This is a genomic window from Blastomonas sp. CCH1-A6, from assembly GCF_001556365.1.
Lineage (GTDB): Bacteria > Pseudomonadota > Alphaproteobacteria > Sphingomonadales > Sphingomonadaceae > Blastomonas > Blastomonas ursincola.
In genome coordinates this window covers 1-43,045 of sequence record NZ_LSIS01000283.1, presented here as the reverse complement: position 1 = coordinate 43,045, position 43,045 = coordinate 1, and the positions used below count along the sequence as shown (strand labels likewise).

Sequence of the window (43,045 nt, the reverse complement as noted above, 5' to 3'; positions counted from 1 at the left end):
GCGCATCGCCCTCACCCCGCGGCGCTGACGCGCCTTGCCCCTCTCCCGCGGGGAGAGGGGTATAACCTTCCTTCTTCAGGATATTGGCCGCGCGCTTGTACCCGGCGAGCAGATTGCCCCCCTCGCCCGTCTCGACAAAGGCTTGAAGAGCACGCATCCTCGCGCCAATCCGGATGAAATTGCCTCGTTCTCCAGTTGCCACGACTGCCTTAATCAAATCGGGGCGTCCACCAGCCTGAGTATTTTGAACGATCCAGCGATCAATGATGAATTCGATTACGTCTTCCCGAAGCACCGAAGACCAGTCGTAGCTGGTCATTGTGCCGTTAATAAGGAATAGACTTTGAATCGCGGCACGACGCAGTGCGAACGGATCACGTGATCCAGTCGGCTTCTCATCAATCGAGAAAAATGCGTTTAGAGTATCAAGCTTATCCGCCAACGAAAGAGAGTGTAACACAGGATTCGGTGGTGAGGTGAGCTTCGCACCGTAATGGCCAGCAATGGCCTCAGCGACCTGGGGGTCGAGACCTTGTTTCGCCGCGTAATAACCGCCCATAAGCCCCTGAAGTTCGGGGAATTCGCCGACCATTTCGGTGACGAGATCGGCCTTGCACAGGCGGGCGGCCTGTTCGGCGAGGGTGGCGAGATGCTCCCGATCCTCCCCGAGCTTGTCTCGGGGAGGGGGACCGCCGGCGGAGCCGGTGGTGGAGGGGTTCTTCCCTCCTGAAACCTCACCAAGAGCCCCTCCAACATGCTGCGCATGGTCCCCCTCCCCGAGCGAGCTCGGGGAGGATTTGATGATCCCCTCTTCGCACAGCCAGCGCGCGAGCTTGGCGACGCGCTCGACCTTGTTGGCCACCGTCCCCAGCTTCTCGTGGAAGACGATATTCTTCAGCTTCTCGGCATGCTGTTCGAGCGTCTTCTTCTGGTCGAGTTCCCAGAAGAAGCGCGCATCGGAGAGCCGCGCTGCCAGCACCTTCTCGTTGCCTGCGACGATCGCCTGGCCGCCGTCATGCGCGGCGATGTTCGCGGTGCACACGAATGCCGGGGCGAGCGCGCCGCTCGCATCCTGCATGACGAAATATTTCTGGTTAACCCGAGCGGTTAGCTGGATGACTTCAGGCGGGACCTCAAGAAACGCCGGGTCGAAACGGCCGAGCAAAGGCACTGGCCATTCGGTCAGCCCGGCATTCTCGAGGACCAGCCCCTCGTCCTCGATGAGCGCAAAACCGGCGTCCGCCGCGGCCTTCGCCGCGCCGTCGCGGATGATCCGCGCGCGCTCCTCATGGTCGACGATCACATGCGCGGCGCGCAGTGCATCGGCATAATCCTCGACGCCCGAAACGGTGACCGCGCCCTTGTGGTGGAAGCGGTGGCCGACGGTGGTGTTGCCCGCGACCAGCCCGTCGATCTCGCACGGTACGACATAGCCGCCCAAGAGCGCGATGATGCCCTGGAGCGGACGCACCCAGCGGAGCGATTCCGTCGTCTGGCTCGCCGCGCCCCAGCGCATCGACTTGGGCCAGGGAAAGGCGCGGACGATCGCGGGGATCGCATCGGAGAGCACATCGGCGGTGGCGCGGCCCGGCTTGTCGATGACCGCGAACAGCGTCGCGCGGCCCTTGACGTCGCGCGTCTCGAGCGCATCGCGGGTCAGCCCCGCCTTGCGCAGAAAGCCCTCGACCGCGGCATCGGGCGCATCGGCGGGCGGGCCTTTCAGCTCCTCGGACACCGCCTCGGTCGTCTCGGGCAACCCACGCGCGATCAGCACGAGACGGCGCGGGGTCGAGAAGGTCTGGAGGCTTTCCGCCTTCAGCCCGGCAGCAGCGAGCTGGTCGGCAAACAGCTTTTCGAGGTCGGTACGGGCCTTGGCCTGCATCCGCGCGGGGATTTCCTCGGAGAGGAGTTCGAGCAGGAAATCGGTCATGCGGCGCGCTCCTGGCCCATTTCGCACACCCCGTCATGCTGAACTTGTTTCAGCATCCATCGACCGTCCTGAAGCCGACAGGGCGAAGGCGCTTGGTGCCCGATGGGCCCTGAAACAAGTTCAGGGTGACGGTGGTTGGAGGTTCGCATCATCACGCCGCCCACCCGTTCTTCTCCATCCACGCCTGGCAGCTGCCTTTCGCCAGATCGCGCACGCGGCCCATATAGGCCTGGCGTTCGGCGACCGAGATCACGCCGCGCGCCTGGAGCAGGTTGAACACATGGCTCGCCTGGATCGCCTGCTCGTACGCGGGAATCGGCAGCTTGGCGTCGAGGCAGTTCTCGCACTCGGCCACCGCCTTGCGGAACGCATCGAACAGGCTGTCGGTGTTCGCATGCTCGAAATTCCACGCGCTCATCTGGCGTTCGTTTTCGAGGAACACGTCGCCATAGGTCACACCGCGCCCATTGAAATCGAGGTCGTACACGCTGTCCTTGCCCTGGATGTACATGGCGAGACGTTCGAGCCCATAGGTCAGCTCGCCGGCCACCGGCTTGCAGTCGAACCCGCCCATCTGCTGGAAATAGGTGAACTGAGTCACTTCCATGCCGTCGCACCAGACCTCCCAGCCCAGGCCCCAGGCCCCCAGAGTCGGGCTTTCCCAGTCATCCTCGACAAAGCGGATGTCGTGCAACAGCGGATCGACGCCGATCGCGGTCAGGCTGTCGAGATACAATTGCTGGATGTCGCCCGGCGAGGGCTTCAGGATCACCTGATACTGGTAGTAGTGCTGCAACCGGTTGGGATTTTCGCCATAACGCCCGTCGGTGGGGCGGCGGCAGGGCTGGACAAACGCGGCGTTCCACGGATCGGGGCCAAGCGCGCGCAGGGTCGTGGCGGTGTGGAACGTGCCCGCACCCATCGGCATGTCATAAGGCTGCAGGATCAGGCAGCCGTGCTGGCTCCAGAAATTGTGCAGGGTCAGGATCATGTCCTGAAAGGAAAGGCTGTGCTCGCTCAAACGTCCGGCCTTCGCAGTTGCAAAAAGATGCGCCGCGCTTTGGCGGATGGGAGGGCGCGGGTCAAGGGAGAGGTGATTCAGGGTTGGTGTCAGGGGGTTTAGTTGAGCTTTGCCAACGATCACCCGTCATTCCCGCGAACGCGGGAATCCCGCTTCTGCGACCAAGCCGAAATGAAGCGGGACCCCGTTTTCGCGGGGGTGACGGCTTTCGCTAGATACCGAAAGCTACTCCGCCGCGACCGCCTGTTCGACCCGCTCCAGCGTCACCGGCGTGCCGTTGAGCACGGCATTGCCCGAAATCGGGTCCATCGCCGCCGGATCGGTCAGGTCGTTGAGCGAGACGCCGGGGCGCTTGCCCGCGACCGAAAGCCGCGTCCCCGGCTTGTCCTGGCCGAAGCCGTGCGGGATCGAGATGACGCCCGGCATCACATCCTCGCTCACCTCCGCTGCGAGTTGCACCGATCCCACGCGGCTGGTGACGCGCACCTGGTCGCCGGTGGCGATGCCATAAGCCGCCGCGTCGTCGGGATGGATCATCGCGGTGCAGCGATCGGGGCCCTTGGCGAGGCGCGGGCTGTTGTGCAGCCAGCTGTTGTTGTTACGCACGTGCCTCCGCCCGATCAGCAGCAGCTGGCTTGCGGGCTGGGCTGCCAGATCGGCGCGCCATTGCTCGAGCGCCTCGAGGCACAGCGGCGGCGCGCAGGCGATGCGCTTGTCGGGCGTCTGCAACCGCTCGGGCAGGCGCTGTACATGCGGTCCGAAATCGACGCCATTGGGATTGGCCTCAAGCTCCTCCAGCGTCACCGGATAGTCCGAGCGCGCGAGCATCGAGGAGAGCACCGCGCGTGGCGGCACGATATTGGGCACCGCCTCGCCCTTGGCCGCCAGGATCGCGCGCGCCAGCTCTGCCACGATCTCCCAATCGGCCTTCGCCCCCTCCTCCATCGGCAGCGTGGGCGCCGAATAATCGGCATAGTTGCGGATCGCGATCGGGCCGAGCAGCAGCGGATAATGGTCCTTTTCCAGCGGCCCGCACGGCGGCAAGATGTAGTGCGCGTGCGCGCTGGTCGCGGTGACGTACATGTCGATCGACACCATCAGGTCGAGCTGCGGCAGCGCCTCGCCCCACGCGCCGGGGGCGGAAAGCGCGGGATTTCCGGAGATGACGACCAGCGCCTTGACCTGCCCTTCGCCCGGCGTGGCGATCTCCTCGGGCAGCAGCGCGCAGGGAAATTCGCTGATCACCTCGGGCCGGTTGCCGATGCGTGAGCGGAAGCGGTCATAGGTGCCGGGTCCTGCGCCCGCGACCAGATCGACCACCGGCGAGGAGAACATCACCCCGCCCTCGCGGTCGAGATTGCCAGTGGCGATGTTGAGAAGCTGGATCAGCCAGAGGTTGAGCGTGCCTGCTTCGGTGACGGAAACGCCCATGCGGCCGTAGACGATCGCCGGATCGCCGCTGCCAAGCTTCGCGGCGAGATCGCGGATGACGGCTTCGTCGATCCCGCAATGCGCGGCGAGCGGCGCGACCTCGAAGCCGCGAATCGCCTGCCACGCGGTATCCCAGCCTTCATCCAGCATCGGGGCGAGCCTGCACGGCGCGACCAGCCCCGTCTCGTCGAGCGCCTTCAACAGCGCGAGCAGCAGCGCGGTATCGGTACCGGGGCGGATGAAATGATGCGCGTCCGCTATCTTCGCGGTCTCGGTGCGGCGCGGATCGATCACCACCACCTGCCCGCCGCGCGCCTGCACCGCCTTCAGCCGCTTCTTCACATCGGGCACGGTCCAGACGCTGCCGTTGCTGGCGAGCGGATTGCCGCCGATGATGAGCATGAAGTGCGTGCGGTCGACATCGGGAATCGGGAACAGCGCATTGTGCCCGTACATCCACATCTGGACGAGCTGATGCGGGATCTGGTCGAGCGTCGAGGCGGAATAGAGCGTGCGCACGCCCAACGCCTTGCGCAGCACCCCGGTCTGCGTGCCGGTGGCGTAATTGTGCGCATTGGGATTGCCCATATAGAGCGCGGGCTGGCCGCCGCTGGCGATGATCCCCGCCATCCGCGCGCCGATCTCGGCAAAGGCGGTTTCCCAGTCGATCTCCTGCCAGCCATCGGCGGTGCGCTTGATCGGACGCCGCAGCCGGTCGGGATCGTCCTGAAGGTCGGCGAGCGCGGTCGCCTTGGGGCAGATATGGCCGCGGGAGAGCACATGATCGGGATTGCCTCTGATCGACACGGTCTTGCGCCCCTGCACCTCGACCAGAACGCCGCAATTGGCCTCGCACAGATGGCAGGTGCGCGCGTGGATGCTGGTCGCCGATTCGCTCGCCATGATGGTCTCTCCCTTGTCGCTTTTGGGCCAAGGCTATCAGCCGCCCGCCCCCCTGACCAGCCACTGGGAAACCGGCGTTTCCGTAGCGTATGTCAGGTGAGGATTGCAGATGGTAAGGGTCGCTTGACATAGTCAGCGAATCACGACATATAGTCAGGGTCACATGACAAAAGGTCAGTGTCCTTCGACACCTGGCAGAGAGTGTTTGGAATGAAAAACCGGCTGAAAGTGCTGCGTGCAGAGCGCGACTGGAGCCAGGCAGAACTGGGCGCGCGGCTCGATGTCTCGCGCCAGGCGGTCAATGCGATCGAGACGGGCAAGTACGACCCGTCGCTGCCGCTGGCTTTCCGGATCGCGCGGCTGTTCGGCATGACGATCGAGGAGATTTTCGATGATGGAGGCGACCATGGTTGATCAGGATTGGCAGATGCGCGCCCGGCAGCGGCAACGGCGCATCAACACCGTCGTCGGCGCGCTGTTCGCCGTCGGGCTGGTCTCGGGCTTTCTTGTCGGCTTTTTCGAGGATGACGAGGCCGGGCTGCTCGCAGCCAACAGCATTCCGCCCTGGCTGGCCGTCACCAGCGCGATCGTGTTCGTCGTCGCGATCGGCTTCGGCTCGTGGAAGCTGATGAAGGTATCCGACGAGCACGAACGTGTCATTCACACCAAGACCACGGTCGTTGCGGGCAATGTGATGCTGATCGGCTTTCCCACCTGGTTCATCCTGTGGAAGGGCGGCCTCGTCCCGGAGCCCGATGCGCTATGGCTGTTCATGGCCAGCGTCATCGGCAGCGTGATTGCCTTTGCCTGGTACAAGTTCCGTTAAACCCCCTGCCCCTAACCCCTATCGACCCGAGAGGATGACCCCATGACCAAGTTGTTCAAGACGCTGAAATCGGGCGCGGCCACGCTGGCCGTCGCCGCGATCGCCACCATCGGCTTTGCCAGCGAGCCGCTGCTCGCCCAGCAGCCGACCTCGGTTGCCGAAGCACTCGGCCCCGCCCCTGCCCCGGCCATGAAGGACGTCAACCCCGCAATGTGGGTGGTGCGTGACCAGGACACGACCATCTATCTGTTCGGCACCGTCCATGTGCTGCGCCCCGGGCTCAACTGGCTGAAGGGCGACATCAAGACCGCGTTCGACGCTTCGGACGAGCTGATCCTGGAGGTGCAGGAACCGTCGGATCCCACCGCCATGCAGGCCACCGTCAACAAGCTGGCGACCAATCCGCAGGGCATCACGCTGCGCAGCCTGCTGACCCCGCCGGTGCTGACCAAGTACGAAAAGACGCTCGGCACGCTCAACATCCCGCCGGTGGCGCTCGACCAGTATGAGCCCTGGTTCGCCAGCGTCACGCTGACCACGCTGCCGCTGATGATGCAGGGCTATGACCTCAACAGCGGCGCGGAAAAGGTGCTGACCAGCGCCGCCAAGGCGCAGAGCAAGCCGCTCGGTCAGCTCGAAACGGTCGAGCAGCAGCTCGGCATCTTCGACAGCCTGAGCACCGAGGAGCAGGTCGCGTTTCTCGACGTGACGCTCGACGCGGTGCCAGAGGTAACGACGCAGATCGATGCTCTGGTCGATGCCTGGGGCAAGGGCGATCAGGCTGCGCTCGACAAGCTGATGAACGAGGGCATGGAAAGCTATCCCGGCCTTTACGATGCGCTGCTGACGAACCGCAACGCGAACTGGGTCAGGTGGATCAAGGCGCGGATGGACAAGCCCGGCACCGTGTTCATGGCGGTCGGCGCGGCGCATCTGGTCGGCAAGGACAGCGTGCAGGCGCAGCTGGCCAAGGAAGGTATCAAGAGCGTTCAGGTCACCAGCAACTGATCTCCCCAGATCGTGACCTGGCAGGCCCCGTCAGCGCGCTCGCGCTGGCGGGGTTTGCCGCTCAGAGACTGGCGCCCCGGAAACAGGCGCGAACTTCCTCGACAAAGATATCGGGCACTTCCAGCGCGGCGAAATGCCCGCCCTTGTCCACCTCGTTCCAGTAGATCAGGTTGCTGAAGCGCTTCTCCGCCCAGCGGCGCGAGGTCTGGAACAATTCCTTGGGGAAGATCGTCCCGCCGGTGGGCAGGCTGATCGGATCGAAGCCCATCGCATTGAAGCTGTGCCAGTAGAGCCGCGCCGACGAGGCCGCCGAGTTGGTCAGCCAGTAGAGCGTGATCGTATCGAGCAGCGCATCGCGGCTGAAGCCCGAGAACTGGTCGTCGCAATCTGACCAGTTGCGGAATTTCTCGAGGATCCACGCCATCTGCCCCACGGCGGAATCGGCGAGCGCATAGCCGATGGTCTGCGGCCGCGTCTTCTGGATCGAGGAATAGCCGCTCTCTTTCTCCTGATAATATTGCATCCGCGCCGCCGCGCGCTTTTCCAAGTCGCTCAGGTCGCCCATCGTCGCAGGATCGGGCAGCGCCAGCACCATGTTGGAATGCACCGCCGCGCACGCACCCAGATTCTGCCGCGCGATCTCCAGCGTCACGCCGGATCCCCAGTCGCCGCCCTGCGCGAAATAACGGTCATAACCCAAAGCCAGCATCAGGTCGTTCCACGCCGTCGCGATCTTCGTGATCGACCAGCCGGTCTCGCTCGGCTTGCCCGAAAAGCCGAAGCCGGGAAGCGAGGGGATGACCAGATGGAACGCATCCGCCGGGTCCGCCGGATTGGTCAGCGGCTCGATGACGCCCATGAACTCGAGCACCGATCCGGGCCAGCCATGCGTCATGATGAGCGGGCGCGCGCCCTCGTGCTTTGAGCGGATATGAAGGAAGTGGATGTCCACCCCATCGAGCTCGATCAGGAAATTGGGATAAGCGTTGAGCGCCGCCTCGCACGCGCGCCAGTCATATTGCTTGGCCCAATAGGTCGCGAAATCCTGCACTACGGCGAGCGGAATGCCCTGGTCCCAGTCGTCGACCTGCTCCTTGTCGGGCCAGCGGGCAGCGCGGATGCGGGCTTGGAGGTCGTCGATCGCGGCTTGCGGCACGTCGATGGTGAAGGGGCGTATCTCGGTCATGCCGCGAGGCTAGACCCGGCACCGGGCGTCTTGCAACTGACAATCGTGTCAGCGATCAGACCGGCCGCGCGCCCGATCCCTTGCCGCCACGATTGGCATATTCCTGCGTGCCGAGGTGATAAACCTTGTCGCCGCCCAGCACGGCCTGGTTGGAATAGGTGAAGCCCGGCGTCAGCCCGCGATACAGGTCGTCGAAATTGCGCTCGACCGTCTTGCGGTACAGCTCCTCGAAGCTGTCGATCACGAAATAGGTCGGCTGCATGTCCGAGATGACATAATCAGTTCGCATCACCCGGTCGACTTCGAGGTGAATCCGGTTGGGCGACTGCGCCTCGACCGAAAACACCGCTTCGAGCGGGCCCGACAGGATACCCGCGCCATAGGCCTTGATGCCGTCGGCCTCGCGGATCAGTCCGAATTCGACCGTGTACCAGTAGAGCGCCGACAGCGCCTTCAGCCGGTTATACGCCAGTGCCTTCCATCCGGCCCGGCCATATTCCTGCATGTAGTCGGCATAGACCGGGTCGGTCAGCATCGGCACGTGGCCGAACACGTCGTGGAACACGTCCGGCTCGGAAATATAGTCGAATTCCTCACGCGAGCGGATGAAATTGCCCGCCGGAAAGCGCCGGTTCGCCAAGTGATAGAAGAAGACGTGGTCAGGGATCAGCATCGGCACCGGCACCACCGTCCAGCCGGTGATCGCCTGCAATTCCTCGCTCAAGCTGCCGAAATCGGGCACGCCGCCGCGTCCCAGATCGAGCCGGTCGAGCCCAGCCATGAAGCTGCTCGCCGCGCGGCCGGGCAGCACCTGCATCTGCTGCGCGAACAGATCGTCCCAGATGGCATGTTCTTCCCCCGTATAGACGCGCTGCTGCGGCTCCAGCCAGTCCTCGCCGAGATGCGCCGGGCGCACCAAGGGCGCGACAAAGGTGTCGGCGGGCACATCGGGAATGACCGAATAGTCCACCGCGCCGGGCGTGATGAGCAGGCTTTCCATGGCTTTCCCCCTGTTGAAGCTGAAGCGGGATGTATAGCACTGCGAAAGCGGAAAATCCTGCCTCATTCTTGCCCATGACGGACGATCGGAAGAAGGTTCTTCCATTTCGAGGCCAGAACTTGCAAATCCTTGCCATGACTGATCTGGACGCAGAAGACATCCGCATCCTGCGCGCGTTGCAGGACAATGGCCGCATGACCAATGCAGAGCTCGCCGAAACCGTCGGCATGTCCGCCTCGCCCTGCTGGCGGCGAGTGCGGCGGCTGGAGGCGGACGGCGTGATCCGCGGTTATGCGGCACGGCTGAGCAGGCGCGCGCTGGGCCTGGGCGTGCTCGCCTATGTCAGCGTCGAGATCGCCGACCATGGCGAGGCGGTGACGCGGGACTTCGAGGCCGCGGTGGCCGAACTCGACGAGGTCATCGCCTGCCACCAGGTCACCGGCGGCGCGGACTATATCCTCACCGTGGTGAGCCGCGACCTCGACAGCTATGCGGACTTCGCGAACAAGCGGTTGCGACCGATCGCAGGGATCAAGGCGATCAGCACCAGCTTCGTGCTGAGGGAAGCGAAGGCGCAGGGCGGGCTGCCAGTTTAGGGGATAAGTCCGGTTTTGGGGGCTGGTTATCAGGGCCTTGGCGGCGAGTTATGGGTGGAGTGCTGCCGCTGGCCAGTTTATCTCCGATCGCATGACCAACCGCGCCAACCTCACTGCTTTCGAAGTTGAAACGATGGGTGAAAGCACCGGTCACTGTGATTGTTGTGGAAAGGCAAGCCGCCGCGTCTGGGGGATGGTTCATCACCAAAACGGCCCCAGCGTAGCTGCATACTGGATCCACTGAACAGCCGGGCACCTCAGCGAACCGGGAGCCAGCCTCGACCTTGTCATCGGCAAATGGGGCGAGGGCACCGACGCAGACGACCGGTTTGGCGTTGCATTGGTGCATCGCCAACTGGATGACGGTACGCCGTCCCTCATGGTTGTTGATCCGGATGAACGGTTCAGTGGCGTAGACTTGGCTGCCACAGCCTTGAAGCGAGACGATGTGATAAACACGCCATTAGCCGATCAGGTGTTTTCAGTCGTGGACGCAATTTACCTGCAGGACGGTCGCTTTTTTTGAACTGGCTCATGTCTGAAGTGGGGTCGTTTGCAGCACGGCAGCTTCTTTTAGAGAGCCTCCAGAGCTGCCACTCACGTCGCTTAGCCTGAGCGTAGTCGAAGGCCCCACGCTAGCCACATCGTCACCCTGAACTCGTTTCAGGGTCCATTTCTCCCCACGCGGCTTCGGCTGTTGGGGCACGATGGATGCTGAAACAAGTTCAGCATGACGGGTTGTGGTCGGTCTTGCCCAATCTCCTGTTATCGCGCCGTTTTCCGGCGAAAGCCGGAATCCAGGGTTGTGCAAGCGACTCGATGCGCTTGACGGAGCCTTGAGGCGGCATGCGACGTCTTCGCGGCTTCGCGGCTTCGCGTGAAACTGCTGCTGAAAAGGGTTCACGCGAAGGCGCGAAGCCGCGAAGAGGTTTTTCAAAGGGGCCAGTTCGCGCTACTGGACTCCTTGGCTCCGGCTTTCGCCGGAGAGCGGGCCTGGGGTTACCGTCTGCGCGGGGGCTTCGACAGGCTCAGCCTGAGCGGGGTGGGATGCGATAGGCCGTCGCGCTGCCGAGCGGCGCTTATCCCGCAATCACCCCGTACAGATCATGCTCGTCGGCATCCTCGACGAGCACATCAACGAACGATCCCGGCTCCAGCCCCTCCGGCACGTCGCGCAGATACACATGGCCGTCGATCTCAGGCGCATCGGCCTGCGAGCGGCCGGTGGCGCCGACCGAGCCGTCTTCCTCATCGGGCTCGCCCACCTCGTCGATGATGACGGGCAGCGTGCGGCCGACCTTGGCGGCGAGTTTCGCGGCGCTGATCGCGGCGGTCTTTTGCATCAGCCGCTGGTAGCGCTCTTCCTTGACCTCTTCCGGCACCGGATCGGACAGGCTGTTTGCCGCCGCACCCTCGACCGGTTCGAAGCGGAAGCCGCCGACGCGGTCGAGTTGCGCCTCGTCGAGCCAGTCGAGCAGATACTGGAAGTCCGCCTCGGTCTCGCCGGGAAAGCCGACGACGAACGAGGAGCGGATGGTGATGTCGGGCGCGATCTGACGCCAGGCCTTGATCCGGTCGAGCACCTTGGCCTCGTTCGCCGGACGCTTCATGCGCTTGAGGACGCTGGGCGCGGCATGCTGGAACGGGATGTCGAGATAGGGGGTGAGCAGCCCTTCGGCCATCAGCGGAATGACCTGGTCGACATGCGGATAGGGATAGACATAATGCAGCCGCACCCAGGGGGCCCTGCCCTCTGCGGTGCGCAATTGCCCGAGCTCGCGCGCCAGATCGGTCATGTGTGCGCGGACCTGACGGCCTTTCCACTCGCGTGGTTCGTGCCGGGTATCGACCCCATAAGCCGAAGTGTCCTGGCTGATGACGAGCAGTTCGCGCGTTCCCGCCGCGACCAGCTTTTCCGCCTCGCGCAGCACCGCATCGATCCGGCGGCTGACGAGATCACCGCGCAGCGAGGGGATGATGCAGAACGAGCAGCGATGGTTACAGCCTTCGGAAATCTTCAGATAGCTGTAATGGCGCGGGGTCAGCTTGATGCCCCCCTCCGGCACCAGGTCGATGAACGCGCCGCGCGCCGGCGGGGCGGCATCGTGCACCGCCTGCACCACGTCCTCATACTGGTGCGCGCCGGTGACCGCGAGCACATCGGGGAAGCGCGCACGGATCGCGTCCGCCTCATTGCCCATGCAGCCGGTGACGATCACGCGGCCATTCTCGGCCATCGCCTCGCCTATCGCCTCGAGGCTCTCTTCCTTGGCGCTGTCGAGGAACCCGCAGGTGTTGACCAGCACGACGTCCGCCCCGGCATAATCGCCCGACATCTGATAGCCCTCGGCGCGCAGCTTGGTGAGGATGCGTTCGGAATCGACCAGGGCTTTCGGGCAGCCGAGCGAAACCATGCCGACTTTCGGCGGGGCGGGAATAGTGATGGGGCTGGACATGATGGCCGGGCGCATAGGCGTTTTGCGCGGCTTTGTCATCGGGGAAGTCTTGCGGCCGGATTAGAGGCTTCGGGACAATCGGCAATAAGAGTGCGCAACGTCCCTCGACTTCCCGGCAAGCCGGGAAGTTTATCCTGAGCCGCTGGCTTGCCAGCCAACCGAAGGGCTCGGGACAAACGGAGGGGAGGCTTAATCCCGCTGCCAACCTTTCCGCGTTCCCGAGCGAAGTCGAGGGACGTATGCGCTACGATGCCTCGGAAGGTTCCTCCGCAAACAGCACCCGCCCCACGCCATAGGCCGCGAGCGCGCCTGCGAGCTGCGACACGATGAACAGCGGCACATCGTGCGGGGCGATTCCCGCAAAGCTGTTCGACAAGGACCGCGCCACCGCGATGGCCGGGTTGGCAAAGCTGGTCGAACTGGTGAACCAGTATCCCGCCACGATGTAGAGCGCGACCGCCGCGGGCACATTGTCCGGGCGGTGTCGCACCGCGCCCAGGATGGTCAGCAACAGGCCGAAGGTGGCGACGAACTCGCCCGTCCAGTTGCCGATCCCAGCGCGCGCCTTGGTCGAATATTGCAGGATCGGCAGGTCGAACATCAGGTGCGTCAACCAGACGCCGATAATCCCTCCCGCCAGTTGCACGACAAAGAACGCCAGCGCCTCGCGCGTCGCGATCTCGCCGCGCAGCCGCATGACGAGCGTCACCGCCGGGTTGAAATGTGCGCCCGAAATCGGCCCGAATATCGTGATCAGCACATAGAGGATCGCACCGGTCGCCAGCGTGTTGCCCAGCAGCGCGATGGCGACGTTCCCGCCCGCCAGCGCCTCGGCCATGATGCCCGAGCCGACGACACAGGCGAACAGCAGCCCCGATCCCAGCCCTTCAGCAATCAGCCGCCGCGTGCCCTGCCCCATCTGTCGCCCCCTCGAATCGGCCGATCGCCGCCAGCCGACGCTGGAGCACCTGCGGATCATCCGCAAGGTCGAGCTCGAGCAGCGCCGCGATCCGCGCCTGCATCTGGTCGTACGCGATTTCGAAAGCGGCACGCTGGCCCTCGCCTTCGACCGCTGCCGGATCGGCAATGCCCCAGTGCGCCTTGATCGCGCGGCCGGGGAAGATCGGGCAGAGCTCGCCCGCGGCATTGTCGCAGACGGAGATGACGATATCGATCGGCGGCGCGCCGGGCGCGGCAAATTCGTCCCAGCTCTTCGAGCGGAAGTCGCCCGTGATGCCGCGCTCGGCCAGAAGTTGCAGCGCCATCGGGTGCGGCGCGCCCTTGGGGAAGCTGCCCGCCGAATGGGCCTGGAGGCGCCCGCCACCCATATGGTTGGCGAGCGCTTCGGCCAGGATCGAGCGCGCCGAGTTGCCGGTGCACAGGAACAGGATGCTGGTCACGGCGCGCGATCCGTTCACATTGTCGGGCAGCAGGTGGTTTCGGGCGCGCTCAACGCCCCCTTGGCGAGCGGGCCGGGGTCGCCATAGACCGTCGCCTCGCCATCGGTGTAAAAGGCTTCCCACACGATGCCATTGGGATCCTTGACCCAGCTCTTTTCCGATCGGGCATAGCAGCAGGTGGTCTTGCCCTCTTCCAGCACCGGCTGGTCGGCCTTGGCAAGACCGGCATAGACTTGCGCCAGTTCATCGGTGTTTTCGGCCTGGATACCGAGATGTTCGATGCCCTCGCTGGCACCGCAACCGGCGACCGAGATGGCGAAATTGACGCGCGGATCGTCGAGCTGCCACTTGGCGTAATCGGGCTTCACCACTGTCGGCTCTGCGCCGAACATCGCGGAATAGAAGGCGATCGAGCCATCAAGATCGCGGGTCTTGGCGTGGACATGCATGCGCTTCATCGGTCTTCTCCTTGGATGGGCGGGTTCAGCAGCCGGCGCCCCGGCAGCAATTTTCGGTGAGGAAGCCGACCAGCGCGGCCATCGCGGCGAAGTCGGCGGAATAGATCAGCGACCGGCTCTCGCGGCGCTGCACGATAAGCCCCGCCTGCATCATCTGGTTGAGGTGGAAGGACAGCGACGAGCGCGGGATGTTCAGCCGGTCGGCCAGATCGCCCGCGCTCACGCCATCAGGGCCAGCCTCGACGAGAAGACGAAAGGCAGCGAGCCGATGCTCCTGCGCAAGCGCGGCGAGCGCGGCGATGACCTCCGCGCTGCCGAGAACGCGGCCTTCGGCAGGCGACGCGGCAACTGGCGAACATGGGGCAAGCGTTGATTCCATATTTCCAATATTATGGAAATGAAGGTGAGAGTCAACCCGTCGCACGGTAAACTTTTCGTCAACCATTTTGCCGCAATTTTGCCGCGATGGCTCCCCGCTTTGCCCCCTTGCCCGTTCTGGCGATGGCCGCCGCGTTGCTGTTCGCCGCGCCCCCGGCCTCGGCGCAGGAACCGCTGCTGCAATGCGTGCCCTATGCCCGGCAGGTGAGCGGCATCCAGATCTTTGGCGATGCGCACAGCTGGTGGCAGCAGGCGGAGGGCAAATACCAGCGCGGCCAGCGCCCGGCGGTCGGTGCGGTGATGGCGTTCAAGCCCTATCGCTCGATGCAGCTTGGCCATGTCGCAACGGTCGCCAAGGTGATCGACAAGCGCCGCGTCCTGCTCGACCACGCCAACTGGTCGCCGATCGACGGCCGCAAGGGACAGATCGAACGCAATGTGCTGGCCGAGGATGTCTCGGTTGCCAATGACTGGAGCGAGGTGCGCGTCTGGTATGCGCCGATCGGCGCGCTGGGCACGACGCGCTACCCGGTACACGGCTTCATCTACCCGCAAGGCCGCGCGCCGAGCCAGCTGGAGGTCCCGCCGGTGCAGATCGCTTCAGCCGATCGCAGCGATGGACGCCTGAGCCGCGAGGAACGCCAGGCACAGCGTCAGGCCGAGAAGGAGGCGAAGCGCCGCCTCAAGCAGATCGAGAAGCAGCGCCGCGAATATGCGAAATATCTGAAACGCCAAGAAAAGGTGCGCAAGGCGACGGCCCAGGCCTCGCCGGCCCCGGTGCCCCGCCTGCAGGTCGATCCAATCGGTGACCTGATCGCCTCAACCGGCAGCTGAGCCGGGCGTTCAGGCCTTCGCGACCGGCGCGTCCTCGCCGAGATCCTTGTACCAGGCCTCGACCGGGCCGCTCAGCTTCAGCGTCAGCGGCTGGCCCTTGCGGTCCATGGTCTTGCCCGCCTGCACCCGGATCCAGCCCTCGGAAATGCAATATTCCTCGACATTGTTCTTCTCGACACCCTTGAACCGGATGCCGATGCCGCGGCCGAGCAGATCGGCGTCGAAATGAGGGCTGCGCGGATTGATCGCGAGCCGGTCCGGCGGCACGTCCGCGGCGCCGGTCGAAGCGGCGGGGGTCTGTTCGGGGGTTTCCGGGGTCTCGGTCATCATGGGGTCCGTTCTGGCAAAATCGTGCCGCGCCTTTAGACAGCCCTAGCGGACATCGCAATAGACCTGCCGGATGATCCCCCGGTCGAGCAACAGCTGAAACAGCCGCGCGGCGCGATCCGGGCTGGACAGATCGGTAACCTCGCCGGACTCATCCACGGCCGCGCTGGCCACGACCAGCCGCAACACCGCCAGCGGGTCGGTTGTCAGCACCCGGCCGCGGCGCGGGGTGGACGCGGCGTTCACGCCGACCACCCTTCCCTGCTCGTCAAAGGTCGGCCCGCCGCTGATGCCGCCGAGCGGCCCATCGAAACTGGGGACGCGTTCGGCTTCGGCCCAGGCCAGGATCGGTTCGCTCTGCCCGCCCGGTCCACCACGCGAAGCATATGCAGCGCCCAGAAAGCGCGAGACCACCACCGCCGGATTGCCCGCTGGGAAACCCATATGATAGCCGAAGGCGCCCTCCTCCGGCAGCTCCTCGGTCAGCGCGAGCGCGAATTCGGGAAGCGGCCCCTGGCGGATGACCGACGCATCGGCCTCGCTGCTCTCGAGGACGTCGCTGATCGCATCGATACCGTCCTCCGCGACCAGCCCGATCCGGTCGCAGCCATGCGTGACATGCTGCGCGGTCAGCCAAGTGCCGTCGCGATCGACAGCGAAAGCCGTGCCCTGGCTGTCCTGTTGCGGGCCGGGATCGGCGATGACGAAGCTCTCGCCGATATCGGGCATCGGGCGGCGCGGGCTGCGGGGATCGAACTGTTCCACGCTGAGCGGCGCATCGCCCCATTCCTCTTCGCTGCCGCCAAACCAGACAATCAGCAGCACCGCCCCCAGGACCCAGGGCAGGCAGCCGCGGCGGTTGGAGGTCCGCGCCTTGCTCATCCGCGCCGAGCGCTTTCGGAACCTTCCATCGCCTTGTGCATAATTGCGACGCTACCGGCGCTGGCGACAGAATCAAGCGGATAGGCAAAGTTTCACGATACAAGTGTTGCTTGTCGCTGCGGCAATGCAGCTGATCGCCTGTTTCTGAATATCGCGCTTACTTTCAATTAATGCTGCGTTCATGCCATCGATTCAGCATGATGCGTGTGTGACAAAATCGCAACGCAAGCTCATCAATGTTCGTGATGTTGGAACCGAGCTGTGGGTCTGTAGGTTTGGCAACCGTCTGAATACCAAAAAGCAAGGACGCGAAACCATGAAGACCCCCATCAAATTTTCCGCCGCTTCGGCCATTGCTGTCGCCATGCTGGCGACGCCCGCATTCGCCCAGACGGTGAAGGAAGATACCGATTTCGACGGCGTCTATGTCGGCGGCCATTTCGGCTATTCGGCTCAGTCGAGCCCGCGCGGTGAAGGCGTTGTCTTCGACACCAATGTCGATGGCGACTTCAACGACAGCGTGCTGAATACCGCAGGCCTCAATGCCTTCAGCCCGGGCTTCTGCCGTGGTTCGGCCAGGGGCAACAATGCTGATGCCGGCTGCCGTCAGGACCAGAACGGCATCGAATACGGTGTCCGCATCGGCGCCGACAAGCGCTATGGCAATTTCGTCATCGGTGCACTGGTCGAGGGCAGCAAGTCGGAAGCCAAGGATTTCGTCACCGCGTTCAGCACGACCCCGGCCAACTATACGTTCACGCGTGAACTCGATTACGCCATCTCGGCCCGAGCCCGCGCTGGCTATACCCCGGGCGGCGGCATCCTGTTCTACGGCACCGGCGGCGTCAGCTATGGTCGCATCGAGAACGGCTTCCGCACTTCGAACGCTGCCAATTCGTTCACGCCGCGCAACACCAAGGATTGGTCGTGGGGCTGGCAGGCCGGTGGCGGTGTCGAAGCCAAGATCGCTCCCAACATGAGCATCGGCCTCGAATATCTCTACAACACCTATACCAATGACGATTTCGCCGTGAACGTCGGTCCGGGCACCGCCCCTGCGACCAACCCGTTCCTGCTGCGTGCCGGCCAGACCGACATGCGCCGCAGCGATCCGAATTTCGAGTTCCACTCGATCCGCGTGACCACCGCGTTCCGCTTCTGATCGATGGCTGATAGTTGAAAATGGCGGGGCTGCGCAAGCGGCTCCGCCATTTTCTATCCGGCGACGGCAGCCGCATTGAGCGCGGCCAAGGCGACCTTGGTCATGGCCAGGAAGATCGCAGCAGCCAGCTGATCCTCCTCGATCCGCTTCGACAGATTGCCGATCAGCAGATCGACCGCGCGAAACGCGATCAATTGCAGGATGAGCGTCACGCTGCCCCAGATCAGCACGTCCCAGACATTGACCGAAGCGGCGAGACAGAAGGCGAGCGGCAGCGCCAGCCCGAGTGCCGCACCGCCCAGTGAAACCGCCGCCGAGACATTGCCCGCGCGGATCAGCGCGAATTCCTTGTGCGGGGTAATCCACATATAGAGCGCCAGAGCCAGCGCCCACGCTACCGTCGCCGTGCCCAGATGCAGCATGAAGATCGGCAGCCCGGCAAACAGGCTCTGGATTACGGGCGCGGGATCGGTCATGGCCGCAACTGTTGACCCGAAAGGGCGGAACGATCAAGCCTGATCCGAACCCCGCCCCCTTCCCAGCCAGGCCAGTTCCATGCGCATCTGCATTCTCATCCCCGACGCCGCCGACCTCACCCGCTATGACGACTGGCAGGACCAGGCGGTCGTGATCGAGCCGCTGCTCGCCGCGCATGGACTGACGGTCGAATGGCGCGCCTGGACCGACAGCGCACCGTTCGAGGCGGATCTGGTGCTGCCGCTGATGGCCTGGGGCTATCATCGCGCGCTGCCGCGCTGGCACGCGCAGCTCGATCGCTGGCAGGGCGCACGCTTCCTCAACCCGCTCGAAATACTGCGCTGGAATACCGATAAACGCTATCTGCTCGAACTCGCACAGCGCGGCGTCGCCATCGTGCCGACGCGGTTTCACGGACGGCTGGACGCGGCGGCGGTGGACGAAGCGCGCACCGCCTTCGGCACCACCGATCTGGTGGTGAAGCCCCCGGTTTCGGCAGGATCCGACCATACCTGGCTGCTGCGCGATGGCGCGCCCTGCCCGCCCGATGCGCTGGGCCACGCGATGCTTGTCCAGCCGATGATGCCGATGATCGCCAGCGAGGGCGAATATTCGCTGTTCTGGCTGGCGGGCGAATTCGCGCATGCCATCCTCAAACGCCCGAAGAGCGGGGATTTTCGCGTGCAGGGCCAGTTCGGCGGCCAGTCGCAGGCGGTAGTACCGCCAGCGGCCGCGCGCGATCTCGCTCTTGCGACGCTTGGGGCGATCGATGCCGACCTGCTCTATGCGCGGATCGACATGGTCGGTGATGGCCGGGGCGGCTATGCGCTGATGGAAATCGAGCTGATCGAACCCTGGCTGTCGCTCGACCGGACGGCCGATGGCGGCAAGGCATTCGCGGCTGCGATTGCAGCGGCGGCACGCCAGCCAGCCAGCGCCGGTTAAGGTCGAGCGCGTCACAGGAGCCGCCATGACGATTTTCCCTGCTGTCTTGCTGCTCGCGGCTACCCAGGTCGGCCCTGCCGACGCCAATGCCTTGCCGCCCCTGCCCGCACCGGCACCCGCCGAGGCCGACGTGCCGAAGCCCGGCCCCCGCGCGTCCGGCTTCACGGCGCCGCTGGCCGACGAGGCGCGCTTCGATGCCTGCATGGACACGGCAACCGACGATCCCAAGACGGGTATCGTCGCGGCCAATGAATGGCTCATCGCGGGCGGCGGCTATTTCGCGCGGCATTGCCTCGGCTTTGCCTATTCCAAGGAAGGCCGCTGGGCCGCTGCAGCCGATGCGTTTGTCGACGCCGCGCGCGATGCCGAGCTTGCCCGCGACAAGCGCGCCGCGAATCTGTGGACCCAGGCGGGCAATGCGATGCTGGCGACGGGCGATGCCGACAAAGCGCTCACCTATTTCGACGCGGCGCTGGCGCAGGGCGTAGCGCAGGGGCTGCTGCTCGGCGAACTGCATCTCGACCGCGCCCGCGCGCTGGTGGTCGCAGGACAGACCGATGCAGCGGAAATTGCGCTGGCCGAGGCGCACAAGCTCGCGCCCGAGGACCCGCTCGCCTGGCTGCTCTCGGCGACGCTGGCGCGCCGGCTGGGCAAGCTGGAGCGGGCGCAGGCCGATATCGACATCGCCGCACGGCTCGCCCCGCGCGACCCCGAAGTGGCGCTCGAGGCGGGCAATATCGCGGCGAGCGCGGGCAAATACGACGTCGCCCGGCGCAACTGGACCCAGGCGATCGAGATCCGCCCCGAGGGGCCGATAGCGCGCACCGCGCGCGGCCATCTGAGCGAGCTCGACCGGGCAGAGGCAGAGACGGCAGAGACCACCGCGAAGCCCTAGGCCTCTCCCCTCCCCAGGGGGAGGGGAGAGCATTGATCAATCCAGGTAGAAATCCACGGTCGTCACCACGCGTACCTTCTTGTACGGCGTGTCGCTGACGCCCCAGCCGCCACCGCTCTCGCCATCGCGCGATTCGACCGAGAAATAGCCCTGGGTCGCGCTCTTGATCCCGCCAACATCGGTGCCGCTGTCCTTGGCGAACTGCTCGGCCGAGGCACGCGCATCCTTGGTCGCTTCGGCCACCATCTTGGGTTTGATGTCGTTGAGCTTGGTAAAGCTATACGCCATGCCCGATCCTTCGTCGAGCACGACGCCCCGCCGGATCAAGTCGAACTGGCGCTTCACCGCCGCCTGCGCCTTCTTGATGTCGTTGGTGCGCAGCGACATGCGCTGGCGGATGGTATAGGTGGTCGATCCGTAATTGTTGTTGAACTGCGAGACGTTCGCGCCCGTGGGCTGCAGCGCGTCGCCATCGAAGCCGAGCTCGGTGAAGAAACCGCGCAGCGCCTTGGTATCGGCATCGATATCGGCCTGCGCGCTTGCGAGGTCCTCGGCCTGGGCCGAATAGGCGATGGTCCAGGTGGCAAGATCCGCCGTCACGTCCTTTTCGGCAAGGCCGCGCACGGTGACCGAACGGTCCGCCTGCTTGGCGCGCAACAGGCCATCGCCGAGCAGATAGCCGCCCGCGACCATGCCGATCGCCAGTATCCCGGCACCGGCGAGAAACACATTGTCGCGCACCCAGCCGCGCTTGCCCGATCCGTCCGATCCCCCACCATCAACCATGTCCGAAAGTCCTTCCAATGCGATGCGTGCCGCCTATATCTGCGGGGCACATCCACCCCCGACGACACGATGGATTGATTAGCCGAGCTGCGATGAACCGTGTCTTAACTGCGATGAATTGAGGCCAATATAATGACCAAATATCTCCACACGATGATCCGCGTCACCGATCCCGATGCGACGATCAAGTTTTTCGAGCTGATCGGCCTCAAGGAAGTCCGCCGCTTCTCCAGCGAGCAGGGCCGCTTCACGCTGATCTTCCTCGCCGCGCCCGGTCAGGAGGGCGTGGCCGAGGTCGAGCTGACGCACAACTGGGACCCGGAGGAATATACCGGCGGACGCAATTTCGGGCACCTCGCCTATCGGGTGGAGAATGTCTACGAGACCTGCCAGCGGCTGATGGATGCGGGCGTGACGATCAACCGCCCTCCGCGCGACGGGCATATGGCTTTCGTGCGCAGCCCCGACGGCATCTCGGTCGAGCTGCTGCAGGAAGGCCATCTGGAACCTGCCGAGCCCTGGGTCTCGATGCCCAATACCGGCAGCTGGTAAGCCGCTGGCGACGCGCGGCGGGCTGGGGTATATTAAGGCTCTTCGGGGGCCCAGAACAAGGATGACGACCATGCGCAACATGCCCATCATGCTCAGCCTCGCCGCGCTCGCCTGTGCCACCCCGCTGATCGCCTCGGACAGCCGCGATGCGGAAATCCGCACGCGCACCGCCGATGCCATCGCCAATCTCGACGAACGCGGTCAGAAGCTCGCGAAAATCTATCTCAAGGACCGGGTGGCGGGCGATCCGGTCGACTGCATCCCGCGCACCCGCCTGCGCCGCTCGACCGCGGCCAGCGACGACGTGCTGCTCTATGACGATGGCTCGGTGGTGTACGTCAATACGCCGTATCTCGGCTGCCCCCGCGCCCGCGACAACACGATGATCTCGCAGACCCCGGTCGGCCGCCTGTGCTCGGGCGACATCGTGCTGGTCCAGGACCTGCGCATCAACGTGCCCCTGGGCAGCTGCGCGCTGAGCGAGTTCGTGCCCTATCGCAAGGTGAAGAAGGGGGGCTAGGGGCAGCCCTTTCCGCCCCGCGCCTACACCCGCCTACCCAAACCCCGCCAGAAACGCTGCGACATTTGCGCCCAGCGCGTCGACCGCGTAGCCGCCTTCCATGACGATCACTGTCGGCAGATCGAGCGCGGCGATCGAGCGGGCGATGGGGGTATAATCGGCCGTCTGTAGCGCGAATTGCGAGATCGGGTCGCCGGCAAAGGTATCCGCGCCGAACGAGACGCACAGCATGTCCGCACCGAAAGCGCGGATCGCGGCCAGCCCCGTCTCCAGCGCCGCCATATAGCTGGCCAGGTCCGTGCCGCGCGGCAGCGGCAGGTTGAGCGTCGCGCCCTCGCCTGCCCCCTCGCCACGCTCGTCAGAATGGCCCCAGAAGAACGGATAGTCGGTCGCAGGATCGGCATGGATCGAGACGAACAGAACGTCGCCGCGATCGTAGAAAATATCCTGCGTGCCATTGCCATGGTGGTAATCGACATCGAGGATCGCAATGCGCTTCCGGCCCGCCGCGATGGCCGCTTCGGCCGCCACCGCGACATTGTTGATGAAGCAATAGCCGCCCAGATAATCCGCGCCGCAATGGTGTCCCGGCGGGCGGCACAGCGCGAAGGCTGAGCGATCGCCGCCGAGCACCGCCTCGGTCGCCGCCAGCGCCGATTGCGCCGCCCAATAGGCGCTGGACCAGGTTCCGGCAGCAATCGGGCTGGAAGCATCGAAGCTGAACTGGCCAAGGTCGGCGTCGATCCGGTTGAGCTTCAGCGGCCGCCGCCCCACCACCGGCCACGCATAGCCATGCGCATCGCCAGTGCGCCCTGCCTCGACCCAGCGCTTGTGCGCGGTCTGCAGGAACTCCAGATAATTGTCGCGATGCACCCGGCGGATCGGCTCGAGCCCGTAATCGCGCGGCGTTTCGATATCGCTCAGCGCTTCGAGCACATTCTCCATGCGTCCGCGATGCTCGGCATAGGGCACATAAGCCCCGTTGTGCAGCTCCATCGCGGGCGCATGATCGTGCTGGCGCGGATCGAAGAACGTCCTCATTGTGCGAAGAGCTTCTTCAGGAACACCGTCTCGACCTCGCGGCGCAGATCGTTGTTCGCCTTCTTGAGGAAGCCATGGCCTTCATCGGCATAGAGCACGTACCAGGTCTCGACCCCGTTCGCGCGCAGCGCGGCGACCACCTGATCGGATTCGGATTGCGGCACGCGCGGGTCGTTCGCGCCCTGCATCACCAGCATCGGCTTGGTGATCTTGCCCACATTCTTGAGCGGCGCGATCCGTTCGAACACCGCGCGCATCTTGGGGTCGCGCTCGTCGCCATATTCGGCGCGGCGGTTGTCGCGGCGATAGGCTTCGGTATTGGCCATGAAGCTGATGAAATCGCTGATGCCATAGCGCTCGACCCCGCCGACCAGCTTGTCCGAATAGAAGGTCATGCTGGCGAGCGACATGTAGCCGCCATAGGACTGGCCGTAGACCGCGATACGCTTCGCATCCATGCCCGGCTGCTTGCCCGCCCAGTCAATCAGCGCGCCGATATCCTTGACGCTGTCCTCGCGCAGCGGTCCGTTGTCGAGGTTGAGATATTTGGTGCCATAGCCGTCCGAGCCGCGCACATTGGGAAGGATGACCACCGCGCCCAGCACATCGGCAAAATATTGTGCGCCGGGGTTCCAGCTCGGACGCGTCTGCGCCTCGGGCCCGCCATGAATGTCGATGATCACCGGCAGCTTGGCATCGGGCGCGGCGTTCTTGGGCCGATAGACAAAGGCGGGCACGGTCAGCCCGTCAAAGCTGGTAAAGCGCACCAGCTGCGGCTCGACCAGCTTCGCGGGATCGAGCTCGCCCGGCTCGGACTGGGTCCAGCGGGTGATCGCCTGATTGCCGAGCTCCACGGTCCAGACATCGCCTGCGGTGGTCGCATTGGTTAGCCCCACCGCGAGCTTGCCGCCGTCGGGCGAGAAGGACAGGGCCGTCACAACCCCGCGCGGAAGCGCTGGCGATTGGCCCGCGCCACCCGCCAGCGGCATCAGAATCACGCGCGAATAGCCGTCCTCGTTGAGCGTATAGGCGATGGTGCGGCCATCGGGCGACAGGTCATAGGCCTCGACATCCCAGCCCGGCTCGCGCGACAGCGCGGTCATCTTGCCAGTGGCGGCATCGATCCGCACCAGCCGCCGCGTGTCGGTGCCGGCGTTGGTGATCGCGACGATCGCCTTGCCGCCATCGATGAAGCGCGGGTCCTCGAACCGCGCCTTGGCCTTGACCGACCAGTCGAGCGGGGTGACCTTGCCGCTGGCCATGTCGAGCAGCATCAGATGGTTCTCGCGGTTGGAAATGCCCTTTCCGAGCAGCACCGTCGTCTTGTCCGCGCTGATGTCCTGCGGGCCGACCGCACCGGTGCCCTGCCAGACCAGGCGACGGCTCTTCGGATCGGCAGGATCTGCAGCCATGATCGCATAGTCGGCCGAACCCTTGGTGGCGCGCGACCAGACCAGCAGGCTCCCATCCTTGGCGAAGACCGGCGACTGGTTGCGCGTCACCGGCTCGGTCAGCGGCTGGCCCACGCCGTCGAGATCGCGCACGAACAGCTGGAACCATTCATCGCCGCCGGTATCGCGGGTGAGCACGAAGCGCTTCTTGCCAGGCACGGTCTTCGCCCCTCCGACGGGCTCGCTATAATAGGTCAGCTGCCGCCGCGCCGCGCCGGGAGCGGGCACATGGTGCACCTGAAAGGTCGATCCGAAGCGCGTGGTGATCAGCATCGATCCATCGGGCAGCCAGTCCTGGAACCGCGCTTCGCGATAATTCTGGTAGCGCTGCACCGCATCGCGGATGTCCTGCGGAATCTCGGGCACGTTCTCCAGCCGCGCCGTGCCGACCTGGCGTGTCTGGACGGGCGCCTGCTGCGCGGCGGCAGGAACGGCGATGAGCGCGGCAACAGCCAGCAGCGACGAACGGAACAGCATGCGATACTCCCCAGCAATGGACCCAAATCTCGTTTCAGATGCAAACACTTAAGCTCAGAAAATGCCCATGGCCAGCCCCGCCCCGAACATCGCGCCCAATTCGCTGCAGGGGGCGAGCGCGGCCGCGTCCGGATGCTTGGGCGCGGCAATGGCCTCGGGCGTTTGCGCGTGTGTGCAGACGATCAGGCTCTCGGCGATGCGCTTCAATCGCCAGCCGGTAGCGATCCGCTCGATCTGCCGCACCGCCCCTGCCCCGTCCGATCCCGCCGCCACCGTCGCCGCATAGGGCCGCCCCTCGATCCGCCCCAGCAGCGGGTAATAGCAGCGATCGAAGAACTCCTTCATCGCCCCGGTCATGCTGGCGAGATTCTCGGGGCAGACGAAAATATAGCCCGAAGCGGCAATCAGGTCGGCGGCCTCTGCTTCCTCCGCCGCCACCAGCTGCACCGTACATTCGTTACGCGCAGCGGCAGCTGCCGCTTCCGCCATCACCTTGGAAGCGCCGGTGCGGCTGTGCCAGATGATCAACAGGATCGGCTGCTCTGTCATTCTGCCTTGATAGTGCCCAGCCTCCCGCAATCCAGTCCTTTCGACCCAGCACACCCTCGCCAAGCGGAATCGCGCTCGCTAGAGAGGGACCATGGCCACGCTCCACCCCGATCCCGTTCTCGGCATCACCCGATCGCTCACCGGTCAGCCCTGGCACTGGCGTGGTGCCGAGGGCGACCGGCGCGAGGCGGACCTGCAGCCCGACGACCTGGTGTCGCTGCTGCTGCTGAGCCGCGGCGTGCCGCGCGACGATCTGGAGCGGCATCGCGCACCCACGATCCGCGGCTTCATGCCCGATCCATCGATCTTCCGCGACATGGACAATGCCGCCGACCGCCTCGCCCAGGCGGTGATCGCGCGCGAGAAGGTCACCATCTATGGTGATTATGACGTCGACGGCGCGACCAGCGCGGCGCTGCTGATCCGGCTGCTGCGCGATCTGGGCCTGGACGCCGGCGCCTATATCCCCGACCGGCTGATGGAAGGCTATGGCCCCTCGGGCGCGGCGCTCACCAAACTCGCTCAGGACGGGTCGACATTGATCGTCACCGTCGATTGCGGCGCGATGGCCTATGAGGCGCTGCAGATGGCGCACGAGGCAGGCGTCGACGTCGTCGTGGTCGATCACCACAAATGCGCCGCCGAGCTGCCGCGCGCCTTTGCCCTCGTCAATCCCAACCGACTCGACGAAGAGGACGAGGCGGCAGCGCACGGGCATCTCGCCGCTGTCGGCGTCGCCTTCCTACTCGCCGCCGCTGTGGTCCGCACGCTGCGCGCGCAAGGCTTTTTCGCCAGCCGCACCGAGCCCGCGCTGATGGAACTGCTCGATCTGGTAGCCTTGGGCACCGTCGCCGATGTCGCGCAATTGAAGGGCCTCAACCGCGCATTCGTCGCGCAGGGGCTGAAGATCATGGGGCGCAGGCGCAATATCGGCATGGCGGCGCTGATCGAGGCCAGCCGGCTGACCCGCGCCCCGGTCTGCTCGGACCTGGGCTTTGCACTGGGTCCGCGAATCAACGCGGGCGGGCGCGTCGGATCGGCGGACTTGGGCGTGCGGCTGCTGACCACGCAGGACGAGAGCGAAGCGCGCGCCATCGCCGCCGAACTGTCGCGCCTCAACGACGAGCGCCGCGCGATCGAGGCGATGGTGCAGGAAGAGGCCGAAGCTTTGCTCTCTGCGCAGCACAACCGCGCGGTCGCGGTGCTCGCGGGCCGCGCCTGGCATCCCGGCGTCATCGGCATCGTCGCCGGGCGGATCAAGGAAAAGACGAATCGCCCCTCGCTGGTCATCGCGCTCGACGAGTCGGGCATCGGCAAGGGATCTGGTCGCTCGATCCCCGGCGTCGATCTGGGCGCGGCGATCATCGCGGCCAAGGATGCAGGGCTGCTCGTTGCGGGCGGCGGCCATGCCATGGCGGCAGGGCTGACGATCAACGCCGACCTGCTCGACCGATTCGGCGAGTTTCTGGAAGATCGGCTCGCCGCCCCGGTCGCCGCTGCCTCGGGCGCGGCGCGGCTGCTGGTCGATGCGCTGGTCGCGCCGCGCGGGCTCACCCCCGATCTGGTCGAGCGCATGGAGGCGGCGGGCCCCTATGGCATGGGCTGGCCCGCGCCGCGCCTCGCCACCGGGCCGGTGCGAATCGTGCGCTGCGACGTCGTCGGCACCACGCATGTCCGCGCGATCGCAGCGGGCGATGACGGCGCATCGTTCAAGGCGATGGCATTTCGCAGCGTCGATACCCCGCTCGGCCAGGCTTTGCTCGGCGCCCCGCGCGACCGGCGTTTCTGGCTCGCGGGCCGCGTGAAGATCGACAGCTGGAACGGCAATCATGCCACCGAAATGCATATCGACGACCTCGCTCCGGTCGATTTTTGAAAAAGCGAAAAAAACCGGAAACGGGCGCTTGACTGCCCCCGATCAACTGCTTAGAGGGGCGCTTCCCGCACAGATGGCCCCTTCGTCTAGCGGTTAGGACGCGGCCCTTTCACGGCTGAAACACGGGTTCGATTCCCGTAGGGGTCACCACGGATGCTTTCGCATAGCATGCCGGATGGTGCCAGCGATAATGAATCGCTCCGGTTGTCCCCGATGTACTGATTCCCCACTGGGCTGGCCGCAAGCCGTTGTATTGGCAATAGTCCCATTGTTTCGCGCTCGGCGATGCATGCTGCCCGATCATTCCGGCCTGGATTCGCTGCGATTGCCCCTCCCCCGGAAACGCCGGCGCGATCGCTGCGAAAAGCCGCTCGACCAGCGTTCGCCTGCCCTGTGTGATCGGTCGCCTCAAGCCTGTGAGTTTGCTTGATTTTCCACATGCGCCACCCGATGGTGGTGCCAACGGAAACAATCTGGAATCGGCTGCCGCCGGGTCGCGGATCCTATCAGACAGGAAGAGGGGGCGTAGATGAAGCTCAGACACAAATGGATCGGGCTGGCGATGTGCTGGTTGCCCGCCAGCGCCGTGCTGGCGCAGGACGCGAACGAGCTCGACAAGGCCAAGGAGGCCGCCGATGCGCCGTTGCCCGAGGACGAGCAGGCCTATTTCACCTCGCTGACCTGGCGCAATATCGGCCCCGATCGCGGCGGCCGCTCGATCTCCGCCACCGGCAGCGCGGCGCGCCCGCATGAATATTATTTCACCGCCGTGGGCGGCGGCCTGTGGAAGACGACGGATAGCGGCCAGAGCTGGAAGCCGGTCACCGACGGCCAGCTCGATACCGCCGCAGTCGGCGGGGTCGCGGTGTGCGAGGCCAATCCCGATATCCTGTACCTGACCACCGGCGAGACGCAGCTGCGCGGCAACATCCTGCCCGGCAATGGCGTGTGGAAATCGGTCGATGCGGGCAAGACCTGGGCGAAGACCGGGCTTGCCGATGTCCAGAATTTCGCGCGGGTGCGGATCGATCCGGCCAATTGCGACACCGCGTTCGTCGCGGGCTTCGGCCATTATGGCGAGGCCAATGCCGAGCGCGGCGTGTTCAAGACCACCGACGGTGGCAAGAGCTGGCGCAAGGTGCTGTTCCGCGACGCCAAGACCGGCGCGGTCGACATCTCGATCGATCCGAAGAACCCGCGCAACATCTATGCTGCGCTCTGGGAGGCGTGGCGCAAGCCCTGGGGCATGAGCTCGGGCGGTCCCGGCAGCGGGCTGTTCCACAGCACCGATGGCGGCGAGACGTGGAAGGAACTGACCCGCGCGCCGGGGCTGCCGCAAACGGGGCTGATCGGGAAGATCGGGGTCAGCGTCTCGCCGGTCGATGCAAATCGCGTCTACGCCATTGTCGAGCATGCCGAGGAAGGCGGGCTGTTCGTCTCCGACGATGCCGGGGCGAGCTGGCGGCGCAGCAACGACAGCCGCGACCTGCGCCAGCGCGCCTTCTATTATTCGCGCCTGCTCGCCGATCCGGTCGAGAAGGACCGGGTCTATATCCTGAACGTCGACTTCTTCCGATCAGACGACGCGGGGGCGACGCTCAAGAAGATCAAGGTGCCGCATGGCGACAATCATGATCTGTGGATCGACCCCGCCAACAACCAGCGAATGATCCAGGCCAATGACGGCGGCGCGAATGTGAGCGTCAATGGCGGCGAGAGCTGGACGCGGCAGAATTACCCGACCGCGCAGATGTACCGCGTCTCGGTGAGCAGCCATTTCCCCTATTTCGTCTGCGGCGGGCAGCAGGACAATTCGACCATCTGCGTGCCCTCGCGCGACTGGAAGCATGTCAATGTGCTCGGCGGCGGCCAGTACGGCTTTGCCGCGGGCGGCGGCGAGAGCGGCTATGTCACCAACGATCCGCTGAACCCTGAGATCTTCTATGCGGGCAGCTATGGCGGCACGCTCGACCGCTATGACCGCGCCACCGGCCAGGCGCGCGCGATCAACGTGCTGCCCGACAATCCGATGGGCTATTCGGCGGGCGAGATTGCCGAGCGGTTCCAGTGGACCTTCCCGATCGTGTTCGACCCGCACGATCCCAAGAGCCTCTATGTCACCTCGCAGCATGTCTGGCGCAGCCGCAACGAGGGGCAGAGCTGGGAGAAGATCAGCCCCGACCTGACGCTGGCCGATCCCAAGACGCTCGGCCCCTCGGGCGGACCGATCACGCGCGACCAGACCGGCGTCGAGACCTATGCCACCGTATTTGCGCTCGCCCCATCGCGGCGCGAGCGCGGGCTGATCTGGGCTGGGTCGGACGATGGCCTGGTGCATGTGACGCGCGATGGCGGCGGCAAATGGTCCAACGTCACGCCCAAGACGCTGCCGCGCTATGTGAAGATCACGACGGTCGAGGATTCGCCACATTCCGACGGCACCGCCTATATGACCGGCCATCGCTTCCTGCTGAACGACTTCAAGCCCTATGTGCTGAAGACCACCGACTATGGCCGGACCTGGACCTCGATCGCTGCGGGCCTGCCTGCCGACGAGATGGCGCGCAGCATCCGCGAGGACATCGTTCGCCCCGGCCTGCTCTATCTCGGCACCGAACGCGGCGTCTGGGTATCGTTCAACGGCGGCAAGGACTGGCGCAAGCTACAGCGCAACCTGCCGGCGGTTCAGGTCTCGGACCTCGCCGTCACCGCCAACGATCTGGTGATCGCGACGCATGGCCGATCGTTCTGGGTGCTCGACAATATCGGCGTGCTGCGCCAGCTCGAAAGCGGCGCGCCGCGTACCGAGCGGTTGTTCGCCCCCGCTCCTGCGGTGCGCGAGGTCGATGAGGGCGTCGCGATCGACTATTTCCTGCCCACCCGCCCCAAGACGCTGGCGCTCGACATTCTCGGCCCCGATGGCGCGCTGATCCAGAGCTTCGCGGGCAATCCGGTCGAGCCCAAGAAGGACGAAAAGAAGGACGACGAGGACAACGACCCGTTCAAGCCCAAGCCCAAGCCGACCACGACGATGAAGCCCGGCCTCAACCGCTTCGTGTGGAAAATGCGCTACCCGGGCTTTACCGATTTCCCCGGCATGATCCTGTGGACCAGTCGCAACGGCGGCATCACGGCGGCACCGGGCCGCTATCAGGCGCGCCTGACCGTCGACGGCAAGAGCTTCACCCAGCCGTTCGAGATCCGCACCGACCCGCGCCTGACCAATGTCACCCAGGCGGACCTGGTCGCGCGGTTCGATTTCGCCAACCGCGTCAGCAGCCGCGTCAGCCAGGCGAACGAGGCGGTGCTGCTGATCCGCGGCATCAAGGAGCAGACCGCAGCAGCGGCGGGCAATGCCTCGGCCAATGCCGCGCTACGCACATCCCTAGGCGCGTTTGATGCGAAACTCAGCGCGATCGAGGGCGAGCTCTACCAGGTGCGCAACCGTTCGCGTCAGGACCCGCTCAACTATCCGATCAAGCTCAACGACAAGCTCGCCGGGCTGATCGGCGTTGCGGAGAGCGCCGAGGCGCGCCCGACCGATCAGAGCGAAGCGGTGTTCGCGACGCTTTCGGCCGAGCTCGACCGGCAGCTGGCGGCACTCGAAGCGGCGATCGGCAGCGATATGCCGAAGCTCAACGCCCAATTGAGCGCGGCGGGCATCGCCGAAATCGTGCGCAGGCCGCTGGCCGTGCCGGCGGCCGATCCGGCAGCCGAATGAGAGCACGCTGTCTGGCGGCGGCGCTTGCGGCTCCCGCCATAGTGACGACCGGAACGGCGGCGGCCGAAACCAGGCTGCCGCCGATCACCGTCACTGCCCCTGCCCAGGCCGGGCGGGTGCTGCCGCCGCAGACGGTTGTCACGCAGGACGAGCTGGTCGATCGCCAGCCGCGCAGCCTTGCCGATGTGCTGCGCGGCGTCGCAGGGGTGACCGTACGCGCCAATTCCCGCGGCGAGACGGTGGCGCGCATTCGCGGCGCGGAGGAACGCCAGACGCAGGTGTTTCTCGACGGCGCGCCGCTCGCCGTGCCCTGGGACGGACGCGTCGACCTGGGCCTGCTGCCCGCCGGGCTGATCGGCGATGTCCGCATCACCAAGGGCGCCGCGCCGATCGAATATGGCACCAATACCGTCGCGGGCGTGGTCGATTTCCAGACTCGGCAGAGCGCGCAGGGCAGCTTCGCGCATGCCGAAGCGGGCAGCCTGGGATCGGGCAGCGCATCGGTGGTGCTGGCCGAACGGATTGGTGCGGTCGAGGCGACGCTGGCGGCGGGCGGGATCACCCGCGATGCCGAACCGCTCGCCGGGCCCCTGCCCTTCAGCCAGGCCTCGCGCAGCCGGCGTACCAACAGCGATCTCGACGCCGCCAGCTTCTTCGCGGCGCTTGGAACCGAACAGGGCGATCTTCGCCTGCGCGCCTCGGTGCTGCACCTTTCGGCAGAACGCGGCATCGCGCCCGAATCCGACCGACCGGCCGAGGCGGGAACGCGCTTCTGGCGCTATCCCGATATCGCGCTGACCCAGGCGACGCTGAACCTGGGCCTGACGCTCGGCGACCATGCCGAATTCAGGGCGACGGCCTGGCATCAGGATTTCAGCCAGCGCATCGCACAATATCGCAGCGTCAGCTATGCCGCGCTGCGCCGCACGCAGGACGATGACGACAGCACCACCGGCGGGCGGATCACGCTGGCGCACCGGCTGGGGCCGCTCGACCTTCGCTGGGCGGCATCGGCGCAGTCGAGCACGCACCGGCAGGTCGAGACCGATTTCCCCTCGGGCATCGCAGGCCCCCGGCTCAGATATCGTCAGAATCTCTACAGCGCGGGCGTGGAGGCGGACGCACAGCTCGCCCAGGGCATCCGCGCGACGCTGGGCGCAGCCTATGATGCGGTCGACAATCCGCTGACCGGGGACAAGCCTCGCCAGCCCTCGCTCGGCGCCGGCGCCTTTTCCTCGGCGCTGCAGTTCGATCTGGGCAACGGCGCGGCGCTGACCTTCAGCGGCGGCAGGCGCACGCGCTTTCCGACCGCGCGCGAGCTGTTCGGCGAGGCGCTGGGCCGCTTTGCGATCAATCCCGATCTGCGGCCCGAACAGGCCTGGCTCGCCGATGCCGAACTGCGGCTGACGCGTACCGGCTTTGCGCTGACGCTCAATCCGTTCCTGATCCGATCGGAAAACACCCTGGCGCAGCGCGTGCTCGCCGATGGTCGCCGCCAGCGGTTCAACCTTTCCGGCGCGACCAGCTTCGGCATCGACGCCAGGCTGGCGCATGACCTGACCGAAACGCTGCGGCTCGAGCTGTCGGGCACCGCGCTCAGCGCACGCGCCGATGCGGGCAGCGCCCCCATCCGCCGGCTGCCGCAACGGCCTTCGTACGAGGCGCTGGCGGTACTCGACTGGAACGTTTCCGGCAGGTTCGATCTGCGCGCCGAGCTGCGCGCGATCGGCAAGGCGATCGATCTCGATGCTGCAGGCCAGCGGGTCGAACTGCCCGCGGCTGCGGAAATCGCATTGCGCGCAGCCATCCCGATTGCGCGCATGGGCGCACGCGACCTCGTGCTCACCTTCGCCGTCGACAATCTGACCGATGCGCAGATCTTCCCGCAGGCAGGCCTGCCCTCGCCCGGCAGGCTGTGGCGCATCGGGCTGCGGTTCGACTAGAGGCCATGCAGCCAGGGCAGCGGGCATTGAGGGCCTCCACAGATACCGGACACCGCATGGCCGGCGTCGCCCATGGCGCTAGCGCTGCAGCCGTGACGGGTTGAACAGGATCGAAAAATAGATCCCGTCATCCTGCAGGTTGCGATTGCCCGCTACACGCGTCTTCTGGAAGTCATGCGCCCAGGTGACGCGAGCGCTCAAGGCGGGATGCGGCGTCCAGGCCAGCGACAGGCCCGCCCCCGAGATGAAATCGCGCGGAGGATTGGGCGGCTCGCGGTTCCTGAACCAGGCTGCGTCGACAAAGGCGCCGATGACGAACTGGCCCGGCCCGGTGACGTCTGCTCCACCCCCAAGGTTCAAGGGCTGCGATAGCTCGATCGAGCCGATCACCGCATTGTCGACCAGATAGAGCGTTTCGCGATAGCCACGGACCGAGTTGAGGCCACCGATCGGTAAGCGCTCTCCGGCATAAGTCACGCTGCTGCTATACTGGGCCGTCAACCGACCGCGCAATTCGGTTCCCGCTCCATTGAGCCTGCGCGCGTAATTTGCTTGGCCGAGCACGCCGATGAAATTGCGGTCGGGAGCCGGAACTCCGGCAATGTCGCTTCGGGTGCCATCGATGCCGACCGAAAGGGTGACGCTGAGCGCCAGCACCTGGCGGATCGAGCGCGACACGAAATCGAGTGCCAGGCGCGCAGCGTAATAGCGCGACACGCCATCGACCGATCCGGGCGCGAAGCTGAAGCGCTCGCCCAGCAGGAAGGTTTTCGTGTCACGGAAATCGAACTGCGCGCGCGCTACCAGCGAGGTCGAGGGCGCGAATGTCCCGTCGCCTTTGGGCATGAGCGGGGTCTTGATCAGTTGATGCGCCAGGCCGGTGTAGAGCTGGATGCCCTCCGTGCGAATGTCCAGCGGCGCGAGGATGGAATCGACCACCGCCGCATCGTTGAAGCCCAATCCCACGAAGAACTGCCAACTTGGCGAGAAAATGGGTTCCTCGAAACTTGCCGCCACATCGATCACCCCGCGTGTCCGCCCGAATTCGATGGCGAGCCGGTCACCGGGTGTCAGCAGATTTCTGATGCTGCCGCCGATCGCCGTGCGCTGCGCGCCGATGGACGGCGTGCGGCTGTTGGCAAGGCTGATATACGCGTCCAGCCGCTCTGCAGGCATGACCGTGACCGCCAGCGCCGCTTCGCCTGGTCGGCCATGGGGGCGCAGATCGGCATTGACGGTGGTAACCGCAGGATCCTCTGCCAGCAGCCGGAACTGGCGCTCGAAATCAGCGGCATTGAACGGATAGGCCGTGGCGGATGGCAGCCGGTCGAGGACGAACCGGCGGTCCAGCCCGCGTCCGGGATCGGCTATGTTCAACCCGTCGGCCGCCACACGGCCAAGCACCAGCCTGAGCCGCAAGGGGCCGCTTTCGCGGATCGGCGGCTGGCTGGGGACTAGCAGACCCGAATTGACATAGCCGTTCACGGCGAACTGCGCATTGATCAGCTGGATCAGCGCGATGATCCGGGCGTAGGGAACAGGCGGGCCGACCAGATCGTTGGCGGCAAACTGGCGCTGCACCCAGGCGGGGTCGATGAGTTCGTCCGGCTCCAGTGAGACGACAAGCCCGCTTGCCGCATCGCGGGCCGGTGCCCATGCCTCAACCGGCTTCATGGCGCGGTCACCCTCGACGATGAGTTGGGTCAGCGTGACCGCCCCCTGGTCCGGGACGCCGGGGACATCGCCGGGCACGCGCGTAACCGATGGCGCCGTCGGCGTTTTGGATGGGCCGGGTGCCGGGCGCGGCACCGGATCGGCATAAACGGGGGGCGGCAGCCGTGATGCGCCCGCATCCGGTCTCAGCGCTCCATCCGGCACCACCTGCGCCGCCGCCGGTGCCCAAAGGCCCGACATGAGCGCGATCAGGCCTGCGGTCGCAAGAGCCGGTCTCAGCCGCACGGCCGATCCGGAGCGGCGCGGTCCAGCAGCGCGACAGGCTCGGCTGGACGTTCACCGGGTGCGGCCTCGGGCTCTGCTAGGCCATAGGGTCCAATCGCGGCGATGCTCAACTGGCTCGCCCCGCCGCCGGCACGCGCCGCCCGGCACCGTCCTGCCAGCACCGCACTTGCATCGAGCAGGTCGATATCCCTCGGCTCCTCACCCGAGGCGACATAATCGAGCTGGCCTTGGAAGACGAAATTGCCGTTGACCCGGATCTGATCGAGCCGGTCGGCGGCATCGATATAGAATTGCGAGCGAATCACGACATTCGCCCCCGCCTGCTCGCCCAGCGCGAATATGTTGCCGCCCTGGCTGATGATGGCAAGCGGATTGCCGATGGTGATGACGCCGCCGGTGCCTGGCCCCGACGACGTCGTCACGATGCTGGGCCCGAACGCCCCATCGCTGAGCCGCAACAGGCCCCCCGAGGGAAGGTCCAGGCGGATGGCCCCGGCGGGACCGAAAGCCGAATTGGTGGTGATCTGCGCCCCATTGGCGAGCGTGAGATCGCGCGCACCCACGGTGATCGTCCCCGCGCTCGCCGCGTCGGTCGCGAGCCCATCGTTGCTCGAGGCAATCCGCGAGCCATTGGCCAGTACGATATCCCCGGACGTGGTGATGGTTATGTTGCCGGCACCGCCCCGGGCCGCCGGTGCCACTGCGGTCGCAATCGCCGAATTGTCGAGCCGGAGTTCGCTCGCCGAAATCGAGATCGATCCGGCATTGCCCGCGCCCGTCGTGCTGCTGGTGACCGTCACGCCCCGCTCCATGGCAAGGCCTTGCGCTGCCCGTATGGTGATCGACCCCGCCTGCCCCAGGCTGGTGGTATCCGAACTGATCAAGGCACCATTGGCCAGGCTGATGGTATCGGCGGTGATCTGAAGCGTGCCGGCATCGCCGGTGCCGGCTGCGGTCAGCTCGATGCGACCGCCATCCATGCGGAAATCTCTGGCGGCAATCCCGATGTCTCCCGGGCTACCCGACCCCAGCGAATTGGCGGTGATGCTGGCGTTTCCACTCAGCCGGATGTCGGGAGCCTCGAAGCGGATCAAGCCGGCAAACGCCCTTCGGCCGCCGCTGCTGTTGTTGCTCGTGATGGCGGCATTGCCCGCGAGCCGGATCGATTCGGCCGCCCTGAACTGCACGAACCCGGCGACGCCACGCGAAAGACCGTTGGTCTCGATGACGCTGGCGCCATCGACGACTATGGTGCGGCCATCGACGAAGATGTTCCCGGCATCGCCTAGCCCTGTGGAGAGCGCCGATATCCGCGAGTCCCGGATCCTGACATCGCTGCCTTCCATCGCGATGAACCCCTGCAGCCCGGTTCCGCTCTGGTTGCTGAACAGCGTGGTCCGGTCCAGGATAAGGGCATTTCGCGCAGTGAAGATGATCGCTCCTGCTCCCCTGTCGCCAGACGCGCTCGTGTTGATCAGGCTGTCCGTGAGCGTGATCGAATCGGTGGCGAACATGACCAGCGTTGGCTCGAACAGTGCGTCGACGCTTATCGCCGTTCGCGACATCACGATCGATCCGGCATCGATTTCCACATCCTCGCGGGCGGACGTGATCGTGGCATTGCTGACAGTGAGGCGGCCCGTGGCGATCATCGGGTCGGTGCTGTTCGGGTTGATGGGCAGCACGACGGGACTGTTGCCCGCTGCGATGAGCCGGAAGCCGGATCCCCGCGAAAATCGCTCCCCGACGACCAGCGCACGATCGGAAATGGAAAGGTCGCGCCCGGCCAGGGTGATGGCCCCTGGCGCTGCGATCGGCCGACTTGCCGGGCTGCCGAAGACCGCCAGCGCGCCCTCGGTTCCCTGAAACCCGAAACTCTCAGGGACGGTCATCGAGAATGTCGATCCGCCGGGTGTGACCGCCGAGAAGCGACCACCCCTGAAAAAATCGAGATGTGAAGCGGCGGCAAAATGCGCGCCGGCCGCGACATTGAGCTGCGCATTCTCGCCGAACACGATGCCAGCCGGGTTGATGAACCAGAAATCCGCATTGGGAAGCGCGGCGCTGTCGATCGTGCCATTGATTGTCGACAGCTCGCCTCCGGTCACCCGCGTGATGACGTTCTGGATCAAGGCGGGATTCGCGAAAGAAAATGTCCAGGCTGCGGTATCGCCTGCATTCAAGCGGAAGGTAGCAAGCGAGTGGAACAGGTTTCTGCCGGCCAGCCTGCCGCCGTCAATCGTCGTCCGGGTGCCGTCGCGGTTGACGATGGTCCCCAGGTTCCGGTCGGGGGCCGTATCGGCGACAATGACCGTCTGCGCCTGGGCGGCGATCGGCAGCCATGCAGGCAGGGCCGCCATCAGCGCGGTACCCAGCAGGGTGCGGCGCCGCGTCATCGCCAGGCCCCCAGCAGCGTGAACGCCGCCCATATATTGGGATCGGAAAACGCACCATCGGCAAGCAGAGCGAGCTGGGCCTGGCGCAACGCCTCGGCCTTGCTCTGACCCGCATCATAGCCCGCGTAGAACTGCCGCATCAGCTCTGCCGTGCCTGCATCGTTGACCTGCCAGAGCGAGGCGATCGCGCTGGCAGCACCGGCCTGGATCGCGGCGCCGGCCAGCCCCATATTGGCCTCGTCGTCTCCGACGGCGGTCTCGCAGGCGCTGAGCACGATGAGGTCGAGCGCTCCGCCACGCGCCGAGTTGCCGGCAATCATCCGGCGCAGTTCTGAAAGCGGGATGGCTTCGCCATTGGCGACGATGAAGCTGCGGTTGGAGCCGCCGTTGAACGAGGCGTGCGTGGCCAGGTGCAGGACATCGATCGCACCGCCCCGCAGCGCCTCGGCCAGATCGGCGCGGCGGAAATCCTCGATGAACCGGCTGCCCGAGCGCTTGCCGACGGCAGCGGCTATGCGCGCCTCCTCGGTCGTCCCTTCGAGCGCCGGAAAGGTGCCGCCGAAAATCTCGACGCTTTGCTGCAACGAGGCCGCAACGACGCGAAGCTGGTCATCGCGCCTGCCGGAACCAGGCTGCGAATAACCGAGCGCAGGGCTGCCGCCCAGCCGGGTGCGCTCGACGAGGAAACGACCTGCTGCATCGGGCAGCGCCGCAAAGGGCAGCGCGCGCAACGGGCCATCGGGAATGATCACCAGGGTGGTCTGGGGCGAGAGCAGTGCTGCCACAGGCTCGATGAGCAGCGCATCAAGCTCACGCGCGGGCTGGCGCCATGCATCGTCAAAGCCTTCGCTCAGCCCCAGATTGACCTTTTCGACCAGCGCCGCGACGCGCTGGCGATCGGCAGCCTGGTCAGGCGGCAACCGCCTGTAGATGGCCGGTCCGCCCGATGCCGGACGCTCAGCCAGGATGATCTCGAGCCGGTCCGCGAGCAGAACCGGATAGAGCAGCACCTCGCCCGCCGCGAGGTCCGATGGCGTGAAGGCAATGCGCGGCGGCACGCATTCGCTGCCGAACAGGCTCTGGATCTCCGCCTCGCGAAAGGTCTCAATCATTGCCTGTGCGGCGAGGATCACCTCTCCCTCGCGGCTGTCGCCCGGCGGGATCGACGACAGCGTCACATCGACCGCCTTTTCGAAGACCTTGTGCATCCGCAGGGAAAAGGTGGATTCTTCGGTCAGCGGATCGACCGCGGGCAAGAGCGGCCTTATCGCCTCGAGCGCCCGGTAGCCGGCAAGCGCATGGGCAGCGCGGTGCTCCGGGTCGATCTCTGCCAGCAGCACGTACCATTCGGGCAACCGCACGGGTATGGGACGCTGCGCCTCGAGAAAGATCGCCTGGTTGATGCGTTCGCGCGCGGTGCCCGCATCTCCTTGCGCCAATGCCAGCCTCGCCTCCATCGCAGCCGCATAGGCCGCGCTGGCCACGTCGTTCCCTGCCGCAGAGCGCATGGCAGCGATCCGGGTGCCGAGCGTCGCCGCATCGACCGCCCTGCTTTCGAGCGCCACTTCGGCGAGCCGCCCGGTGATCTCGCTGCGCATGGCCGCGCCCGAAATGGATGCGGCGGCGGCAAAGCCCTGCTCCAGAGCGCTCGCGATGGTCGATCTGAGAAGGTCCTGACGGTCGTCGGATTTGGCCAGCAGGCCGAGGCCAATTCTTGCAAGGCGCAGCTGCGCCAGTGCTGCTGTCTGGTAATCCTGTGTGGTCAGGCTGCGCACCGATGCGCAGCGCAAGGCGACGGACGCGACATATTGCGGTGGCGTCGTGCCCAGCTGGACCGCGGACAGGGCGCCGCAGACGCCGTCGCCGATCGCATCGGCCTGCGCCACGGTCTCCACCGCGCCGCGCGTTCCCGATCGCGAACGTCTCGCCCCACGGGTCGCCGGTATGGTTGCTGCATTGAGCGACACCAGACCCAGCCTGTAGGCTGCGCGCGACGCGACCTGCTGTTCTCCGGCGGCCTCCGCCATGCGGAACGCGGTCAGCAGAAAGGATTGCGCTGCAGATTGGGTCCCGCCACTGCCGGTGCGCATCAGTTCGCCCGCTGCGGCGCAATAGGCCGCAAGCTCGCGCAATTCTGCGGCACCCGATGCTGCGTCCTCTAGGTTGAGCAGTTCCATTGCGCCGTCGGCGCTTTCGTTCGATCCGCTGCGGCGCGCCAGCCGCTGTTCGATCATCTCGGTCGATCTGCGCAAGGCCGCGCCATCGATCGGTGCGGCCGCACGGCCCCGGTCAAACGATTGGCACAGTTGCGCCGGACTGGCGGCAAGGACGGGCGATGCGCTCATGATGAGCCCAGCAGCAGCCAGCTTGCCGACAACAGTCAGGACCCCGGTAACGAGGCCGCGCCGAGAATGAAACATCCCTGCCATCATCAAGCCCTTGTCTGGGGTGAGGCTCCGCTGCCGATCGGAGGGCTGTGAAAGTTATGCCTAGCCAATGGCAAGTTACAAGTCGATTTCCCAAGGCGTGCGCCAGGGCTCGACCGGTCGTTACCGTCAGCCCGGTGCATGGCGACTCGCACACCGCTCGCGGGTCAGCACGCACCATCAGATTGGAACAGAAATTTTACATCCCGAAACAAGCTGCGGCACTGCGCGACCCGACGGCTCGCCACCTTGTCGGACGGACTTTTGGCCGATCCATCGGTGCACTCTGTCAGACTGGCTGGACAGGGGCATCGTCGAAATGACTGCATTTTGATTTCAAACAGTTTTCTCCGGTTAATGCACGCGCGGACATGGCCAATCCTCCTGCCGGCATTAACCAATCGATCGATAGCTCATCGAAGTTGAACGGGTCTGATTATCGATCAGAACGCGCTTCAAGGTAGAAAATCTCGGTAATTCTACGGGAAATTTCCATTAACCATTGCTTATGCAGTGCCGGATTAAGCGGTGTCATCCAAGCTGGACAGCGGGACGCCAGAGGAGACCGACATGCTTAAAGACTTTTACGCCCATTATCCAATTCGCAAGAAATTCGACATAATCCTCGGCGTGCTGCTGGCCATTGCGATTATTCCCGCCGCGCACAGCGCTGTCGAACTCGTCGGCGGCAACGGCGACGTCCTGTGGGAAATGATCGGCGAGCTGGCGGTGCTGATGGCGGTGGGGGCGTTCGTGCTATATGCAAAAAAGGCGGTCTGTGACCCCTATGTGAATACGGTCGTCCGTATGGAGGGGCTTGCGGCTGGCGATCTGGACAGTGCCATCGCCTTTACCGATCACCGCGACTGCGTCGGCCGGATGAACAAGGCGATGCTGGTGTTCAAGGACAATGCCGCCGAACGTGTCCGCGCGGATGCGGCTCTGCGCGTGGTCGTGTCCGAGATAACGTCGGGCCTGCATCACATGAAGAACGGCAATCTCAGATATTCGATCAACTCTGCCTTCGACTCCGAATTCGACAGCCTGCGCCGGGATTTCAACGACACCATGGGCCAGCTTTGTCAGCTGCTGACCCAGACATCGAGCGCCGCGTCGAACGTGCTCAACGGCGCCTCGGAAATCCGCTCGGCCTCGGACGATCTGGCCAGCCGCACCGAACAGCAGGCCGCCAGCCTGGAGGAAAGCGCCGCAGCGATGCGCGAAGTCACCGGCATGGTGCAGCAGACCGCGCAGAACGCCTCTGAGGTCGGCAAGCAGGTCAGCGAGGCGCATCACGCCGCAACCGATGGCGGGGCCGTCGTGCGCCGCGCCGTCACCGCGATGGACGCCATCCAGAAATCCTCGAGCGAGATCACCAACATCATCGATGTCATCGACGGCATCGCCTTCCAGACCAATCTGCTGGCATTGAATGCCGGGGTCGAGGCCGCACGCGCTGGCGATGCGGGCAAAGGCTTTGCGGTGGTCGCCAACGAGGTGCGCGCGCTCGCACAGCGTTCCGCCGATGCCGCCAAGGACATCAAGGAACTGATCACCGCTTCGACCGCAGGTGTGTCCGACGGCGTGGCGCTGGTCGATGAGACCGGCACCGTTCTCTTGCAGATCAGCGACCGCGTCGCCGCGATCAACACGCGAATCTCCGAGATCTCGTCGTCCGCCCAGGCGCAGGCGCTGCGTCTGCAGCAGGTGAATCTCGCGGTGAACGAGATGGACAAGATGACCCAGCAAAATGCTGCGATGGTCGAGGAATCGAACGCCGCTGCCCGCAGCCTTGCAGAGGAAGCCACTGATTTGGCTCAGGTTGTCCAGCGCTTCCAGACAGGAAACATCGCGCCGATCAAGCAGCCTGCGGCCGCGAAGGCACCCCGCCGTGCCCCTGCCGCACGCACGCCGATGGTTTCAGGAAACCTAGCATTAACCATTTCCGAAGAAGACTGGTCGGAATTCTGAGGAACAGGAGAACAGAGTGATGCATCAACTGACTCTGCCCAGCCGGTGCGATCGCGCGAGCGCGATCTCGCTGCATGCCGAATTGCGCGACAAGCTGAAGGCAGGACCGGTGGCGATCGACGGGTCGGATGTCACTGCGCTGGGCCAGGCCATGCTGCAGCTGCTGCTGAGCGCGCGCCAGACCGCCAACCGCACCGGGCAGGCGCTGACCATCACTCCTTCTGAAAAAATGCGCGCGACACTGACCAATGCCGGAGCCGATCCGGACATGCTGTGCGGAAATGGAATGCCGTCATGACCAACGAGGAAATCCGTACCATCTTCTTCGCCGAGTGCGAGGAAGCTCTGGCCTCCGCCGAACGGGCGCTGACCATCTGCAAGAGCCAGCCCGACAACATGGACGCGGTCAACGACGTGTTCCGCTCGGTCCACTCGATCAAGGGTGGTGCGGGCGCGTTCGGCTATACCGCGCTGCAGGTCTATACCCACGGGTTCGAAACGCTGCTTTCGGATGTGCGCGACGGCATCCTGCCGATGACCGAGGATCTGCTGTCGCTGCTGCTTCGCGCGCTCGACCTGCTTGGCGACCATGTCGCACGGGCGCTCGAGGGCAGCGAAGCGCCCGATGACAGTGCGATGATCGCCCAGCTTGCCGCTGCGCAGCAGGGCGGCGGCGCTGCGGCTGCCGCTCCCGCCGAAGCTGCTGCTGCTCCCGCTCCGGCAGAAGCGGCGCCCGAACCGGTTGTCGAAGCGGCGCCCGAAGCGCTCACCGCCACCGAATCGTCTTCCGACGTCGACGATCTGCTCTCGTTCGATCTCGATGCGATGCTCAACGACATCGCCACCGAAGTCGCACCCTCCAAGCCCGCCTGGCGCGTCACCATGAAGCCGCAGGCCAGCGCCATGCTGAACGGCGGCGAACCGCTGCTACTGCTACGCGAACTGCGCTCGCTGGGCGAAGGCACGGTGCGGCTCGACACCAGCGCGCTGCCCGATCTCGACAGCTTCGATCCCGCCGGTGCCTATCTGGCCTGGGACGTGACGCTGCCCGGCGATGTCGAGCGCGATGCGATCGAGGACGTGTTCGGCTTTTCGGGCGACGACCTGGATGTCGCGATCGATTCGGGCGGGCTGACCCCCGAAGCTGCGCCTTCGGCTCCTGCCCCGGCGGTCGAAGCCGCACAGGCCCCCACCCCCGTGCCCGCCGCAGCGGCCGGCGCGGGTTCTGCCACCGGCTCGGCGACAGGTGCCGCTGCGGCGGG

Annotated in this window: 36 protein-coding genes and 1 tRNA gene; 17 read left to right on the top strand and 20 right to left on the bottom strand. The window is 65.4% G+C overall.

Annotated elements, in window-relative coordinates:
• From glyS to AX735_RS13560, 3 genes are all read right to left on the bottom strand, one after another.
• A partial coding sequence (gene glyS / locus AX735_RS26370) for a glycine--tRNA ligase subunit beta (protein WP_231750119.1) occupies positions 1–1,930 on the bottom strand: 1,930 nt, incomplete at its 3' end.
• Between the two features lie 151 nt (positions 1,931–2,081).
• The gene (locus AX735_RS13565; protein WP_034516053.1) at positions 2,082–2,921 is read right to left on the bottom strand and encodes a glycine--tRNA ligase subunit alpha; all 840 of its coding nucleotides are present in this window, start codon (positions 2,919–2,921) and stop codon (positions 2,082–2,084) included.
• A 255-nt stretch (positions 2,922–3,176) separates the two neighbouring features.
• Positions 3,177–5,285 carry a molybdopterin oxidoreductase family protein gene (locus tag AX735_RS13560; RefSeq protein ID WP_066281167.1) on the bottom strand — a complete coding sequence of 703 codons (2,109 nt, stop codon included), beginning with the start codon at positions 5,283–5,285 and terminating at the stop codon, positions 3,177–3,179.
• A gap of 210 nt (positions 5,286–5,495) precedes the next feature.
• Here AX735_RS13560 and AX735_RS13555 point away from each other — a divergent pair, with 210 nt between their 5' ends.
• From AX735_RS13555 to AX735_RS13545, 3 genes are read left to right on the top strand one after another with little or no spacing between them, the layout of a single operon-like run.
• Positions 5,496–5,699, top strand: a complete 204-nt coding sequence (locus AX735_RS13555; RefSeq protein WP_066281161.1) for a helix-turn-helix transcriptional regulator — start codon at positions 5,496–5,498, stop codon at positions 5,697–5,699.
• Positions 5,692–6,111 carry a hypothetical protein gene (locus AX735_RS13550; RefSeq protein ID WP_137775289.1) on the top strand — a complete coding sequence of 140 codons (420 nt, stop codon included), beginning with the start codon at positions 5,692–5,694 and terminating at the stop codon, positions 6,109–6,111. Before AX735_RS13555 ends, AX735_RS13550 begins: the two co-directional genes overlap by 8 nt.
• Before the next feature lie 42 nt (positions 6,112–6,153).
• Positions 6,154–7,119 (top strand): TraB/GumN family protein, encoded by a 966-nt coding sequence (locus AX735_RS13545; RefSeq protein ID WP_066281150.1) that lies wholly within the window; start codon positions 6,154–6,156, stop codon positions 7,117–7,119.
• 61 nt (positions 7,120–7,180) lie between these two features.
• Here AX735_RS13545 and AX735_RS13540 read toward each other — a convergent pair whose 3' ends face one another.
• Complete coding sequence (locus AX735_RS13540; protein ID WP_066281146.1) at positions 7,181–8,305, bottom strand: epoxide hydrolase family protein; 1,125 nt, start codon at positions 8,303–8,305, stop codon at positions 7,181–7,183.
• A gap of 55 nt (positions 8,306–8,360) precedes the next feature.
• On the bottom strand, positions 8,361–9,305 hold the full coding sequence (gene phhA / locus AX735_RS13535; RefSeq protein WP_066281140.1) for a phenylalanine 4-monooxygenase: 945 nt from the start codon (positions 9,303–9,305) through the stop codon (positions 8,361–8,363).
• A 134-nt stretch (positions 9,306–9,439) separates the two neighbouring features.
• Here phhA and AX735_RS13530 point away from each other — a divergent pair, with 134 nt between their 5' ends.
• The gene (locus tag AX735_RS13530) at positions 9,440–9,901 is read left to right on the top strand and encodes an Lrp/AsnC family transcriptional regulator (protein ID WP_066281135.1); all 462 of its coding nucleotides are present in this window, start codon (positions 9,440–9,442) and stop codon (positions 9,899–9,901) included.
• A gap of 1,079 nt (positions 9,902–10,980) precedes the next feature.
• Here the strand turns inward: AX735_RS13530 and rimO are convergent.
• The 5 genes from rimO to AX735_RS13505 all read right to left on the bottom strand — a co-directional run bounded on the left by rimO (position 10,981) and on the right by AX735_RS13505 (position 14,594).
• A complete protein-coding gene (rimO, locus tag AX735_RS13525) occupies positions 10,981–12,357 on the bottom strand; it encodes a 30S ribosomal protein S12 methylthiotransferase RimO (protein WP_137775290.1) in 1,377 nt (458 codons plus the stop codon).
• Between the two features lie 244 nt (positions 12,358–12,601).
• Complete coding sequence (locus AX735_RS13520) at positions 12,602–13,276, bottom strand: aquaporin (protein ID WP_066281128.1); 675 nt, start codon at positions 13,274–13,276, stop codon at positions 12,602–12,604.
• Complete coding sequence (locus AX735_RS13515; protein WP_066281190.1) at positions 13,245–13,757, bottom strand: arsenate reductase ArsC; 513 nt, start codon at positions 13,755–13,757, stop codon at positions 13,245–13,247. Before AX735_RS13515 ends, AX735_RS13520 begins: the two co-directional genes overlap by 32 nt.
• Positions 13,758–13,771: 14 nt before the next feature.
• Entirely contained in the window at positions 13,772–14,215 is a 444-nt protein-coding gene (locus AX735_RS13510; protein WP_066281125.1) for an ArsI/CadI family heavy metal resistance metalloenzyme, read from the bottom strand.
• Positions 14,216–14,240: 25 nt separating this feature from the next.
• Positions 14,241–14,594 (bottom strand): ArsR/SmtB family transcription factor, encoded by a 354-nt coding sequence (locus AX735_RS13505; protein ID WP_066281122.1) that lies wholly within the window; start codon positions 14,592–14,594, stop codon positions 14,241–14,243.
• Between the two features lie 86 nt (positions 14,595–14,680).
• Between AX735_RS13505 and AX735_RS13500 the strand changes: the two genes are divergently transcribed.
• Positions 14,681–15,427 (top strand): CHAP domain-containing protein, encoded by a 747-nt coding sequence (locus AX735_RS13500; protein ID WP_066281119.1) that lies wholly within the window; start codon positions 14,681–14,683, stop codon positions 15,425–15,427.
• 9 nt (positions 15,428–15,436) lie between these two features.
• Here the strand turns inward: AX735_RS13500 and AX735_RS13495 are convergent, their stop codons facing one another.
• Positions 15,437–15,754: a DUF3297 family protein gene (locus AX735_RS13495; protein ID WP_060977765.1), complete on the bottom strand. Its 318-nt coding sequence runs from the start codon at positions 15,752–15,754 to the stop codon at positions 15,437–15,439.
• 45 nt (positions 15,755–15,799) lie between these two features.
• Positions 15,800–16,636 carry a S1 family peptidase gene (locus AX735_RS13490; protein WP_066281116.1) on the bottom strand — a complete coding sequence of 279 codons (837 nt, stop codon included), beginning with the start codon at positions 16,634–16,636 and terminating at the stop codon, positions 15,800–15,802.
• A 316-nt stretch (positions 16,637–16,952) separates the two neighbouring features.
• On the opposite strand from AX735_RS13490, the gene AX735_RS13485 reads away from it, so the two are divergent.
• On the top strand, positions 16,953–17,798 hold the full coding sequence (locus AX735_RS13485) for an outer membrane protein (RefSeq protein WP_066281185.1): 846 nt from the start codon (positions 16,953–16,955) through the stop codon (positions 17,796–17,798).
• Between the two features lie 53 nt (positions 17,799–17,851).
• Here AX735_RS13485 and AX735_RS13480 read toward each other — a convergent pair whose 3' ends face one another.
• On the bottom strand, positions 17,852–18,274 hold the full coding sequence (locus AX735_RS13480; protein WP_066281111.1) for a DUF350 domain-containing protein: 423 nt from the start codon (positions 18,272–18,274) through the stop codon (positions 17,852–17,854).
• A 79-nt stretch (positions 18,275–18,353) separates the two neighbouring features.
• Between AX735_RS13480 and AX735_RS13475 the strand changes: the two genes are divergently transcribed.
• Together AX735_RS13475 and AX735_RS13470 are read left to right on the top strand one after the other, a co-directional pair.
• Positions 18,354–19,220: an ATP-grasp domain-containing protein gene (locus tag AX735_RS13475; RefSeq protein ID WP_066281108.1), complete on the top strand. Its 867-nt coding sequence runs from the start codon at positions 18,354–18,356 to the stop codon at positions 19,218–19,220.
• Between the two features lie 25 nt (positions 19,221–19,245).
• Positions 19,246–20,115, top strand: coding sequence for a tetratricopeptide repeat protein (locus AX735_RS13470; RefSeq protein WP_082751098.1), 870 nt, complete (start codon positions 19,246–19,248; stop codon positions 20,113–20,115).
• A 36-nt stretch (positions 20,116–20,151) separates the two neighbouring features.
• Here the strand turns inward: AX735_RS13470 and AX735_RS13465 are convergent, their stop codons facing one another.
• Positions 20,152–20,901, bottom strand: a complete 750-nt coding sequence (locus AX735_RS13465; RefSeq protein WP_066281104.1) for an SIMPL domain-containing protein — start codon at positions 20,899–20,901, stop codon at positions 20,152–20,154.
• Positions 20,902–21,033: 132 nt separating this feature from the next.
• On the opposite strand from AX735_RS13465, the gene AX735_RS13460 reads away from it, so the two are divergent.
• Both AX735_RS13460 and AX735_RS13455 read left to right on the top strand, forming a co-directional pair.
• Complete coding sequence (locus AX735_RS13460) at positions 21,034–21,453, top strand: VOC family protein (protein WP_023838048.1); 420 nt, start codon at positions 21,034–21,036, stop codon at positions 21,451–21,453.
• A gap of 70 nt (positions 21,454–21,523) precedes the next feature.
• The gene (locus AX735_RS13455; RefSeq protein ID WP_137775291.1) at positions 21,524–21,973 is read left to right on the top strand and encodes a hypothetical protein; all 450 of its coding nucleotides are present in this window, start codon (positions 21,524–21,526) and stop codon (positions 21,971–21,973) included.
• A 33-nt stretch (positions 21,974–22,006) separates the two neighbouring features.
• Here the strand turns inward: AX735_RS13455 and AX735_RS13450 are convergent, their stop codons facing one another.
• From AX735_RS13450 to AX735_RS13440, 3 genes are read right to left on the bottom strand one after another with little or no spacing between them, the layout of a single operon-like run.
• The gene (locus AX735_RS13450) at positions 22,007–23,014 is read right to left on the bottom strand and encodes a histone deacetylase family protein (RefSeq protein ID WP_066281099.1); all 1,008 of its coding nucleotides are present in this window, start codon (positions 23,012–23,014) and stop codon (positions 22,007–22,009) included.
• Complete coding sequence (locus tag AX735_RS13445) at positions 23,011–24,942, bottom strand: alpha/beta hydrolase family protein (protein WP_066281098.1); 1,932 nt, start codon at positions 24,940–24,942, stop codon at positions 23,011–23,013. Before AX735_RS13445 ends, AX735_RS13450 begins: the two co-directional genes overlap by 4 nt.
• Positions 24,943–24,996: 54 nt before the next feature.
• Positions 24,997–25,491: an NAD(P)H-dependent oxidoreductase gene (locus AX735_RS13440; RefSeq protein ID WP_066281094.1), complete on the bottom strand. Its 495-nt coding sequence runs from the start codon at positions 25,489–25,491 to the stop codon at positions 24,997–24,999.
• A gap of 91 nt (positions 25,492–25,582) precedes the next feature.
• On the opposite strand from AX735_RS13440, the gene recJ reads away from it, so the two are divergent.
• The 4 genes from recJ to AX735_RS13420 all read left to right on the top strand — a co-directional run bounded on the left by recJ (position 25,583) and on the right by AX735_RS13420 (position 33,031).
• A complete protein-coding gene (recJ, locus tag AX735_RS13435) occupies positions 25,583–27,367 on the top strand; it encodes a single-stranded-DNA-specific exonuclease RecJ (protein ID WP_066281091.1) in 1,785 nt (594 codons plus the stop codon).
• A gap of 75 nt (positions 27,368–27,442) precedes the next feature.
• Positions 27,443–27,517, top strand: a tRNA-Glu gene (locus tag AX735_RS13430).
• 379 nt (positions 27,518–27,896) lie between these two features.
• Positions 27,897–31,088, top strand: coding sequence for a sialidase family protein (locus AX735_RS13425; protein WP_231750118.1), 3,192 nt, complete (start codon positions 27,897–27,899; stop codon positions 31,086–31,088).
• Positions 31,085–33,031: a TonB-dependent receptor domain-containing protein gene (locus AX735_RS13420; RefSeq protein ID WP_082751097.1), complete on the top strand. Its 1,947-nt coding sequence runs from the start codon at positions 31,085–31,087 to the stop codon at positions 33,029–33,031. Before AX735_RS13425 ends, AX735_RS13420 begins: the two co-directional genes overlap by 4 nt.
• Positions 33,032–33,109: 78 nt before the next feature.
• Here AX735_RS13420 and AX735_RS13415 read toward each other — a convergent pair whose 3' ends face one another.
• From AX735_RS13415 to AX735_RS13405, 3 genes are read right to left on the bottom strand one after another with little or no spacing between them, the layout of a single operon-like run.
• Complete coding sequence (locus AX735_RS13415) at positions 33,110–34,990, bottom strand: ShlB/FhaC/HecB family hemolysin secretion/activation protein (protein ID WP_066281088.1); 1,881 nt, start codon at positions 34,988–34,990, stop codon at positions 33,110–33,112.
• On the bottom strand, positions 34,981–37,386 hold the full coding sequence (locus AX735_RS13410; protein WP_171007707.1) for a two-partner secretion domain-containing protein: 2,406 nt from the start codon (positions 37,384–37,386) through the stop codon (positions 34,981–34,983). Before AX735_RS13410 ends, AX735_RS13415 begins: the two co-directional genes overlap by 10 nt.
• Positions 37,383–39,731 carry a CHAT domain-containing protein gene (locus tag AX735_RS13405; RefSeq protein WP_171007708.1) on the bottom strand — a complete coding sequence of 783 codons (2,349 nt, stop codon included), beginning with the start codon at positions 39,729–39,731 and terminating at the stop codon, positions 37,383–37,385. Before AX735_RS13405 ends, AX735_RS13410 begins: the two co-directional genes overlap by 4 nt.
• A 651-nt stretch (positions 39,732–40,382) precedes the next feature.
• On the opposite strand from AX735_RS13405, the gene AX735_RS13400 reads away from it, so the two are divergent.
• The 3 genes from AX735_RS13400 to AX735_RS13390 form a co-directional block, all read left to right on the top strand.
• Positions 40,383–41,783, top strand: coding sequence for a methyl-accepting chemotaxis protein (locus AX735_RS13400; RefSeq protein ID WP_066281174.1), 1,401 nt, complete (start codon positions 40,383–40,385; stop codon positions 41,781–41,783).
• A gap of 19 nt (positions 41,784–41,802) precedes the next feature.
• Positions 41,803–42,081 (top strand): STAS domain-containing protein, encoded by a 279-nt coding sequence (locus AX735_RS13395; RefSeq protein ID WP_060977763.1) that lies wholly within the window; start codon positions 41,803–41,805, stop codon positions 42,079–42,081.
• Positions 42,078–43,045: Hpt domain-containing protein (locus AX735_RS13390; protein ID WP_202189580.1), on the top strand; the 968-nt coding region annotated here is incomplete at its 3' end. The genes AX735_RS13395 and AX735_RS13390, both read left to right, overlap by 4 nt.

Bases quoted from the DNA above. Each gene is read 5' to 3' on its own strand.
- AX735_RS13545 (WP_066281150.1), top strand. From the start codon at position 6,154: ATGACCAAGTTGTTCAAGACGCTGAAATCGGGCGCGGCCACGCTGGCC.
- AX735_RS13450 (WP_066281099.1), bottom strand. From the start codon at position 23,014: ATGAGGACGTTCTTCGATCCGCGCCAGCACGATCATGCGCCCGCGATG.
- AX735_RS13565 (WP_034516053.1), bottom strand. From the start codon at position 2,921: ATGATCCTGACCCTGCACAATTTCTGGAGCCAGCACGGCTGCCTGATC.
- AX735_RS13465 (WP_066281104.1), bottom strand. From the start codon at position 20,901: ATGGTTGATGGTGGGGGATCGGACGGATCGGGCAAGCGCGGCTGGGTG.
- AX735_RS13395 (WP_060977763.1), top strand. From the start codon at position 41,803: ATGCATCAACTGACTCTGCCCAGCCGGTGCGATCGCGCGAGCGCGATC.
- recJ (WP_066281091.1), top strand. From the start codon at position 25,583: ATGGCCACGCTCCACCCCGATCCCGTTCTCGGCATCACCCGATCGCTC.
- AX735_RS13500 (WP_066281119.1), top strand. From the start codon at position 14,681: ATGGCTCCCCGCTTTGCCCCCTTGCCCGTTCTGGCGATGGCCGCCGCG.
- AX735_RS13475 (WP_066281108.1), top strand. From the start codon at position 18,354: ATGCGCATCTGCATTCTCATCCCCGACGCCGCCGACCTCACCCGCTAT.
- AX735_RS13420 (WP_082751097.1), top strand. From the start codon at position 31,085: ATGAGAGCACGCTGTCTGGCGGCGGCGCTTGCGGCTCCCGCCATAGTG.
- AX735_RS13555 (WP_066281161.1), top strand. From the start codon at position 5,496: ATGAAAAACCGGCTGAAAGTGCTGCGTGCAGAGCGCGACTGGAGCCAG.
- AX735_RS13485 (WP_066281185.1), top strand. From the start codon at position 16,953: ATGAAGACCCCCATCAAATTTTCCGCCGCTTCGGCCATTGCTGTCGCC.
- AX735_RS13530 (WP_066281135.1), top strand. From the start codon at position 9,440: ATGACTGATCTGGACGCAGAAGACATCCGCATCCTGCGCGCGTTGCAG.
- rimO (WP_137775290.1), bottom strand. From the start codon at position 12,357: ATGTCCAGCCCCATCACTATTCCCGCCCCGCCGAAAGTCGGCATGGTT.
- AX735_RS13490 (WP_066281116.1), bottom strand. From the start codon at position 16,636: ATGAGCAAGGCGCGGACCTCCAACCGCCGCGGCTGCCTGCCCTGGGTC.
- AX735_RS13440 (WP_066281094.1), bottom strand. From the start codon at position 25,491: ATGACAGAGCAGCCGATCCTGTTGATCATCTGGCACAGCCGCACCGGC.
- AX735_RS13540 (WP_066281146.1), bottom strand. From the start codon at position 8,305: ATGACCGAGATACGCCCCTTCACCATCGACGTGCCGCAAGCCGCGATC.
- AX735_RS13550 (WP_137775289.1), top strand. From the start codon at position 5,692: ATGGTTGATCAGGATTGGCAGATGCGCGCCCGGCAGCGGCAACGGCGC.
- AX735_RS13560 (WP_066281167.1), bottom strand. From the start codon at position 5,285: ATGGCGAGCGAATCGGCGACCAGCATCCACGCGCGCACCTGCCATCTG.
- AX735_RS13460 (WP_023838048.1), top strand. From the start codon at position 21,034: ATGACCAAATATCTCCACACGATGATCCGCGTCACCGATCCCGATGCG.
- AX735_RS13445 (WP_066281098.1), bottom strand. From the start codon at position 24,942: ATGCTGTTCCGTTCGTCGCTGCTGGCTGTTGCCGCGCTCATCGCCGTT.
- AX735_RS13505 (WP_066281122.1), bottom strand. From the start codon at position 14,594: ATGGAATCAACGCTTGCCCCATGTTCGCCAGTTGCCGCGTCGCCTGCC.
- AX735_RS13470 (WP_082751098.1), top strand. From the start codon at position 19,246: ATGACGATTTTCCCTGCTGTCTTGCTGCTCGCGGCTACCCAGGTCGGC.
- AX735_RS13400 (WP_066281174.1), top strand. From the start codon at position 40,383: ATGCTTAAAGACTTTTACGCCCATTATCCAATTCGCAAGAAATTCGAC.
- AX735_RS13480 (WP_066281111.1), bottom strand. From the start codon at position 18,274: ATGACCGATCCCGCGCCCGTAATCCAGAGCCTGTTTGCCGGGCTGCCG.
- AX735_RS13425 (WP_231750118.1), top strand. From the start codon at position 27,897: ATGAAGCTCAGACACAAATGGATCGGGCTGGCGATGTGCTGGTTGCCC.
- phhA (WP_066281140.1), bottom strand. From the start codon at position 9,305: ATGGAAAGCCTGCTCATCACGCCCGGCGCGGTGGACTATTCGGTCATT.
- AX735_RS13455 (WP_137775291.1), top strand. From the start codon at position 21,524: ATGCGCAACATGCCCATCATGCTCAGCCTCGCCGCGCTCGCCTGTGCC.
- AX735_RS13405 (WP_171007708.1), bottom strand. From the start codon at position 39,731: ATGAGCGCATCGCCCGTCCTTGCCGCCAGTCCGGCGCAACTGTGCCAA.
- AX735_RS13510 (WP_066281125.1), bottom strand. From the start codon at position 14,215: ATGAAGCGCATGCATGTCCACGCCAAGACCCGCGATCTTGATGGCTCG.
- AX735_RS13410 (WP_171007707.1), bottom strand. From the start codon at position 37,386: ATGACGCGGCGCCGCACCCTGCTGGGTACCGCGCTGATGGCGGCCCTG.
- AX735_RS13520 (WP_066281128.1), bottom strand. From the start codon at position 13,276: ATGGGGCAGGGCACGCGGCGGCTGATTGCTGAAGGGCTGGGATCGGGG.
- AX735_RS13495 (WP_060977765.1), bottom strand. From the start codon at position 15,754: ATGACCGAGACCCCGGAAACCCCCGAACAGACCCCCGCCGCTTCGACC.